The following is a 49,887-nucleotide window of genomic DNA, read 5'->3' on the forward strand; positions in this document are numbered from 1 at the left end:
GGCTATGAAGGCGAGAAGAAAAGCAAGGCTATGAAGGCGAGAAGAAAAGCAATGAGTGTGGTTGAAAGCGCCATTAATAAAGTAAGGAAGCTAAGACGAGATTTATAATAAATAATAGTGGTTAAAACCAAGCTATAGCGTGGATTCTAGACCTATGCTATAGCTTTATCGATACGCCGTCCCAATAGGCTCCTTTCAATGTTTGCTTTTTGATATGGCGTAATACGCAAGCGTAGATATAACAGGAAGCAGAGCAAGAATTAAATTTCCATAAAAATCCAAAGTGCTCTTCAAAACATCAATTTCTTTTGCCACATTAGACTTTATCCTTTTTCTTTCATTAGTCAGACTTTCTTGTAGCTGTATCTGGGCCCTACTAATACGCTCTATCTCATCTTTAAGACGGGATATTTTAAGAATCTCATCAGGATTCATAGGGTTGATTGACTGTCTAATCCCAATATTCCGCGCGTCGACTTCTTCAATTCTTTCTTCGAGGGCTGAAAGCTTCGCTCTTATGAGAGCCTGACTGTTTCCCTGCGACTCTGCTTTATTTATCCCTTCTTCGAGTTGCTCAATAATAGTATTGTAAGCATCAGTACTAAATTTCAAATGTGACATCGAGGCAACCGAATCAAGGGGATCTAGACCCGAAGATGCATTGGTCAAAGCTGCGACCATACTATTGATCTCATTAATCTCTGTCCTCTTTTTAAAAAGAGCATATCCAGAACCGGTTAAACTTATAACCAAAGAGAGTACTATTATTACTTTTGACCTATTCATCTTAAACGTCCTATCAAATATCAACTGAGTATGTAAGTCTTTGCGCTGCTCGGAATCGATTGGCTAGGTAAGTTTATCACTACATTTGTTGGCTTTTTATTTTACCAGTCGGAGTCAGCTTCCATATAATGGCAGAAGACAGAGTAACCTTCCGTGGGATCTCAATAGGTGAAAACAAGCCGAGTTCATCCATAGTCTCATAGTAACCTTGAGCATCTTCATTAGCACCGAAGGCGCTTTTATTGTAAATCATACAAAGCCCTATCCATCTATGGTTAAAGGTCATATGCTCTAACATCTCGTACTTTTCAATCAGCCTTCTATAATTATAAAATGGGTCACTCTTTTCCATTACCGCGCAGTTAAAAGCCAGCAAAACAGTTTCTTTCTGACCTAAAAAAGATCTGAGTATATTGGTATAGAATTTACCATTATAAATAACTTTTTCCGATGAACACTCAGCGCTTTCAACAAACTTTAAAATATGATAAATAACTCTGAAATAATGACTCAAATCGTTAAGCGTTACTTGTCCCCCTTTGGAAAAGTTAAAGCTAAAATCCCTATATTCTATACAATTGCCTTTCGATGCAAGAAAGGCAAACCCTGAAGTTTCTTCACTAGGACAGAATTCGGTATTCATCATTTGAGTCAGATGCGAATAGAGACTATTATTAACATCACCCATTTCTCTAGATATCGCATTAAATTGATCTAAAAGTGAAAAGAATGTATCTTCGAATCGCTTCTTCTCTTGCGTTTTTGTCTGCTGATAGTGCGATAATTGAGTTTTTCTTAACGTTTCTTGTGTTTCGGATAATTCCTTTTTCTGTATTAGCACAGACTGTGTTAGCCAGTACAATGCGAACAAAGCAACAATGGGGCTCAAGATACCACCAAAGTAACTACCAAAGCCGCCCCATATAGTAGTATCAAGGGATAAGCTGGCACCTGAGTTTACAAACCTGCCAAAATAAAAGCCAATCACTAGAAGTGCACTAGTGGCAGCAACCCACCAAGAACACTTTATCTTTTTTTGTAATTTTTCAATTTCAGTATCTGTTTCACTTTTTTCCACAGCAACCCCTTGTTTTATTTGGCGTAAAGTAAATTTAAAACAATGACAACTGATTATGCAAGTCTTTGCGGCGCTCTGGCGTGAGTGATTTGATTAGCGCGCTGGCGAGTTCATCGGTTGTTTTCGTGCTTGGCGAAAGTGGGCTGTGGTAGTGAGAGAACGCGACGAACTGGTGACCGCAATCAGCGTTCGTGCACTGGCAATAAATATCGGCACAGTTTTGCGAGAGTCGATTTGTTTTCGTGATCCGCGCGCGGGAACCACAGCCACAAAAATGCGCTTCTGTTTCACAAAAGTGCCCTGCTATAACTCTAATTTGCTGTGCTGCAGCGTGTGTTTATAGCTCACCGTTTGCACAAAGCTGTGACTGTAATTCGGGTCGCTGCACACACAGTGCAAATCACTTTTATCAAATCTTTGTTCATGTTTTGGTGTGTGCTACCGCGCCGAATTGAAAAAAACTCTCAAAGTATCCTTCATCACTTAAATCTATACTTTTCTTGGCACAACCTTTTTTTAGCTGGTAATGTGTATTGATAAAATGGCACGCCAAGGCGTGCCATTTTTGTGTCGGTTAAGCAGGATTAATCAAATACACCAAGGCCTCATAGGGTGCCAGTTGCATTTCTGGCATTAAGGGCTTGGTTTCTGGGTAATTATGGCTGACCAAGTCTGCGTTCGGGGCCGGGGCGAGAGGCAAGGTCGCCGTGACCGGTTCGCCATAAAAATTACACACCACCACCAGTTGGCTATCGCCATTGTCGCGACGATAGGCGAGCAGTTGTGGGTGGTCAGGCAACAAGTCCTGATAATCGCCTTCACGGATCACGGGTAAGGTTTTACGCAGGGAAATCAGCTTTTTGTAGTGATAGAACACCGAGTCTTTATCCGCCAGTGCGGTGTCGACATTGACGTCAACATAGTTAGGCGCAGGCGTTAGCCACGGTGTACCTGTGGTAAAACCGGCGTTTGCTGAACTGTCCCACTGCATAGGCGTGCGTGAATTATCGCGCGAGCGTGCCGCCAGAATGGCCAGCACTTCCCCTTCTGGCATGCCTTGGTCGCACAGCAGACGGTGCATGTTGCGACTCTCAACGTCTTGATAGTCATCGATACGCTGATAGCTAGGGTTAGTCATGCCAATTTCTTCCCCTTGATACACGTAAGGCGTGCCTTGCTGCATATGAATCGCAGTGGCAAGCATTTTAGCGGACGCGACCCGATAGTGGCGGTCATCACCAAAGCGGCTGACCACACGCGGCTGGTCGTGGTTACACCAAAACAGTGCGCCCCAACCTTGATTATGCAGGCCGTGTTGCCAAGTGCGGAAAAGCTGTTTTAGGGCCAAGAAGTCAAACGGCGCCAGTCGCCACTTCTCGCCGCCCGGATAATCGACTTTTAAGTGGTGGAAGTTAAACACCATGGAGAGCTCTTTGCCATCCGGCGCGGAGTATTGCTGACAGTGCTCCAGAGTGGTTGAAGACATCTCGCCCACGGTGACGCTGCCGTAATGCTGAAAAATATCCCGGCTGATCTCTTGCAAGTACTCGTGGACGCGGGGACCATCGGTATAAAAACGGCGACCATCGCCTTGATGATCGTTGGGAAAAGACTGATCTTTGGAGATCAAATTGATCACATCGAGGCGAAAGCCATCCACGCCTTTCTCGGCCCAAAAGGCCATTACGTCTTTGACGGCTGCCCGCACCTCAGGATTTTCCCAGTTAAGATCGGCCTGTTCGGTGGCAAATAGGTGGAGGTAATACTGGCCGGTGGGTTCGTGCCATTGCCACGCGCTACCACCAAATTTTGATTGCCAGTTGTTAGGAACACCGCCGTTAACCGGATCTTTCCAGATGTAGTAATCGCGATAGGGACTGTCTTTACCAGTCAGCGCGGATTGGAACCAGGGGTGCTCGGTCGAGGTGTGGTTAATCACAATATCCATGATGATGCGGATATCGCGCTTATGTGCCTCGGCGAGCAGGGTGTCGAAGTCGTCCATGGTGCCTAGGCTGGGGTCAATCGCGTAATAATCGGCAATGTCGTAGCCGTTATCGACTTGTGGTGATACATAAATGGGGGTTAGCCATAATGCATCGATGCCCAAGGTCGAAAAATAGTCCAGTTTTTCGATAATGCCCGGCAGATCACCTGTCCCTGTTTGTGTGGTATCACGGAAGCTTTTCGGGTAAATCTGATAGATGGTGGCCGTTTTCCACCAGGGATGTGCGTGCATAATGTCTCTCTTAACGCTAAAAAAGCGGGGAGCGTACTCCCCGCGGACGGAATGGGAATTAGACGACCGCCAATTTGCCTTTGCTGGCCTGGCGGCGATACATAAAGGCGGTGAGTGCGATTGGCACCAAGATGGCGATTAACATCGCGACTGCGTAAACACCCCAGAATTGTGGCTGGATAGATAAGATGCCTGGTAGGCCCCCGACACCAATACCGTTGGCCATCACACCGGAAAGACCACACACAATGGCGGCCAGCGCTGAGCCAACCATCGCGCACAGCATTGGGAATTTGTAACGTAGGTTAATCCCGTACATGGCCGGCTCTGTCACGCCAAGGTAGGCGGAAATCGCCGCGGGCACAGAGATTTCACGTTCGTTTTCTTTCTTGCTGACCCAAATAATGCCAACCACCGCCGAGGCTTGTGCAATGTTGGACAGGGCAATCAGCGGCCAAATAGGCGTGCCGCCCATTTCCTGCATCAGCTGCAAGTCCACCGCGTTGGTGGTGTGGTGAACACCGGTAATCACCAAAGGTGCATAGAGGAAGCCAAATAGCGCTGCGCCGATAAAGGCGAAATCACCGGTCATCGCCGTGCGAGCCAAGAAGGCGACGCCGTTGCCGATTTCACGCCCAAAGGGACCGATAAGGGTGTGCGCCAGTACCACTGAGGTGAGCAGCGCGACAAACGGCACCACCACAAGATAAAGGTAATCTGGAATAATACGTTTTAACTGGGTTTCAATAAATGCCAAAGCCATCCCTGCAAACATGGCTGGGATCACCTGTGCTTGGTAGCCGACTTTTTCAATTGAGAACCAGCCAAAGTCCCACACTTCAGGCATCTCTTTACCGATAAGGTAAGCGTTCATCAATTGTGGCGATACTAGGGTAATACCTAGCACGATACCCAAAATGGGTGTGCCGCCCATTTTTCTCACCGTCGCCCAACATACGCCGACAGGCAGGAAGTGGAAGATGGCTTCGCCAAGCAGCCATAAGAAGCCGTGAGCGGTGGCCCAAAACTCACTGATTTCGGTCAGGGTTTTGCCATCGAACATGCGGATATCGCCGATCACATTACGGAAGCCGAGGATTAGACCACCGGTGATAATCGCGGGTAAAAGGGGAACAAAAATTTCCGCGAGGTGTGAGATGGCACGCTCAGTCAGGCTCATATTTTGGCGCGCGGCTTGTTTGGCCTCGTCTTTTGACTGGCCTTCCACCCCGGTTTGTTCTTCTAGTAGGGCGTACACTTGGTCGACATTGGTGCCGATCACCACCTGAAATTGACCGGCGCTGGTAAAGCAGCCTTTGACCATGGGGAGCGCTTCAATCGCAGCCACGTCCGCTTTTTCCGGATCGTTTAGCACGAATCGTAAACGGGTTAGGCAGTGGCTAACGGTGGCGATGTTGTCTTTGCCGCCAATATGCGTGACCAATTGGTCAATGGCCTTTTTATCTATCTGGCTCATAAGCAATCCTGTATTGCTGTAGGGTATTCATTGGTAACGTTCCCACTGATTATGGATCGTACTAATCCAATTATCAGTGGAATCGTTCCCATTGTTTGAAAACCATCACACATAAATTTGTAACTGCCTGATTTTTGGTGTTGGTTGAAGGTTAGGGTGTCACCAGGTGGCAAGGTTGTGTCCAGTGGCTAACCACGGGATCGTCGTCATCCAGCTGCTTGAGTAGCAAGTCGGCCGCATGTTGCCCTGCTTGGTGGTAACCTAGCTCCACACTGACGGCGCGTGGAAACATAAAGCGTAGCATGTCGTGATTGCCAATGCCGCCAATAGCGATGTCTTCTCGCCCAAGTGTTTGTAGGCGTTTCGCGACCCCCAGAGCGAGGGTATCGGACGCACAAACAATGGCATCGGTCTGTGTATTGATGAGGCTATCTGTGGCGTTGTAGGCGGCATGCAAGCTCATCTCACAGCGGTGTAGTCGTGGTGAGATCTGGTGGGTTTGGCAAAAATGCTGGTAGGCATCAGAGCGGGCGAGACCTGTGGTTTCATCTCGCTCATCAATCCCTAAGAAAGCAATATGTCGACACCCTTGATGATAAAAGTGATCCATCACTTGTGCGACCGCGCCTTGGTTGTCATAGCTGACGCTAACGTATTGATCACTATCGACGGCTAGCACAACACAGTTAGGGGCGAATGGCGCTAGCGCGTTGAGATCACAGCCAGAAAAACCAAAAAAGATAATACCGTCGACATTACGGCGTTTCAGCACATCAAGGTGAGCTTGTGCTTTTTGTTGTGAGAATTGGCTTTCCATGATGGCGGCGTCATAGCCTTTGGCATACAAGGTATTGAGCAGGCCAGTCAGTGCAGTGTTTTCTGAATTGGAGCTGAGTTTCGCTACGATCACCCCCACGACGCCACTGCGTTGTGCACGCATCGCACGTGCGGATTTAGAGGGCATAAAGCCATGCTGATCGATCACGGCTTGTACTTTCTCGCGTGTGCTGTCTTTGACCCGTGGATCATCGTTTAGCACACGAGATACGGTTGATTTTCCCACCCCGGCTAAGCGGGCGATATCCAAAATGGTCAATGCTTTTGTCATCTTGCTCTCTGCAGTCACACTAAATCAGCAGCTTAGTCGCCGCCTGTTGGGGGGTGATGATAACAGGCGTGATTGGCGCTTGCGATTTATTGATTAATTTGTAAACTATTGCCTGATTTTTGAACAGACTTCCCGCTTTAGACTGAAATGATGATGAGTCACCCATTACTACAAACAATCAATAAGTGCCTAGTACGCGTTACCACCCTGACCTTGGCGGTGATGGCCGTCAAGTTTAGTGCCATCTATTTGGTACCGTTAGCGGTATTGATAAAAACCCACTTCAAAGAAATTGTCCACTGGTAAAAGTGCCGATCCTGTCTTCGACCATGGTATTTAGCCCCAGCCAATAGTGTTGATAAGCGCGGCTGTGAGCTTGCGGTCGCGCAGAGACAAGCCCGCGCAACACTGGCATTAAGCGTTGCCAACTGGTTGCAAATTCAAAGCCGATATCAGGATGAGTGAGGTAGCGTAAATGCTGGGCGACAAGCGGCTGTATTGCGTCTGCGAGATACGGGTTGATCCCGGCAAAGAGCGTGTAATGAAGCTGCTGATGCCAGTGCGCCACGGCCGCGACGTCACGATAATCCTTGGCTGGCAGATTCTGTAGGCTGTGCAGTAAACCCAGTAGGGTCAATGAGGTCGGCTCATCCAACCGAGGTGGCAGCCTATCCATGAAAGCGCCAACCATTGCCTGTATGCCAGACGCGAGAGGTTGCCAGTCTGCCTGACTTAAGGGCATTAACTGGTATCCGAGTTGGGGTTGGTAGCTGATGCGTCCCGCCATGGCGAGTAAATGCAAGCCATCACGTGCCGTTGCTGTGGTTAAACCAAGTTGTTCGCATAAGGTGGCGACGGTGAGTGAATAATTGCCGTGCGCATTCGGTGTTAATGTGAGCTGGCGGGTTAATACTGCTGCCCAAATATGCGCCATGGCTTCTTGTGCTTTGGTTGGTTTCATTGCGCTTCCTGCTGTGCCTTCTTTTATCATGCCACTGAACGGGTGATAAAAAAACGCCCCGAACGAGTCGGGGCGTGATGGTTTGTAAAAACCGCTTAGGTCTGCAGTAAACGTCTTATTACAGAACGTGCACAGAGGTGGTGTTGGTGGTACCAGACGGCACGAGTGCGCCTGAGACCATGACCACGATATCGCCTTTGTTCGCTAAGCCTGACTCTAGCGCGATGGTTTTACCACGACGGTAGAACTCATCGGTGCTATCGATGCTTTCGATCATCACAGGTGTCACCCCTTTGGTCAGACACAAGTGAGCGGCTGTTTTCGGGTTAGTGGTGACCGCAACAATGTTCGCGGTTGGGAAGTACTTACGCACTGAGCGCGCTGACTTACCTGCTTCAGTCGCAACCACAATCAACGGGGCACTGAGCTTTTGAGAGGTATCGACCGCGCCTTTACAGACCGCTTCGGTGATACGTAGGCGGTCGCTATCAAGGCGAGAGCCTAAGGCTGGAGACATTTGACGGTCTGTGCGCTCACAGATTTGTGCCATAATGCTCACCGCTTCTAATGGGTACTTCCCTTTCGCTGATTCACCTGACAGCATCACCGCATCGGTGCCGTCCATGATAGCGTTGGCCACGTCACCTGCTTCTGCGCGGGTTGGGCGTGGGTTTTTGATCATCGAATCGAGCATTTGTGTCGCCGTGATAACCATCTTGCGTGCACGGTTACATTTTTCGATCATCATCTTCTGCGCGAAGATCACTTCTTCAACGGGGATCTCTACACCGAGGTCACCACGAGCAACCATGATGCCGTCAGATGCTTCCAAGATAGCGTCAAAGTTGTCGACACCTTCTTGGTTCTCAATTTTAGAGATGATCTTGATGTCGCTACCGCCGTTTTGCGCCAATAGATCGCGGATTTCTTCTACGTCTTCTTTCTTACGAATAAATGAGGCAGCAACAAAATCAACGCCTTGCTCGCAACCAAATTTCAGATCCGATTTATCTTTTTCAGCCAGCGCAGGCAAGCTGACAGAAACGCCTGGCAGGTTAACGCCTTTGTTTTCGCCGAGCTCACCGTTGTTGAGTACTTTACAAACCACTTCTTTTTCAGTCGTTTCTAGTACTTCCATCTCAAGTAGACCATCATCAACCAGTACTGTATCACCCGCTTTTAAATCTTGCGGCAGACCAGCGTAGGTCACGGCGACGCGTTCTTTATTGCCCACAACAGAGGTATCTGTGGTGAATGTAAAGGTTTGACCGGCTTCCAGTAGCACATCGTCGCCACCTTCCAGTTTTACCGTACGGATCTCTGGACCTTTGGTATCCAGCAAGATAGCGGCTTGTTTGCCGGTTTGCTTCATCACATTACGCAAGTTGGCGATACGCGTACCATGCTCTTGGTAATCACCATGTGAGAAGTTAAGGCGCATGACATTCATGCCAGCTTCAACAAGCTGAGTAAGCATCTCTTCAGATTCGGTTTTTGGGCCAATCGTACATACGATTTTGGTCTTTTTCATCGACACATTTCTCCGGTCAAAAATTGAAACATAAGCCTGATGCTTTCTCACAACACACCGAAAAGTGTAATTTTACCACGCACTTTTACTACTTAAGTGGCTGTGAAAGCGAATTTTTTGCATTTTGCAATGACGTTACCGCAGCCAGGGTTGCTGTGGTGACGTCACTGTTTATCGATCGTGAGTATAGATTGTCTGCGGTGATCTGTGTTGATCACGGGCAATAAAGGCTTCATTGACAATAAAGCACTCAATAGTGCTCCTGTCTCATGAGTCTTCCCTTCCTTTGGGGCGCGTAAATTTACCACAGCTGACGATTTAAATCATTACAACCCGATGACAGCACACTGGTGAATCAAGATATTTTTATCATGATTACGCTTTCTGTTGATGTTTCCACCTTTACCATACGACGTATTCCTTTTTGCTGCTTTTATCGGCCATCAGTGGCCATTTGCATGCTTTCTGATGTGATCTAACTTCCAATTTGAACTGGATCATGCTTTTTTATTAAGTCTTTTGCGTTCCCTTAGAATTTATCTACCATCAAGACTCTTTGAATGGACTGTCTAATAATGTTTGCGCGCACTTTTCGACTTTTGACAGGGATGCTGCTCCTGGCCTGCACGTATGTGAGTACGTTTGCATGGGCTGACGACGCCTATCTGTCAGAAGAAAAAGATATTTTAGTCGCCACTCATTCTTCGGTCTGGAAGCCTTACAGCTACTTGTCTGATGATGGCCAACCAAAAGGCTTGTTGGTCGACTTCTGGCAAGCCTACGGCCAATATAATCATGAGCCCGTACAATTTGTGTTACTCGATTGGGCCGACACGCTCGCTTATATGAAAGAAGGCGGTAACCGTGTTCATGCGGGGTTATTGAAGTCCACCGAACGCGAGGACTACCTCGATTTTGTTGCGCCTATTTTTAATATTGATGGTTCGTTATACATCCGCAATGAAGCGCGCGGCACCAAAACAGATACGCTTGTCGGCGGTAAGGCAGTCGGTGTTGTTGCAGGCAGTTATGAGTCAAGCTATCTCACCGAGCATTATCCGGACGTTGAACAACAGACTTACGCCAATAATGAGCGGTTATTTGACGCCGCTTTCAGTGGTGAGATTGATGCGCTAGTGGCGGATAGCCAAGTCGCTAATTTTTATATGCTCACCTTTGATAAGCCATTGACGTTTGTCGCAGAGCAAATCCTTTACACACGCCCGATTTATGCGGCGGTGCCCAAAGGCAACCAAGCCTTGCTCGCGCAAGTTCGCGAGGGAATGAGTAACATACCGGCGGAAGAGCTGTTACGCATCAAGCAAAAGTGGGTCAATACCGAACGCGTCGAGGCTTATCCAGCCTGGCTTATTCCTAGCATTGTACTGGTGATGCTGTTAGGCGCGGTGACCTATATCTTTATTCTTAAACGTATGGTGTATAAACGCACGGTCGCATTGCGCCGAGCCAATGCCCGTTTGCGAGAGTTCGCCAATACCGATCCTTTGACACAGCTGTTAAATCGCCGTGGACTTGAAACCTATTTTACCCGTTTAAAACCTAAGCTGAGCCGTCAACAGGAAATGGGGTTGATTTTGATTGATCTTGACCATTTCAAGCAGGTCAACGATACCTACGGGCATATGCAAGGCGATAAAGTGCTGGTACACTTGGCAAGTTACCTGAAGCGGTTTGTTAAAAAAGGGGCAGCGGCGCGTTTAGGTGGGGAAGAGTTTTGTATCTTATGTCCTACCCAAGATTTAGATGCTTTAATTGAAATGGCCAATCACATTCGCTGTGATATTGCGGAGACGGTGTTTGAATTTGGCGGCGCGGATATTCGTGTCACCGTGAGTATCGGCGCGATTGTTTCTAGCGATGTGGTGGAGGAGATAAAGCAACTAGAGTTAGATGCGTTGATCCATGCCGCTGATCTTCTCATGTATCGCGCGAAAGACCGTGGACGTAACCAAGTGATGCTCGCTTCTTCGCAATCCGTCAATACCCCCATCGCCGAAATATAATACCGTTTGCTGTCGGGTAAAAGCTGTCTTGCTAACCCCCCTCGTCTTTTAATTTCCTATTGCTCTCCAGCCTGTCTAACCTGGTTGCACTGTATAATAAAACTTATTAAACAACACCTTAGCGACTGTGTGGTCCTACACCCTTTGGGGGCGTTGTGATGGCAAACTCTCTGTTTCGCTTCTGTGCTGTTTTCTTTTCTTGCAGCGATGCCTTCATTAAATATACTGTATATATATACAGGTATTTTGATGATGAAAACACTCGACCAATTAGCTCAGCAACACGGCCTATGGCGTGCTAGTCAGCGGCCGTTAATGGCGGAATTACCCGATAAACAAGCGACCGGTTACACTGCCTTTGATCAGCGCCTCGGCGGCCTCCCGTCTCCAGGGGTGACGGATATTATCAGTGATTATGGCGTCGGTGAGTTGCGGCTGGTGTTATCCGCGTTGTATCACGCTAGCGGTCAGCAGGTGGCGTGGATCCGCCCACCGGTTGGACTCAACGCAGCGATGCTACATCAGCAAGGCTATTCAACCGACAACACCTTGTTGGTGTCTCCCAAAAGCGATCAGGATGCGCTGTGGGCGGCAGAGCAAGCGGCGCGCAGTGGCGCGTGTCAGGCGGTAGTGTTATGGCCATCTTCGCTCACGCTGGGGCAAGTGAAGCGCCTAAAACTGGCGGCCGAACATGGTCAATGTGCGGTGGTGCTGTTGCGCCGCCAGCAGACGTATTCATTGACCTTGCCGGTTGATCTAAGCGTGGCGCTGGCGCCTTCTGCATGTGGCGTGACGGTTACGGTGCGTTATTGTCGCGGCCAATGGCCGCCGGCCCCGTTTACCCTCGATTGGCGCGAGCAATGGCCCGCGTTGGTGACCTGGCCGAGCAATGCTGAGAATTTGCTTGCCTTTCCCTCACGGCAACAGCGGGAGCAAGCGTGATGTCATTGTGGCTGTATCTGCATTGCCCAAGCTTGCTGTTAGATAGTCTTTATGCGCCGTCATCGGCGCAAGCGGTGGGACTGGTCAGCGAGCAAGAAGGCCGTTTAGTGCAGCTCTCTGTGGCGGCTAGCACGCACGGTCTGAATACCGGTATGGGATTAGGGGCAGCAGCGCTTATTTGTCATCAGCTCGCAGTCTATCCTTATTGCGCCGTGAAAGAGCAGTCCGCGCTTGAGCAGCTCGCCACACAGCTTTATCCGCTGGTCGCGGAAATCAGCCTCAATCCCCCTAAAGGTTTATGGCTACACGTGTCACCGATGTTGGCGCTATATCAGGGGTTTCTCCCGCTATGGCAGGCCGTGACTCAAACGCTGGTGGAAAGTGGTATCCGTTATCAAGCTGGGGTGGGCGAAACGCCGCGAGCCGCCGAGCTTATGGCGTATGGCCACGCGGGCAAGGTTAGTATCGACCCCGAGCACTTACAGGCGGCTTTGCAGCAAGTGCCGTTGACCGCAGCCCCTTTACCGGAGACGGTGAAAACCCAGTTTACGCGTCTGGGCCTCTCTCAGTTAGGTGAGCTTATCGCCTTGCCCACCGCTTCGCTGACGCGACGTTTTCCGCGCTCTGTGGTGGATTATCTTGCTGAAGTGAGTGGCGCCCAGCCGACGCCGCTGCGTTATTTTCAGCCACCGCTGCAATTTTTTCAGCAACGGGTTTTATTGTTTGAGCTCAGTGAGCAAGCCCATTTATTGCCCATTATCGAGAATCTCGTCTCGGCACTGTGCCGCTTTCTTGAGCAGCGTAGTGCCTGCACGCCTGCGTTAACGTTGGGCTTTAGCTTGCGTGATGGATGTGAAGAACCCCTGCCGGTGATGGCCGCGCATGGCGAGAAAGACGTCGAGCGCTGGATGGCATTGGTGCGTTTACGGCTGGCGTCATGGCAAGTGAGCCAGCCAGTGACGGCAGTGAGTGTGACGGCTTCGCAAATTGATTGCCACCAACCCGGACAAACCGATCTCTTTAGCGCGCAGCAAGGCGAGCAAAACCGTGATGAGTTGGTCGCGACACTGGCAGCCCGACTCGGGGAGGAGGCGGTTATGCGGTTAGCGTATGTAGATCATCACCGTCCCGAGACGGCCAGCCAACATGTCCCCCATCATCATAGTGCGACACCGACGGCCTCGGCACCCACGCGTCCACGCCCAAGTTTATTGCTGCCGCAACCCACACCACTGGTGGGTAAGGTCACCTTACGTGAAGGGCCGGAGCGGATTGTCACGGGGTGGTGGGAAGACACGCCTATCCAGCGCGATTACTTTATTGCCCAAAACGCCCAGCAACAATGGCTGTGGGTGTTTCGCACGCCAGAAAAAACCTGGTTTTTACACGGCTGGTTTAGTTAGACGGTGAAGCGATGAGTACGTATGCCGAGCTGGTATGTTGCAGCAATTTCTCCTTTCTTGAGGGCGCCTCACACCCGGAAGAGCTGGTGGCGCAAGCGGCAGCATTGGGCTATCAAGCGCTTGCGATCACTGATGAATGCTCGGTCGCTGGGGTGGTGCGTGCGTATCAAGCCCAGCGTGATTATCCGCAGCTTTCGCTGATCATTGGCAGTCGCTTTCGCCTGCAGGCGTTAGATGTTGTTCTATTGTGTCCTACCCAAGCGGCTTACCAAGAGCTGTGTCGGATTATCACCAATGCGCGGCGGCGCAGTCACAAAGGCGACTACCAGCTGAGCGAGTGGGACTTAATGTCGGTGCGTCATGGCTTGGTGCTATGGCTACCTCATGGTACGGAGAGTGATCATCACTGGGCAAAATGGCTGCTGCGTTATCATGCCGAGCGCTTGTATCTGGCCGTGCGGCGCGATCTAGCGGATAATGACCATCCGTATCTGGCACACTGTCGCATGCTGGCAAGCCAGTATGAGCTTCGCGTGACCGCGTGTGGTGATGTGTTGATGCATCACCCTGAGCGACTGGTGTTACATCATACCTTAACGGCGATTCGGCATCGCCAGCCTGTCGCTGAATTGGGAAGGACGTTATTACCCAATGCAGAGCGCGCCTTACGCCCGCTGTCTAAACTACGCTCTCTATTCCCCCCTGAGTGGCTGGCGGAAAGTGCCCACATTGCCGCTCAGTGTCAGTTTTCCTTGGCGAGCTTGAAATACAGCTACCCCAAAGAAGTGGTGCCGACTGGCGAGCCTGCGATGGCCTATCTGCGTGAGGCGGTCAAGCAAGGCGCACAGCAGCGCTTCCCTAAGGGCGTGCCTCGTGACGTGGGAGCCATCATTGAAAAAGAGCTCGCGCTTATCGAGGCGCTCGATTATCCGTATTACTTTTTGACCATTTACGATCTGGTGCGCTTTGCCCAATCGCGTGGGATCTTATACCAAGGGCGCGGATCGGCGGCGAACTCGGTAGTGTGTTATTGCTTAGGGATCACCGCGGTGGATCCATGCAAAGTCGATGTGCTGTTTGAGCGCTTTATTAGCAAAGAGCGCGACGAGCCGCCGGATATTGATGTGGACTTTGAGCACCAGCACCGTGAAGAAGTGATCCAGTATTTGTATCAAAAATATGGCCGAGAGCGGACCGCCTTAGCGGCAACCGTGATCCGTTATCGGCTGAAAAGTGCATTGCGCGATGTGGGCAAAGCGTTGTCGATCCCCGCTAGCCAGATTGATTTTTTTATTCAAAACCTCAATCGGCGCGATAAAACCCAGCCTTGGACGCAGCAACTTCAGCACTTGGGCCTCGATCCTAAAAGCGCGAAAAGCCAACAATGGCTGTCGCTTACCCAGACATTGATCGGTTTTCCGCGCCACCTTTCTCAGCATGTCGGCGGCTTTGTGATTGCGGATGGGCCTTTGTATGAGTTGGTGCCGGTGGAAAATRCGGCGATGGCAGAGCGGACGGTGATCCAGTGGGATAAAGACGATCTGGAAACACTGCATCTGATGAAAGTCGACGTACTGGCGCTGGGCATGCTCACTGCGATTCGGCGTACCTTTGATTTGATTGCCCAAACCGGTGGCCCTCGCTTGAGTTTGGCGGCGATCACCCAACAAGGCGACGATCCGGCGGTGTTTGCGCGTATTCAGAAAGCCGATACCGTGGGAGTGTTTCAAATTGAGTCACGGGCACAAATGAGTATGCTGCCGCGGCTCAAACCGGCTTGTTATTATGATTTGGTGATTCAAATTGCCATTGTCCGCCCCGGTCCGATTCAAGGTGACATGGTGCATCCGTATCTAAAGCGCCGTGATGGGGAAGAAGCGGTGAGCTACCCGTCCAAAGCGGTTGAGCAAGTGCTGGCGCGCACGCTTGGGGTGCCTATCTTTCAAGAGCAGGTGATCAAACTGGCGATGGTGGCGGCCGGCTTTTCCGGTGGGGAAGCGGATCAGCTGCGTCGCGCGATGGCCGCTTGGAAAAAAAAGGGCGGACTGGCGCCGTTTCGCGACAAATTGATCGCTGGGATGACCGCGCGAGGCTATCGCGCCGACTTTGCCGAGCAGCTTTACCGGCAAATCTGTGGGTTTGGTGATTATGGCTTTCCTGAGAGCCACTCGGCTTCGTTTGCGGTTTTGGCCTATGTATCAGCGTGGCTAAAGCATTATTATCCCGCCGCGTTTTATACCGGCTTGCTCAATAGCCAGCCGATGGGGTTTTACTCACCGTCACAATTGATGCAAGACGCCACGCGCCACCAAGTGCCTGTGTGGCCGGTTTGTGTGCAACACTCGGGGGCGGATCATTGTTTAGAAAAGATCGGCGATCAGTGGGGCGTGCGGCTAGGATTGCGATTAGTCAAAGGGTTGAGTGCGGCGGCAATAGACCGATTGCTGGCCCATCGCCCAGAGACGGGGTTTGCGTGTTTATCGGCACTGCAAGAGATTCATCTTGACCGCGATGCCTATCAAGCCCTAGCCAGTAGCGGTGCATTGGCGACGCTGGCTGGCAATCGCTATCAGGCGCGCTGGGCACTGATGGATCAGCAGCGGCAACTGCCGCTACTGGCGGCCAGTGACGATGAGGTTGCGTTGCCTCACTCGCCTTCCCAATGGCAGAACGTGATTGAAGATTACGCGGCCATGGGGCTGTCGCTCACTGATCATCCCATTCGTTTGATGGCGCAAGCCGGCACATTGGGGCGTTTTACCCGTGGTGTTGAGTTATCACAGTGTGCGCCACAAAGCTGGGTGGCGGTAGCGGGTGTGGTGACGGGCAAGCAGTCCCCCGGCACCGCCAGTGGCGTAACCTTTGTCACCTTGGAAGACGATACGGGCAATATCAATGTGGTGGTTTGGGCGGGGACGGCACGGGCGCAATCCCGTGCTTTTATGCAAGCCAAGGTGTTGAAAGTGCATGGCATTGTCGAGCGACAGGGCGAGGTGGTGCACGTGATTGCCGGTAAGTTGATTGATCTGACCCCGACGCTCACCACCTTGTCGGTGGCCGCGCGTGAATTCCGTTAACGCGACGCGCTAACCGCATCGGGGCAGGCGGGCGCCGGACACGCGGCTACCGCTTGAATACGCTGACGATGCAGCTCATCACGAATCGCCGCCCCTTTAAAGCCGGCGTCGACAATCGGCTTAACCTCTACCTGTTGCGCGCAAGCAAAGCGCTCGCGTAAGGCATCGGCTTGTGGATAGTGATAGTTTTCACGTCCCTTGCGGCCACGCACATCAGCTAAACACGCCAAGGCCAATTGCTCGACCCGCTCGGGTTTGCGCCACGCATCGATTTGATTAAATAGCGCCACCCAATGCTCAGGGCTGAGTTGATCGCACTTGTGAATTTTGGAGTGGTGCGCACTGACCACCAAGGCCAGATCCCGATAGGCGTTAGGGATACGTAGTCGCTCGCACAGATCTTTGATAACGGGCAGTCCGCGATCACCGTGGCCGCGATGGCCAGGCAGAATAGAGGCAGGGGTGAGGGCTTTACCGAGATCATGGACTTGTGCGGCAAAGCGGATGCTTTTGTCATCGGTCAATGAGGCGGCATAACGGCTGACCATTTCCGTGTGGATGCCGGTATCGATTTCAGGGTGCCAGTTGGCTGGATTCGGCACGCCGTACAGGGCGTCGATTTCAGGAAGCACCACGGCAAGGGCACCACAATCGCGCAGCACAGCAAGAAACACATCGGGACAATCACTGCCGAGCGCTTTTTCCCACTCGCGCCAAACCCGCTCAGGGGTGAGGTGGGCGAGCTCGCCCTTGGCGACCATCGTTTTCATCAGCGCTAAGGTATCATCGGCAATGGTAAAGCCGAGTGGCGCAAAACGGGCGGCAAACCGTGCCACGCGCAGTACCCGTAATGGGTCTTCGCTAAAGGCGGGCGAGACATGGCGTAGAATGCGGTTGTGTAAATCTTGCTGACCGCCATACGGGTCAATCAAGCTGCCCTCTTCATCTTGGGCGATGGCGTTGATGGTGAGATCGCGGCGTTGAAGGTCCGCTTCCAGTGAGATATCTGGCGAGAAGTCGCAAATAAACCCGGTGTAGCCCTGGCCTGATTTTCGTTCAGTGCGGGCGAGGGCGTGTTCTTCGTGTGTGGTGGGGTGTAAAAAGACGGGGAAATCTTGGCCGACTTGCTGGTAGCCGGCTGCTTGCATTTGTTTGACGGTGGCACCGACCACTACCCAGTCTTTATCTGTGACCGGCAAGCCTAATAGCGCATCACGTACAGCACCGCCGACAAGATAATGTTCCACACCAAACTCCTTAATGACAAAGAGAAGACACAATCACGTTTGTGTCGCGAATGGGTTTAAGTATACATAGAGCCTAGCAGCACGCCCACCGTGTGCTTAAAAGGCCGCTATCAGGATCGCAATAAAAAAGGCTGCCAATGCAGCCTTTCATTCACGATTATGCCCAACCGTCGCGGCGACGTTTTTTACGTGGGATAAGATGTGGCAGCACCAAGCCAAACAGTAAGCCACCGCCGGCTACCATGCCACCGTAGGTGAACCAACGCATCAGAAGATCATCTTTTTGGGTATCTATTTTGGCGCGTAAAGCACGGATTTCGCTTTGCGCATCAATCAGTTTTTTATTGAGTTCGCTGCTGTGTGCTTCCAGCTTCTCAATCTGCGCGTTGCGCTGTTTAAGGGATTCAGCCAAGCCTTTTTGTTGTGCTTTAGCATCATCTTTTGCACTGGCCAGCGCGGACTTTACCTTTTTCAGCTCTGATTCTAGCGCCGGCACGCGTTCTTTTAAGCCAGGTTGAGTGGTCACGTAGTCACTTTTTACCCAGCCTTTACGGCCACGGCTATCAACTACTTGGGTATAGCCCTCATCGCGATTGCGTTTTAGCACAGTGACTTTATCACCCGCATCGACACTGCCGATAATACGATATTGTGTGCCCGGGCCTGAGTGCATATAAGTGAACAAATCATCAGAAATATAGTTTTCTGCCATCGCTCGAGGCGCGGCAACGAGAACGAACAGCAATACGAGAGCAGAATACAGGTGTTTCACGTCTGGGGTCCTTTGCATAATTTCAGTGTGGGACACATCGGCTTTGCTGGGCATAGTGCCATAGGCGTAAAAGAAAGGGGAGCCATGCCCCCCTTTTTTTGACTGTGATTTGACATCACCGGCGCTTGTTACGCAAATAGCGAGGTCATCACTTGGTAAAAGATCACAGCCAACAAGGCCCCCGCGGGTAAGGTGATCAGCCATGAGGCAACAATATTACGCACCACACCCAAGTTGAGTGCGGCAATACCGCGGGCAAAGCCAACGCCCAAAACGCCGCCGACTAAGGTTTGTGTGGTTGAAATAGGGAGGCCAGTGCCAGAGGCGAGCACAACCGTACTTGCGGTCGCCAGTTGCGCGGCAAAACCACGACTTGGGGTAAGCTCAGTAATGCCCGAGCCCACGGTCGCCATGACTCTGTGTCCCATGGTGGCAAGGCCGAGTACAATCCCCGCGCCACCCATCGGTAAAATCCACCAGGCGATTTGTGCTTTTTCCGCTACAGCACCGAGGTTTTGTACCGTGGCCACAATGGCCGATAGCGGACCAATGGCATTGGCCACGTCATTCGAACCATGTGCGAAGGCCATCGCACAGGCGGTGACCACCATCAATAGGCTAAATATCCGCTCAACCCCCTGAAACCCTTGATTTTCATCGCCGCGATACTTTCTAGAAATGTAATAAACACCAAAAAACATCACCATGGCAGAGAGCACGATGGAGGCGCTCACGGACTCTAAGGTCGTGAGGTGGAGGCCAACATGTTTGAGACCTTTTTTGATGGTGACCATCGCGATAATAAACGCGGTGAGAAACATATAAAGCGGCACGAAACGTTTGGCATTAAGCACAGGGCGGTCGGTATCAAAAATCAGTCGTTGTGCACTTAAGAATATAAAGTAAGCGAACAAGCCAGAGATAAAAGGGGTGATAATCCAACTGCCAACGATGCCTTGCACCGTATGCCAATCGACTGCATCTGCGCCAACCGATAGGCAGGCAAAACCAATAATCGCACCAATGATAGAGTGGGTGGTGGAGACGGGCCAACCCATGAATGAGGCAAGTAATAGCCAGGAGCCAGCCGCCAGTAGCGCGGACATCATGCCAAAGACTAATTCCAACGGCTGATCAGCATAAAAACTGGTGTCAATCACACCTTTGCGAATGGTGTCTGTGACCTCACCACCGGCTAAATATGCGCCGGCGAATTCAAAAATCATCGCCACAATAATGGCTTGCTTCACGGTGAGTGCTTTTGAGCCCACAGACGTGCCCATCGCGTTCGCGACGTCATTGGCACCAATACCAATCGCCATTAAAAAACCAAAAGCCGCGGCGACCATGATCAGTATGGTCCCGTGATTCATCAGGATTTCCATTGTAATACCTTGTTGTTACATCACTCGGTTAGGAACGGGAAAGCATGACCTCTAAGCGCGCACCCACACGTTGCGCCTGGTCAGCAATTTCACCGACCCACTCGAGGATTTTGTACAAGAACATGACGTCAACAGGATTGTACTCCTGCTCAACGGCCATTAATGCTTGGCGAAGTTGGATTTGCATAGAATCGGTATCGTCTTCAATCACATCCAACTGATGAATCATTTCGGCGACTAAGGTGACTTCGCGCCCTTTAAAGCCAGTCTCAAGTAGCTCTTCAAGCTCGTTGATCACGCGGCGTGCTTGCGCGGCAGCATCTAAGCATCGCTGCACATAGGCGATAAAGGCATCATTCATTGAGGGGGGCATACGAAGCTGACGGCCTATCACGCGGCCGGCAATATCTTTGGCTAAGTTTGCCAGCTTGTCTTGCTGGGTGAGGAGCTCGAGCATGTCCGTGCGATCGACGGGCATAAAGAGACCTCGTGGTAACTTAAGCCGGATATTGCGCTTTAGGGTATCAGCATCTTTCTCAATATCTGAGATTTGCTGACGGAGTTGATTTGCCTTATCCCAATCTTGTTGCTCGCAAGCATGAAAGAAGGGGATCAGTAACTCACAACAATCGTTTACACGATTTACGTGACGCTGCAGTGGTTTAATAGGGCTTTTTGCAAATAGCCCAACAATTGTATTGACTGGCATAGCCGTAATCTACCTGGTTGCCTCGAGCCCAGAGGGCAAAAAAGAGAGGCGAAAAGTTCAACGATGGTATATCGGAGCGGCGATGGTAGCGCAGAACATAGGCTAAAGAAATAGCTTTTGTGATCTCTGCCTCAGTGCGCGTGATCAAGCCTGGTAGTGATAGCGCTTGCCGACAGGATCAATTGTTCATATCCTTGTCAGGCAATTGGCTATAGGTAACCGTATGGACACTGAGATAGAGCTCAAATTTTTTGTCTCTTCTGACTTTTCTCATCGCATTCGCGATAAAATTGTCAGTGTAAAACAGCTACAGCAAAGCCAGCGTGAGCTGGGAAACATCTACTTCGATACGCCAGATTTTACCCTACGCAAACACGATATCGGTTTGCGGGTATGTCGTTTTGATGGTGTGTACATTCAAACTCTCAAAACGGCAGGTCGGGTCGTGGCTGGGCTGCATCAGCGCCCAGAATACAACGCCGAGCTTAACGGACCTGAACCTGATCTTTCTTTGATCCCAGTCGATGCATGGCCCGATGATCTGGATGTTGATGCACTGAGCCAAGCTCTCCAGCCGTTGTTTTCCACCGATTTTGTGCGTCAGCAATGGCTGTTAGCAACGGATGACGGTAGCCAAATCGAATTGGCGAGCGATCAAGGCGAGGTCTCTACCGAAGCCGGCGACAAGGATGTGATTTCTGAGGTGGAGCTGGAGCTGATTTCCGGACAAACCGATGCCTTGTTCTCGCTGGCACGCAGCCTGGCGGATGAAGGTGGCCTACGCCTCGGAAATTTGAGCAAGGCGGCGCGTGGCTACCGCCTGGCAACCGGCTATCAGGGTGATCCGGTTAAAGCCTTATCCATCGTTAAACTCGGCGCTGATGATAGCCAAGAAAAAGCCCTGATTCGGATCCTTGAGCATGCGTTGAATCACTGGCATTATCACGAGCAAATCTACATTGAGCGTGAGTCCCTTGAGGCGTTACAAGAAATTCGCTATGCCGTCTTGTTGATCCGACAGGCGTTTGTCTTATTCGGCAGTGTGGTGCCGCGCCGAGCAAGCAGTTTACTCCGTCAAGAGCTGCAATGGTTTGAGGGTGAACTGGCGTGGCTCGATGATGCTCGGACGAATGCCCGGCTGTGTGAAGACAAAGGCCAATATCTGCGTAAATTAAACGCGCGAAAAACCTTGGTGAAAAGCTTGAAGGTCGAACAAGCGAGGTTGCCTGAACGAGAGGACATTGTCGCGCTGCTACATACATCGCGGTATTGCAATTTACTGCTCGATTTAAGTCGCTGGATCCTCTCGAAAGGTTGGCAACCGTTTTTAGATGATAAAGCGGCGGATAAGCTTGCCCAACCGATTCAACGTTTGGCCGATAAAGCACTGCCAGAGTCTTGGCACGAGTTGCTTGATGCATTTGATGAAACTAAACCACTGACGCGGCACGACTACTTTGACCAATACCCTCGCTTGCAACGCAATTTGTTGCTAGGCACTTGCTTGGCCTCTCTGTATGACAAAAGTCGGCGTAAAGCCTTTCGCCTGCCTTGGCTCGATATGTTGCAAGGCATTGAAGAGCTTCGCTTGCTCGAGCCGGTGCGTGAGCGAGTGGTCGAGATTGACGATGAAGAGGATAAAAAACAAGCAGAGAAGTGGTTGGCACGTAAAGAAGAGTCACTGTTTCATGCGATGACGCAAAGCCGTCAAACGGGATTGCGTCTTACTCCTTATTGGCAAGAGTAAGCGAACGAGAGTGATAAAAAGCAACCTGGAGGTTGCTTTTTTTATGTGTGCCTTTATGCGGTTACCTTGCTTGAGTATCCAGTTTCAATGTCTGAGGCGATTCGATAAAACCGCCTCTAGGATCAATATATTTGGCACTTTTTTACGTTATAAACAGGCAAGGTGCGTGATGATAATTTGATTAACTTATCATTATGGGCATTGTTTATGGGCAAATTTCACAAATACGGTAAACAAGGATTCAGTGAGGATGACGTTTGCCGATATAACATCACTCAGTATTAATAATCGCCCGTTTTGCAGTCAGTTGGCTTAATAACGGACATGGAGCTTTCAGGATTATGGCTAAACATACCTTTTATGCGTGGGAAAAACCCGTTACCAATCTGCGCTTGATCCCAAAACTCGTGATTCTCATGGTCTTTAGTACTATTATTCTGGTCGGTAAGCAGATGTGGGATGCGAACACGTTTCGCCAGTCCGTGATTGAGTTCACCCTGAATCAGACCCAAGAATTAGCGCGATCCAGCGCGGCAATGACAGGTGCCCTCATCGATCAGCCTGATGGGGAACGCTTGATGCGAGAGGCGGTGGATACCATGAACGCCGAATTCAGCGAAGGGGCGTATTTATATTTGGTCAATGGCACCACTCGCCAGGTCTGGTCTCACCCTTCAATGCGCCAGTTTGACGCGTTGCGCGTGCCGGATGAAAGCACCGGAACCGATGTCGCTGACTTGTTTCTCAATCAGTCAGGCGCGTTTAGCTATACCGTTTATGACGGTGGCCGTCATGGCTATGCCGTGCCCGTAGGCAGCAGTGATTGGTGGCTCGTGGCATCACAACCGACGTCTGAGGCGCAGGCGTATTACCAAGATTATATGATTCAGGTCGCGTGGCAAACCGCGCTGATGATTGTCTCTTTCATGGTTATTTTGCTGGGCGGCTCCAATATTATGCTGCGGCAAATTAATTATCTTACCGATAGAATTCGGGCGCTCGCCAACCGTGATCTCAGTGAACCGATTGAGATGAATAGCCGGGACGAGTTTGGTGATTTAGCGCGTGAGCTGGAAAGATCGCGTCAGCAATTGGTGGATGTGATTAACGCGCAGCGCCAAGCGTCGGATGATCTTTCTTCTCTGGCTGAGATTATGACGATCAGCATGTCGGAAACCAAAGAGTCATCGCAAGAGCAATTCTCTGAGATGGATCAGCTTGCCTCGGCGATGAGTGAGATGAGTGCGACCGTGCAAACCGTCGCTGAGCATACTCGAGAGGCGGCCAAAGCGACCGAAACCTCTAGCCAACAGGCGAACAGTGGCCAAGAGCACGTGAGCAGTACCATCAAAACCATCAATGAGCTGTCCAATGACATCAGCGAGTCATCCCAGGTCGTGGGGCAGGTCGATGCCCAGGTGGAGAAAATCGGTACTGTCGTGGTCACTATTCAAGGAATTTCAGAGCAAACCAATCTACTGGCACTCAATGCCGCGATAGAAGCCGCACGCGCGGGCGATACGGGGCGTGGTTTTGCGGTGGTGGCGGATGAAGTACGCAAGCTGGCGCAACACACCCAAGAAGCCACGGTGGAAATTCAAGATATGATCACCCAGTTGCAGCAAAGTGCGCAAAAAGCGGTGGGCTTGATGGATCGCAGTGTTTCCGAGGCCAAGACAGGCGTCGAGTCAGTGAGCCAGGCTGGCGGAGAGCTTGAGCAAATCGTCACGCAAATCCAATCGCTTAATGACATGAACTTCCAAATCGCCTCATCGGCGGAACAACAAGCGTCAGTAGCCGGTGAGATGAACCAAAACCTCACCAATGTTAAAGATTTGGTCCAGGCATCGGTGACAGTGGCGTCTGAGCTGCATGAAACGGCAGAGATGGTTGAACAAAGTGCACAATCACTCAAAGATAAAATTGAGGCCTTTAAAGTCTAACCACGTTTGAGGTTTTATCCGTAATCAACAACGGCTCGCTGCATCGGTGAGCCGTTTTTGTTAGTGTCGATACAGGACGATAGCAAAAGGACTGCCCATGGTACTCTCTGACTCTCTTGCCGCTTGCTTGCATCAGCACTGGACACGATTAAATGAATTTTCCCCTGAGGCCGTGCCGCAGTGGCAAGGCACGGCGCGTGAGCAACTCGAGCAGGCTTTAGCGTGTAGCGAGTTTGTCGCCAAGGCATTAACCCAAACCTCTGGACTTCTCGACTGGCTGTATCAGCATCACCAGCAAGCCTCGCGTGAGCAGACATACCAAGCTGAGTTGAGCCAGGCGTTGGAAGCGGTGACGGATGAGAGCGAGTTTCACCGTCAACTCCGCCAGCACCGCCAGCGTGAGCTCGTATGGATTGCGTGGCAGGAAATCCACAATCAATGGCCGGTTGAGCAAGGTTTACAGCATCTATCAGCCCTTGCGGAAGCGCAAATATTATCAGCTTATCAATGGCTCTATCAGCGCGGCTGTCACGACTGGGGCACACCCATGAGCCCCGAGGGGGAGCCGCAGCCGATGCTGATTTTGGGCATGGGCAAACTTGGTGGTGGCGAGCTCAACTTCTCTTCAGACATCGACCTGATCTTTACTTACCCTGAGGCGGGAGAAACCCAGGGCGCGAGAAAAAGCATCGCCAATGCCCAGTTTTTTACCCGGCTAGGGCAGCGCTTGATCAAAGCGCTTGATCAACCCACGGTGGACGGTTTTTGTTATCGGGTTGATATGCGTCTTCGTCCCTTTGGGGATAGTGGCCCTTTAGTGATGAGCTTTTCCGCACTCGAAGATTACTACCAAGAACAAGGGCGTGATTGGGAGCGCTATGCGATGGTGAAGGCGCGCGTCATGGGGAAAGAGCAGTATGACTGCTATCAAACGCTACGGCAGATGCTACGCCCGTTTGTCTTCCGTCGTTACATCGATTTTAGTGCGATTCAAGCGTTGCGGCGGATGAAACAGTTAATCCAACGAGAGGTACGTCGGCGTGGCTTAACGGATAATATTAAGCTTGGTGCGGGGGGGATTCGTGAGATTGAATTTATTGCTCAGTCGTTTCAGCTTATTCGTGGCGGCCGAGAGCCCAGTTTGCGTCAGCGCGGCTTGCTCGACACCTTAGATGCGATTGCGGAACTGGAATTATTGCCTACCGCTGAGGTGAGCCAATTAAAGGCCGCGTATTGCTATTTGCGTCGCGTTGAAAACCTCCTACAAGCCATTGATGACAACCAAACGCAGACCCTGCCCGATAACGACCTTGATCGTGAGCGGCTTTGTCACGCCATGGGGGTCAATGACTGGACGCGCTTACAGGCCGACATCACCCAGCATATGCAAGCGGTTAATCAGGTGTTTTCCGGCTTGATTGGCGAAGATGAGCAAGAAACAGACACGGACGTCGATACTGAGTATCACGATCTATGGGCGGTGGCGCGCGATGTAGAAAACGCCCACTTGATCTTAGCAGGCTTAGATCTACCGGACACCAATATTGCTGAGCAGTTATTAGCGTTTAAACAAGAGCTGGCTAAGCGCACTGTGGGCCCTCGAGGACGTGAGGTGCTCAACCGTTTGATGCCCGTCATGTTAAGTAAGCTACTGACGTTACCGCAACCACAGCAGGTGCTGCCACATATCACCCACCTGTTACTCAATATCTCGACGCGCACCACCTACTTAGAGCTGTTGGATGAGCACCCCGGGGCGATTGATCAGCTGTTACGACTTTGTACGGCCAGCCCGATGGTGGCAGAAAAGTTGGCGCGCTACCCTTTGCTACTGGATGAGCTGCTCGATTTAACCCATTTGTACCAACCCTTGGCGCCGGATGCCTATCGCAGCGAATTACGCGATTATCTTGCTCGTATCCCCGTTGAGGATATGGAGCAACAAATGGAGGCGGTGCGTCAGTTTAAGCAAGTTCAGTTATTAAAAATTGCCGCGGCGGATATCGCTGGTGTGCTACCTGTGATGCGCGTCAGTGATCATTTGACTTACTTGGCTGAAGCGATTGTGGAGGCGGTGGTCAATCAGGCGTGGCACCAAATGGTGGAAAAATATGGCCAACCGACACACTTGGGCGAGCGCGAGGGCCGAGGTTTTGCGGTGATTGGCTATGGCAAGTTAGGCGGATGGGAGCTGGGTTATAATTCCGACCTCGATGTGGTTTTTCTCCATGACTGCCCCGCGGATATTGAGACTGACGGTCGTAAAGTGATTGATGGTCGGCAGTTTTATCTACGTCTTGCTCAGCGTATCGTCCATCTTTTCTCTACGCGTACTCCCTCTGGGGTGCTCTATGACATTGACACACGCCTTCGCCCTTCCGGCACCTCCGGGATGCTGGTGAGCACGCTCGAAGCTTATGCTGATTACCAACAAAAAGAGGCGTGGACATGGGAGCACCAGGCACTGGTTCGTGCACGCATGATATATGGTGATCCTAAGCTAGAGTCCGGCTTTACCCAGGTCCGTCATGGCATTCTCACCACGCCACGAGACATCGATACGCTGCGAGAGCAAGTCAGTGGCATGCGTGAAAAAATGCGTCAGCATAAAGCGACAGGACAAAAAGATACCTTCTCCATCAAACAAGACGCCGGTGGGATCACTGATATCGAGTTCTTGGCGCAATACTTAGTGCTCGGCAACAGTGCCAGTCAACCGGCGCTTACCCGATATAGCGATAACGCGCGTATTTTTGAGCAAGCCGGAGAGCTGGGAGTGATGCCACTGACGCAGGCGGCGGGATTAAAGTCGGCCTATACTCGGATGCGCAATGCGCTCCACCGGAGCCACCTAGCTGGTGAGAGTGGGCAGGTGGAGGCTGATGCCTTTATCGATGAGCGTGAAATCGTGCAGCAAGCCTGGCAACAGTGGTTTGATGGGCAAGCAGACTAGCAGCTGTAAGGCGCAATAATGAGGCCGCGATTGGCGGCCTATATAGGGCTAGATTCTCTCGTATAAGGAAGACTCACCCTCTGGGCGGGTTTTAAAACGCCGATGCAACCACATATATTGCTCTGGGGCGCGTAGGATCAGTCGTTCAACCGCTTGGTTAGTGATCACCGCTGCGGCATGCGCTTCTTTAGGGAAATCCGTTATCGGTGGGTCGATTTTAACGCGGTATTGGCCAAGCCGTCTTTCCCTCACCACAGAAAATGGTACCACGGTGGCGTGGCCGGCATGGGTCAGCAAACTGGTACCTGTGGTGGTACAAGCTTGTTTGACCGCAAACAGTGGTGCGAATGTGGAGCGGCGGCGACCATAATCGTGATCGGGTGCATACCACATGCGATGACCCTCTTTGAGGTAATGGATCATCGACTTAACGTCTTTGCGATCGACGCCAATATTACGCTTCATCCGGCCACGGAACTGAAACCAGTCATACACAGGGTTGGTATTGGGGCGATACACCCCCACGCCAGGGGTTTGTTCGCTTAAGCCGCGCGCGCCAATCTCTAAATTTAGAGAGTGCACGGCAATTAAAAGCACCCCTTTGCCTTGTTGTTCAAGCTCAAGCAGGATGTCTAATCCTTCAATGGTGACATGCTTGTTGATTCGCCATTTGGGCCAAAACCACGCCATACCAGTCTCGAACAAGGCAAGGCCGGCGTTGGCAAAATTTTCTTTCACCATCGCAGCGCGGTTAGCGGGCGTCATCTCTGGAAAGCACAGCGCTAGGTTACGATCGGCAATTTTAACGCGGCGTTTCATTAGTGTATGCATCAAGTGACCCAAGCTGCGGCCCATATAAAATTGGACGCGATAAGGCAGCCAGCTAGCCAGATACATTAACCCGACGCCGAGCCAGGTATGAAGATAGCGAGGGTGAAGAAACCCAATGCGAAAAGTGGGGGCTGAAAAATCGCTCATAGCGTTAATGACTCATGAAAACCAAACCAGAAAGAGCCGTGAGGCCCGCGCTATTGTAGAGTAAATTCTTGGCGCTGTCCTGCGCGAGTGTGTGCGGTGAGTGTTGAGATTGTGCGCAGCATACGCCTGTGAGCCCCCCATTTAGCCTATGGCTATGCTACTATCGCTCGGTAACGACAGTATTCGGAGATCCAGATGAAACTCAGCCTTCCTGATTATAGCCAAGCCAATGTTCTGGTCGTCGGCGACGTGATGCTCGATCGCTATTGGTATGGACCGACGGGACGCATTTCTCCAGAAGCGCCCGTGCCTGTAGTGAAGATCAATCAAACGGAAGAGCGCCCAGGTGGCGCCGCGAACGTGGCGATGAATATCGCAGCCTTAGGTGGGCATACCCAGCTGATTGGTCTGACCGGGAAGGATGAACAGGCTGATGCGCTCACACAAACCCTCGACTCGTTAAATGTTAACTGTGATTTTGTGGCGCTAGACTCGCATCCCACTATTACTAAGCTTCGGGTAATGAGCCGTAACCAGCAGTTGATTCGTCTGGATTTTGAAGAGGGTTTTGCGGGTGTGGATGTGGCACCCATGCTGGCTAAAGTCGAGGCGGCACTGCCCAAGGCGCAGGCGATGATCTTATCGGACTATGCCAAAGGGGCATTAGCCGAGGTGCAAACATTGATTCAGGCCGCCAAACAAGCGGATGTCACCACCTTGGTTGACCCTAAAGGCACGGATTTTGAGCGATATCGAGGGGCGAGCTTACTGACGCCAAATATGGCAGAGTTTGAAGCGGTGGCAGGCACAGTGACGGACGATCAAAGCTTGGAAGAAAAAGGCCTGGCGTTGATCAAGCAATACGAGCTTGGTGCGTTGTTGGTCACCCGCAGTGAACATGGGATGACATTGCTGCGCCCTGATGCCGCGCCGCTGAACTTGCCAACGCTTGCCAAAGAAGTGTACGACGTCACAGGGGCGGGGGATACCGTGATATCGGTATTGGCGGCATCATTGGCCGCGGGCAAACCGATAGAGCAAGCCTGTGCGCTGGCTAACGCTGCGGCCGGCGTGGTAGTGGGTAAGTTGGGTACCTCAACCCTCTCTACTATTGAGCTGACCGAAGCGGTACACGGCTCGCACGAGTCTGGTTTTGGCGTAACAACCGAAGCGCAGCTGATTGATGCGGTGCACGTCGCCCAAGGGCGAGGTGAGAAAGTGGTGATGACCAATGGCTGCTTTGATATTTTGCACGCAGGCCATGTGGCGTACCTCAATGAAGCAGCCAAACTGGGCGATCGCCTGATTGTTGCCGTCAACACGGATGCATCAGTCCAAGCGCTGAAAGGGCCCGGCCGTCCGGTCAATCCAACCGATCGACGGATGGCGGTGCTGGCAGGGCTGGGCGCGGTCGATTGGGTGGTTCCTTTTGGCGAAGAAACGCCTGCGCGCCTGATTGGCGAAGTCTTGCCCGATTTGCTCGTTAAAGGCGGTGATTATCAGGTCAACGAGATTGCTGGTGCCGAGGCGGTGCTCGCCAACGGGGGAGAGGTCAAAGTGCTTAATTTTGAAGATGGCTGCTCTACCACAGAAATCATTGAGTCGATCCGGCGTGGTCAATAGCGCCTTGCCCTTTCAACTCATGACAATAAAAAAGGTGCCCGTCGGCACCTTTTTGCATACTAGAGCCTCAAGCGTGAATCACTCTTGCTTAACCAGCCCTTGGTTAATATCGAGCAAATCTTGCTCAGACAAGGTGCCCATGGCTTGGTGTAAACGTAAACGGCTTAGAATATAGTCGTAGCGCGCATTGGAGAGGTTGCGGTTGGCATCGTAAAGGCGACGCGTAGCATCCAACACATCGACAATGGTACGAGTACCCACTTCAAAACCTGCTTCAGTGGCTTCTAGCGCTGAGCGTGCAGAGACCACGGTTTGCTCATAGGCACGCAGCGCACCAATTGAGGCATTGATGTCGTTATAGAAAGCGCGCACATCTTTTACCGTGCTGCGGTATTTGGCTTCCAGGCTTTGTGACGCGGCCACATACTCATGCTGCGCCTTTTCCACATTGGCCGAGGTGCTGCCGCCGGTGAACAGTGGCAAGCTAAAATCGAGGCTGGCAGTGCCTTGGTTGTAATCAGAGGAATAAACATCGCTGTGCTGATTATCGCTATCCGTCATCCCGTATTGTGCGCTGAAGGTCAGCGTGGGCAGGTGACCGGTTTTGGCCAGCTTAATCTGCTCTTTGGCGGTATCACGGGCAATGCGGTTGGCGAGTAACTCGAGGTTTTTCTCTTCGGCGACTTTGACCAGTGCTGCCGGTTGCTGCTGCGGGTTACTGGCACTAAAGCGGTCAGTGTCGAGCACACGCAAGTCATGTGGGGCTTGGCCGGTGATCTCACGCAAGCCCTCATAGCTGTTGGTGAGCGCGTTTTCGGCCAAAATTTCATCGGCCAGTACGGCATCGTATTGCGCTTGGGCGTCATGCACGTCGGTAATCGCCGAAAGGCCCACTTCAAAACGTTGCTTGGTTTGCTCAAGCTGACGGCCCACGGCCGCTTTTTCTGCCTGAATAAACTCAAGCTTGTCCATGGCGCGCAACACGTCAAAATAGGCTTGTGCCACACGCAGCATTAATCCTTGCTGCTGCGCCGCATAGGTCGCATCTAGCTGGCGCGCCTGCATTTCACTGATATCCAGGTTGACCCAGCTATCACGTTTGAAAATCTGTTGGCTTAAGCTGATATCGGCGCTGGTGGTGTTGACGTCACGCTGATCGTCGCTGTCATTGCGGGTAATGGCGTATCCCGCATTTAAGGCTATTTGTGGTAGCAAGGTGCCACGAGTGGCATCCACAGCAGAAAACGCTGCGTCGCGCTCGGCGGCCGCTTGATTAAGAGTGGGATCGCTTTGCTTCGCTTGTTGATAAATTTGGGCGAGATCATCGGCAAGGGCTGCACTGCTTACGCTGCCGAGTGCCAAGCTTAACGCCAAAGGGAGCAATTTTTTCATAGATGGAATCCCTGAATCTGTGCGATTAGATAAATAGACGGTCACTAGCTTACCGCAATTATGCTTGCGTGAAACTGACAATTTGTTAGGACATTGAGTGTAAACTATCCAATTTGCAAATGGGACTGAAAAATAGTTGTAACTTTTATCAAAAAAGTTAAGTTTATGGTTTGCTAGAAAGACGCGCGTTGCCGCTCGGCACAGGCCAGTGGGTATAGGCGTGACTCAGCATTTCAATTCGTCAGCTCGTGTCATCGAGGATAAGGAGCCCGCATGTCAGACTATCCGCCTGGACAATTCGATCGCGACGATATTGTGATCGAGGATATTTCTTCGCTTTATCAAGGTTTCTTTTCCATTCAGCGCTATCAGTTTCGTCATCGCTTGTTTGAAGGCGGCTGGAGTGGCTCTGTGGTGCGGGAGTTGTTTGAACGTGGTCATGCGGTGGCTGTTTTACCCTATGATCCCGTACGTGATGAAGTGGTGATGCTTGAGCAAATCCGCGTGGGGGCGATGGCAGCAGGCGCGACACCATGGCAACTCGAAATTGTGGCTGGGATGATAGACAAAGACCAATCCCCCGAGCAGGTTGCCCACCGTGAAGCGCGGGAAGAAGCGGGGCTATTACTGCATCAAATGGAGCGTGTTACCCGTTATTTATCCAGCTCTGGTGGCTGTTCTGAACAGTTGGATGTGTTTGTCGCAATTGTTGATGCCTCGGAAGCGGAAGGCGTGCACGGCCTCGACAGTGAAAATGAAGACATTTTGGTGCATCGATTATCTCGCCAACACGCCTATCAAAAGGTGGTTGATGGTGAGATTGAAAACGCCGCCTCAATCATTGCGTTGCAATGGTTGGAACTCAATGCCAGTCGCTTGCGTCAAAGCTATAATGAACAAAACAGTAAATAGACAGTAGGTGTGTGTGAAAACAGAATATCGTGTCGACTTACCAGCGATGATGCGCTTGTATGAAACCAACTACGCCAAACTTGTCCGTTTGATGCCCAAGCGTGACGAGGTGGGACAGGTGTGTCGATACGATATCCAAGGGCAGGAATATACCTTGGTCGTGCGTGAGTCAACCCGCTACACCACCTTACTGGATATTGCTCAGTTGAGCCCAGGCGCCGCGCCGGATTACTTACGTGCTAACCTGACAGTGCGCTTGTATCACGATGCACGGGTCGCGGAAGTGTGTACCACGCAGCAGATTTCACGCTTAAAACCACGTTATGATTACCCGAATCCGCGCATGCATCAGCGCGACGAAAAACATCAGGTTAATGCATTTTTATCGGATTGGCTTGGCCACTGCCTACGCCGTGGCGTGGTGGCGTCTGATCCTATGTATAAATCATCGTTAAACTAAACCAGCAAAGGTATTTTCAACGTTGCAGTCTTGCCAGATAGATAACGCCGACGGCGATTGTATTCGTCTTTTGCAAATCACCGACACACACCTGTTCGCGAGTGAGCAGGGTAGCTTGCTGGGTATTAATACGCTTCGCAGCTACCATGCGGTGCTGGATGCCATCAGTGCCACTGACCCGACTTTCGACGCCATTATTGCCACGGGGGATCTGTCTCAAGATCACTCCGCTTTATCGTATCGGCGTTTTGTCGACGGTATCGCCCGGTGGTCACAGCCTTGCTTTTGGCTACCGGGTAATCATGATTATCAGCCAGAAATGAGCGCGGTATTACAGTCAAATACCCTTCGCTCTTGCTCGCAAGTCCTGTTGGGGGAGCATTGGCAAATGGTGCTGCTCGACAGTCAGGTGGCTGGTGTACCGCACGGCGAATTATCGCAAGCGCAACTGAACCTTTTGGATACACACTTAAGCGCGCATCCTGAGCGCCATGCGTTGGTGTTGCTGCACCATCATCCGTTGGATGCAGGAAGCACTTGGTTGGATCAGCATAAATTGGCAAACCGAGAGGCATTCTGGCAAGTGATGGCGCGTCATCCTCAAGCGAAAATTGTGGTGTGTGGGCATATTCATCAGGCCTTGGATGTGCGTTATCAAGGTGCGCGTGTGATGGCGGCGCCCTCCACCTGTATCCAGTTTATGCCAGACTCACACGACTTTGCGCTCGATAACCAAAATCCAGGTTGGCGCTGGCTTGAGCTGTATGCCGACGGGCGCGTAGAAACGCAAGTGGCGCGTGTAACCGGTCAGCACTTTCGGCCAGACTTCGACTCCAGCGGATATTAATCATGCCATCAGCGTTGCTTTATCTTCATGGCTTCAACAGCTCGCCGCAATCGTTAAAGGCGAGACAGATGCAAGACTATTGCGCCCAGCATCGTCCTGATATTGAGGTGTTGGTGCCACAACTGCCCAGTCATCCAGAGCCAACCGTGCAGTTACTGCATGAACTGGTCACGCGCTTTAGCGAAACCCATCAGTTGGGTTTGGTGGGAAGTTCGTTAGGAGGCTTTTTAGCCACCTGGCTGAGTGAGCGTTATCAACTGCCCGCTGTACTGATTAACCCCGCGGTTCGCCCTTACGAACTCTTGCAAGATTATGTTGGGGAACAGGTTAATCCTTACACCCAAGAACGCTACACCCTCGAGGCTGCCGATATCAACGCCTTGCGTGAGATTGATGTGCCGGTCTTATCTCATCCTGAGCAATTTTGGTTATTGCAACAGGAAGGTGATGAAGTGTTGGACTATCGCCAAGCAGTGGCAAAATTCAGTGCCAGTCAACAAACGGTTGAGCCGAGAGGCGATCATAGCTTTGTCGGCTTTGAACGTTACTGTGGGGATATTCTCCAATTTCTTGGTATCTAGCGCGCCATCAGGCTAGAGGCATTGAAACAGAGGCACACAGACGCAAGCTCGTGCTATCTTAGCCGCTACGTCACAGCAGACGGATAGCAGCTCACAGAAACTTGTGGCAATCTGGCGCCGCGCTTGACAAGCGGATCCCCCTTGCTGACCATGTCATCACATTTATTAAGCCAATCGATTATGACAGAACAAAACTATAACGCAGGATCGATAGAAGTCCTCAATGGGCTCGAGCCCGTGCGCCGACGCCCCGGTATGTACACAGATACCAGTCGCCCTAACCATCTTGGGCAGGAAGTCATCGATAACAGTGTCGATGAAGCGTTAGCCGGCCATGCCAGCAAGATTGATGTGATTCTCCATGCCGACCAATCACTGGAAGTGATTGATGATGGTCGTGGTATGCCGGTTGATATTCACCCCGAAGAGGGCGTCTCTGGGGTTGAGCTGATTCTATGCAAACTGCATGCGGGCGGTAAGTTCTCCAACAAAAGCTACCAATTTAGCGGTGGTTTACACGGGGTGGGTATCTCCGTAGTGAATGCGCTGTCTCATCGGGTAGAGATTACCGTTAAGCGCGATGGTCAAGTGTATGATATTGCCTTTGAAAACGGCGACAAAGTACAAGATTTAACCGTGACGGGCACCTGTGGTCGTCGTAACCGTGGCACGCGCGTTCACTTTTGGCCAGATGGCCAATTTTTTGATTCTGACAAGTTTTCACTGGCCCGTCTTAAAACCATCTTAAAAGCCAAGGCAGTGCTGTGCCCGGGACTGACGGTCAATCTCACTGATAAAAACACCGATGAGATCACATCCTGGTGTTACCAGGATGGGTTGAAAGACTACCTCGCTGACAGTGTCAAAGGCTATGAAGTTCTGCCGGAAACACCTTTTATCGGCGAATTCAGTGGCCAGACCGAAGCCGCGGATTGGGCGGTTATTTGGTTGCCAGAAGGGGGCGAGCTAACGACAGAAAGCTATGTCAACCTGATCCCAACGGCACAAGGTGGCACGCATGTAAATGGCTTGCGCCAAGGGATGCTGGAAGCGATGCGCGAATTCTGTGAGTTCCGTAACCTTCTCCCTCGCGGCGTAAAGCTGACCGCCGATGATATTTGGGAGCGCTGTGCGTACGTGCTGTCGGTTAAGATTCAAGACCCACAGTTTGCGGGGCAAACCAAAGAGCGCTTGTCCTCTCGCCAATGTGCGGCGTTTGTGTCTGGGGTGGTCAAAGATGCCTTTAGCCTGTGGCTGAACGAGCGCCCACACCTTGCTGAGCGTTTGGCGGAAGTGTGTATTGCCAGTGCGCATCGCCGCATGCGTGCCGCGAAGAAGGTGGTGCGTAAGAAAGTGGCATCAGGCCCAGCGCTACCCGGCAAACTCACTGACTGTGCGATGCAAGATTCAAGTCGTACCGAGCTATTTTTGGTCGAGGGGGACTCAGCGGGTGGCTCAGCTAAGCAGGCTCGGGATCGCGAATTTCAAGCGGTGATGCCGCTTCGAGGCAAGATCCTCAATACATGGGAAGTCTCCGCAGACCAAGTATTGGCCTCCCAAGAAGTACATGATATCTCTGTGGCGCTGGGTATTGACCCTGATTCTGGGGACTTGGGGAATCTTCGTTACGATAAAATCTGCATCCTCGCTGATGCGGACTCCGATGGCTTACATATTGCGACCTTGCTATGTGCACTCTTTATGCAACACTTTAGAGCCTTGGTTCAGGCTGGCCATGTGTATGTGGCAATGCCGCCGCTTTACCGCATCGATTGTGGCAAGGAGGTCTTTTATGCCTTGGATGAAGATGAAAAAGCAGGGATCCTTGAGCGTTTGAGCAATAAACGCGGCAAAATCAATGTGCAACGCTTTAAAGGTTTGGGGGAAATGAACCCGTTACAGCTGCGTGAAACCACCATGGATCCCAATACTCGTCGCCTGGTTCAGCTCACTATTGATGATGATGAGCAGACGCAGCAACTGATGGATATGCTGCTGGGTAAAAAACGGGCAGAGGATCGCCGCCATTGGCTGCAGCAAAAAGGCGATATGGCCGAGCTTATCGATATCTAAATCACTATAACGGGATCTTATTCGCATGACAGAGGTGACTTATGATGGGGTAGAGCAGCTTGCTCTGCGCCAGTTCACTGAGGACGCATACCTCAATTACTCGATGTACGTCATCATGGATCGCGCACTGCCGTTTATCGGCGATGGCTTAAAGCCAGTGCAGCGCCGGATCATTTACGCGATGTCAGAGCTGGGGCTATCCGCCACGGCAAAATATAAAAAATCGGCGCGTACTGTCGGGGATGTACTGGGTAAATACCATCCTCATGGCGACTCGGCGTGTTACGAGGCCATGGTATTGATGGCTCAGCCGTTTTCCTATCGTTATCCGCTGGTGGATGGTCAGGGTAACTGGGGCGCGCCTGACGATCCTAAATCGTTTGCGGCGATGCGTTACACGGAATCACGCTTATCGCGTTTCTCTGAGGTGTTGCTGCAAGAGCTCGGGCTAGGAACCGTCGATTGGGGGCCAAATTTTGATGGCACCATGAAAGAGCCTAAAACCCTGCCGGCACGCTTACCGCATATTCTCCTCAATGGGATCACTGGTATTGCGGTAGGGATGGCAACGGATATTCCGCCACACAATGCGCGTGAGCTTGCCAACGCCTTGGCCGCAATGATCGATAAGCCGAGCTTGGACTTAGACGGTGTACTGGAGCATGTACAGGGACCTGACTACCCTACCGAAGCGGAAGTGATCACGCCGAAGTCAGATTTGAAAAAGCTCTATGCTAGCGGACGGGGCTCTATCAAAATGCGCGCGCTTTGGCATAAAGAAAGCAATGAAATTGTGATTACTGCGCTGCCTCATCAAGTGTCGGGCGCTAAGCTGCTAGAGCAAATCGCCAATCAAATGCGGGCGAAAAAGCTGCCGATGGTAGACGATCTGCGTGATGAGTCGGATCATGAAAACCCCACTCGGATTGTGATTGTGCCGCGCTCTAACCGTGTCGATTGTGATCAACTGATGGATCACTTGTTCGCCTCGACCGATCTAGAGAAGAACTACCGCGTTAACCTTAATATGATTGGCCTGGATGGACGCCCACAAGTTAAGGGGTTACATGGCATCTTATCTGAGTGGTTAACGTTCCGCCGCCAGACGGTGAGACGCCGCCTTGAGCACCGGTTAGAAAAAGTCCTCGCCCGCCTGCATATTCTAGAAGGCTTACTGGCCGCTTACCTAAACATTGACGAGGTGATTGAGATCATCCGCAGTGAGGATGAGCCTAAAGCCGAGCTGATTGCACGTTTTGGTTTGAGCGAGAAACAGGCAGAAGCGATCCTTGAGATCAAATTACGCCAGTTAGCCAAGCTTGAGGAAATCAAGATCCGTGGTGAGCAAGATGAATTGAGCCAAGAGCGCGATAAGCTCGAGAAGCTGCTCGGCTCAGATCGTCGCTTAAACACCTTAATCAAAAAAGAAATCCTCGCGGATGCGGAAAAATACGGGGACGACCGTCGTTCACCGCTGGTTGAGCGAGCGGAGGCCAAAGCGTTAACTGAGCGTGATTTGGTCCCCAGCGAACCCATCACTGTGGTGCTCTCAGATAAAGGGTGGATCCGCCATGCCAAAGGGCATGATGTGGATGCCACTGGCCTTAATTACAAAGCAGGCGATAAGTTCCTCGACGCGGCACCGGGCAAAAGTAACCAACCCGCGGTTTTCCTGGGGTCTGATGGTCGCAGCTATGCCATAGAGTCGCACACCTTGCCATCCGCGCGCAGCCAAGGTGAGCCGATTACCGGGCGAATTAATATCACCCCAGGCTCGTCTATTCGTCATGTATTAATGGCTGATGAGGGGCAGCTCACCTTGGTGGCCTCGGACGCCGGTTATGGTTTTGTGTGCAAGCAAGCGGATATGCTCTCCAAAAACCGCAGCGGTAAAGCCTTATTGACGGTTCCAGATCAAGCCGAAGTGATGCCACCGCGCCAGGTGGGTGATTTGGAAAGCGATTTGATTGTCGCGATTTCCAATGAAGGCCGCATGTTGGTGTTCCCGGTCCATGAGCTTCCGCAACTGAGTAAAGGGAAAGGGAATAAGATCATTAATATTCCTGGCGCACGCGCCAAGTCACGTGAAGAGGTGTTAAGCCAACTGTATGTGGTGCCGGCCAATGCCGGGGTGACCTTGCACGCAGGGAAGCGCAAACTGACCTTAAAACCGGATGATCTCACTCATTATCGTGGCGAGCGAGGTCGACGAGGCAGTATGCTGCCGCGAGGTCTCCAGCGCGTCGATCAAATCGAAATCCTGCCCGAACACTAAGTTGCTACCGCCCCTGAACCCAGGGGCGGTGTGGGTGCATTTTTGCGCTGAATCGGTATACTGACTCGCCTTTCACGCCTGCTCTTTGGAGAGAGAAATGATTTTTGTCGTGCGACTGCTGGCTTTATTGATTGTCGCTGTTTTGCTGTTTGTTTTTGGTGGTTTGTATTGCTTGTTAAGCCCTCGCAACCCTCGTAATTGCTACCATATCAGTAAGTGGTTTGGACGCCTCTCTGGTTTGTTCGGGATTAGCCTTGAGCTGCGCTTCGCAGAAGGGGCACCTCGTGAGCCTGGCGCTAGCGTGTGTATCGCCAACCACCAAAGCAATTGGGATATGGTAACCTTATCGAATGCGTTGATGCCTGGCGCGGTCACCGTGGGTAAGAAAAGCCTGTTATGGATCCCCATTTTTGGTCAGCTCTATTGGCTCACGGGCAATGTATTGATTGATCGTGCCAATCGCAGTAAAGCCATGGGAACCATTGCGCAGGTCACAGAGAAAATCCGAGCCAAACAATTGAGCGTATGGTTATTTCCCGAAGGAACACGTTCACGCGGGCGCGGATTATTGCCCTTTAAAACCGGTGCATTTCATGCGGCGATCGGTGCGAACGTCCCCTTGATTCCCATAGTATGTAGCTCCACGCATCACCTAAAAGCGAACCGCTGGAACAACGGCCATGTGATTGTTGAAGTGATGGCGCCAATTTCGTCAACGGGCTACGATAAAGACAATGTCCGTGACCTCGCGAAGCATTGCCACCAGGTGATGAAAAGCAAGCTCGAACAACTTGATGCAGAAGTGGCGGAGCGCAATCAAGGCGTTCGCTAATTGAGGATAGGTTTATGACTTCAACCCAGCGCCACCATGTGGTTTTGGTCTCACCGAGCGGTGAACCTCAAGGGATCGCTGAAAAGTTGGAGGCCCATCAGCAAGGATGGCTGCACATGGCCTTCTCAGTGATGTTGTTTCGTTGCAATGAGCAGGGTGAGCGTGAGTACTTGCTACAGCGTCGCGCGTTCGATAAGTATCATAGTGGTGGATTGTGGACCAATACATGCTGCTCGCACCCCAAACAAGATGAGCCGGTTGCGGCGGCGGCAAAACGGCGCCTGTATGAAGAGTTAGGGATAGCGCGCCCGCTTGATTTTACCATGGGACCTTGGTTTGAATACCGTGCCGAGTTGGATAACGGGTTGATAGAGCATGAATTAGATCAAGTCATCGCCTGTGAAGTCAACCATGTCGACATGATCCCTAACCCAGATGAGGTAGCAGACTGCCGCTGGTGGTCTGAAGATGAAGTCAAGCAGGCGATGGTGGATGCTCCCGAGCGCTTCACCGCTTGGTTTGCTGACGTTTTATCACGTATCGATGTGATGGCGCGCTGTTGATAAGCGTGCGCTATGCCATCACGACACAAAAAAGCGGCGCCTGGAGGCGCCGCTTTTGCATTAGCTCTTCGCTGGAATTAGCTTTTCGTTGCCGTCGCTTACCAATTAGGCTTGGCGTACCGCAATCGCTTCAATTTCGATATCAACGTCTTTGGGCAGGCGTGCGACCTCAACGCATGAACGAGCAGGGTAGTTTTCCACACCGTGTTCATCAAAGAACGCACCATACACTTTGTTGACATCCGCAAAGTCTTCCATGTTTTTGACAAACACGGTGAGCTTAACAATATCATTCACTTTAAGCCCAGCAGCTTCTACCACCGCTTTGACGTTGTCGAGAGACTGACGTGTTTGTGCGGTGATTTCAGGAGAGATCTGGCCAGTCACTGGGTTGACGGGGATTTGGCCTGAGGTCAGCACCATGTTGCCAAGGTCAACGCCTTGCGAATACGGACCGATAGCTTCTGGCGCCTGCTCGGTTTGCAGTACTTGGGTCATTGTCTGTTCCTTTGTTATAAAAAGCGACACCTATAGTCTGCAACGGTTAGCTTGCCACGTAAAGCCGTTTACTCAGGGGCAAGGCGGTCTCGAACCACTTGCTCGCAGGCGGCAAGCTCATTGAGCTGGCGTGGTGCGACCAGGACAGTATCGTTTCCGCCTACCGTTCCTAAGATCAAAGGATGTCGGTGCAAGTCGAGTAAGCGAGCGATCAACTGGGCGCCGCCTGGGTGGGTTTTCACTACCACCATGGCTTGGCTACAGGTGATGTCATCGATTTGTGAGCCGACAGAAGACACCGCGTAGACAGGCTCCATATCTCCGCTGAGTGCGTAGACTTTTTGTCCATGCGCATTGGGTACTTTGGCGACCCCGAGCTTGGATAATAGGCGTGAAACGGTCGACTGGCTGACATCAAGATAGCCGAGTTGAACCAATTGCTGGCGAACGGCGTCTTGGGTGGTAAAGCTTTGCGTTTGCAGCAGGTGTCGACACGCAGAGAGGATATCGTCCTCCGGTGTGGTCGTTTCTACCGATAGAATTGCATCATTAACCACGGGCAACCCCTTATAATAAACGGCATTTCACGTCAATATCAGCGCATAAAGCTAATAATGCGTGATTCAATCGCATATGCTATCAGTTGCTTTTAAATGAAACTTTGATGGGTGTCACTGGGTGGTGTCAATATTGAGAAGTAGGGCGCCACTCGGCGCCCTCGCTCAGGTGGCGTTAATCGCCAAGGGTGGCGACCATCACCGCTTTGATGGTGTGGAGACGGTTTTCTGCTTCATCAAACACAATTGAGCAGTCTGACTCAAACACATCTTCTGTGACTTCTAGGCCTTTTAACCCATACTTTTCTTCGATTTCTGCCCCCACTGTGGTTTCGTTATTGTGGAAGGCAGGAAGACAGTGCATGAATTTCACGTGCGGGTTGCCAGTGGCTTTCACGATATCCATATTGACTTGATAGGGCTTCATGAGCGCAACGCGTTCATCCCACGCTTCTTTAGACTCACCCATCGACACCCAGACGTCGGTATACAAGAAGTCACAATCTTTCACGCCTTCTTGTACCTCTTCGGTCAGCGTAATGCGTGCGCCGGTTTTTTCGGCGATAGCACGACACTGTGCGACTAGCTCTTCTTCTGGCCAGAATGCTTTCGGAGCCACTAAGCGGATGTCCATTCCCATTTTAGCGGCACCCACCATCAGAGAGTTCCCCATGTTGTTTCGGGCATCGCCTAAGTAAGCAAAGCGCATTTCGTGCAGTTGCTTGCCGCGTCCATGCTCGAGCATGGTCATCAAGTCCGCTAAAATTTGGGTGGGGTGGAACTCTGTGGTTAATCCATTCCAGACAGGTACCCCTGCGAACTCACCCAGCTCTTCCACAATGTCTTGGCCAAAGCCGCGGTATTCAATGCCGTCATACATCCGACCCAATACGCGTGCGGTGTCCTTCATCGACTCCTTATGGCCAATTTGTGACCCCGTTGGGCCGATGTAGCTCACTTGGCCGCCTTGATCAAAAACAGCGGTTTCAAAGGCACAGCGGGTGCGTGTTGACGCTTTTTCAAAGATAAGGGCGATATTTTTGCCTTTTAGACGGGGCGTTTCGTAGCCATTGTATTTCGCTTTTTTCAGCTCAATGGCCATATCGATAAAGTGTTGGATCTCACGAGGAGTGAAGTCCAGTAATTTTAGGAAGTTACGGTTGCGTAGATTAAAAGCCATAGTGGGCAATCCTCTTTGTTATTGGTCTCAGGCCTGTGCAGGGGTAGGCTGGCCGTGAGAAATATTGTTGTTATTGACTGAGTGTGGACGAATACGTGTGCCAGCTTGGCCTGCCAAGATAGCAAGGCCATCTTCGAGGGCGCCAATACCTACTAGCTTGCCGCCTTGGCGAATAAACTCGCAGGAGGCATCGATTTTTGGCCCCATAGAGCCAGCATCGAAGGTATATTGGCTGAGATCATCGGGTGTTGTGTCGGCAAGTGCGCGTTGACTTGGCTCACCATAATCGAGATAAACCGCTTCGGCATCGGTCAAAATAAGCAGCGCATCGGCATTGATTTGACGGGCGAGGAAGGCGGCAGACATATCTTTATCAATGACAGCCTCGATGCCTTTTAGCTGGGTCCCTTCTTGGATCACAGGGATACCGCCCCCTCCCGTACAAATCACTAAGTGCCCTTGGTCGATGAGGCTCGCGATAGCGTCGTCTTCGACAATCCCAGTAGGTTGTGGGCTGGGCACAACACGGCGATAATATTGGCCATCCGGTTTAATATCCCAGCCATATTTTTCGGCCAATTGGGCGGCCTCTTGTTGGTCATATACTGGGCCTATTGGCTTGGTGGGATTCGCAAACGCAGGATCGTTAGGATCGACCGTCATCTGGGTCAGCATGCAAGACACGTGTTGGTCTGGCGCTAAGTTATGCAACTCTTGCATCAGCATATAGCCAATCATGCCTTGGGTTTCTGAACCTAGCACGTCCAAAGGATAAGGTGTCACGGATTTGTATTCGAGCCCCTGCAGGGCCAGTAAACCAACTTGAGGGCCATTACCGTGGACGAGCACCACGTTGTATTGTTCGCCGATAGCCGCAATGGTTTTGGCCGCTTTGGCGATATTGGCACGTTGAATGTCGGCTTCTAAAGGTTCGCCTCGACGAAGCAGGGCGTTGCCTCCGAGTGCCACGACGACAGTGGGTTTTTTCATAGTCTTACTCTCTACAGTCGGTGGGGGCTGAGCCAGGTGCCCAGCCCGCTCGGGGATTAAATGCCATCACGATGAATCGGGCAGCTCATGCAGCGTGCGCCACCGCGGCCGCGACCCAGCTCATCACCCGGAATGGATAGAACAGTGATCCCAGCTTTGTCGTATTTCTCATTGGTATAAGTGTTACGCTCGTAGCCGACGACGACACCTGGGCGGACGGTCAAGACATTGTTGGCGTCATTCCACTGTTCACGTTCCGCTTCGAAGCTATCGCCGCCGGTAGTGATCAGGTTCAGTGGGCCGACATCGAGGGCTTTTTCGATGGCGGTGAGGAAGTAATCTTCTTCGCGTACATTGAGATGGCCGCTACGGTCACCGGTCAGACTCCAGCATTTGATGTCTTTGCGAATCACTTCGGGGTACACCGAGAAAGTATCTTCACGCATATGGGTCATCACGGTATCTAGGTGCATGCAAGAGCGATGTTTTGGCAGCTCCATGGCAATTACTTGCTTGGCTTGTCCATGTTTGAACAGGCTGGACGCGAGGTTTTCCACCCCTTGTGGCGTGGTGCGTTCAGACATGCCAATCAATACCACGCCTTTCCCTAGGACAGTGACATCGCCGCCTTCAATGGTGGCATTGTCGTAGTCGATGTTTTGTGCACCAAAGTAGGTAATAAAGTCGCCGTTCGCAAAGCGAGGATGCCATTTGTAGATCGCACGCAAGTGGTTTGTTTCACGCTTACGCGCCGGTTTGGCCATGGGGTTAATCGACACACCACCATATAACCAGCACGAGGTATCACGTGTGAATAAGTGGTTAGGTAAGGGGTCAATGATAAAGTCCGATGGGGCATGCATCGCTTGTAACATGGAGGTCGTGGTAATCGGTAGCTCGGAGTACGCCAGCCCTCCTAAGAACATTGATGCGAGCTCGTGGTGAGGGAGATCATTGAGATAGCAGCGAATATCGTTCGCAAATGACGGACCAAAGGTATAGTCCGAGATCTTAAGGTTCATTAGCCAGGCTTTGGCTTCGGGTACATCCAGCGTCTCGGCAAGCAGGTTTTGCAGCAATAGCACCTCAACGCCCTGATCGCGCAGTGTTTGAGCGAATTTGTCATGCTCTTCACCCGCACGTTCAACTGACAGAACATCGTCGAAAAGTAAGTCATGACAGTTCGAGGGGGTGAGGTGGGTTAAAGCACGCTCGGGGCGGTGCAACATCACGGTGCGTAATTGACCAATTTCAGAGCCGACATAGAAGTTGTTCATCTTTCTTTCTCCGTATATCTCTGCTTGGCTTTTTATCGGAAGGGAAATAAAAAGTGCAGGTTTTTTATTGSGTACAAATTTATTCTAACGCCGTGAGCCGGTTGAACTTGAAGTTAGATCACATTGAAACCATTGCCTCTATTTCGTGGTTTTTACTCTGTGTTAATGGTATTTATGGCGACATTAAAAAATGGTTTTTAATACTTAGTCACTTTTATTGCGTGCTTAACGATATTATTTTTATGGTGCTAGGTTTTTAGCAGGGCATGTGTATTTTTTATGCCTTTTATGTTTTATTTTTATTTCACCTTATGCGCATTAAATGAATGATTATCTTTAGTGGTATTTATATTTAACAAATGCCGAGCGATTTTTGTTTCTATTTGTGATGACGATCGGTATTAAATCGCTTTGTGTTAATAATGTAATAGAGGTGTGAACGGGGTAGGGAAGTGTGCTGTTATAGCAGGGGACGTGAGAGAAATAAAAAAGCGCACTGCTTGATAGCAATGCGCTCTACGCTTAGTTGATGTCTGATGTTATAACATGACGCCAAGGCTAAGCATGGCCATGATCATAATGGTAAGAATGCCAAGCAACGGCGCGACCCATTTTATCCATTTCGCATAAGGCACGCGGGCAATGGCCAAGCCACCCATCACCACGCCGGAGGTAGGTGTAACGAGATTGACGAGCCCCGAAGCCGATTGATAGGCCGTTACTACCAATTCTCGCCCAACGTTCGCAAAGTCGGCCAATGGCGCCATAATTGGCATGGTGAGCACTGCCAAGCCAGATGAAGAAGGCACCAAGAATGACAGTAACACTTCCAGCCAATACATCACGTTAATAAAGACGAAAGACGACAAACCACTGACTAAACTCTCGGCACTATTGAGGATGGTGTCGGTAATCATGCCTTTATCCATAATCACCACGATCCCGCGGGCAATGCCGATGATTAGCGCCACACCGAGTAGGTCTCTCGCCCCATCAATGAAGCTGGTGGTGATTTCCTCTTCGCTCATGCGTGCAATCAGGCCAATGATGATGGCAGCCCCCAGGAAGACGGCTGAGATCTCTGCCATCCACCAATCAAGAGATGAAACACCATATATCATCACGGCAAAGGCACCGGCAAAGATAGTCAGTATCACTTTGCGTGTGGCCGTAAAATCAAGGCTTTGGTTGTCGTCGTGCTCGCCCAGGAAGTGTTTTTTATTACTTTCATACTGGTCATAAACGATCGATTGGCTCTGATCGGCTTGTACTTTGCGCGCATAGCGCATGACATAGACAACACAAATAAGCCAGCCAATGACTAAGATCGCAAGACGCAGGAGGATACCATCAGTGAAAGGGATCCCTGCGGCATTGGCTGCAATCACAGTGGCGAACGGGTTGATGGTTGAGCCTAACGTACCTATCCCTGCCCCAAGCAGTACCGTCGCCGCTGCGACTACAGGGTCAAAGCGTGCAGCCATCATCACAGGCACAAGTAGCGTATAAAAAGGCAAGGACTCTTCCGCCATGCCATAAATGGTGCCCCCGGCGGCAAATAAGCCCATCAAAATGGGGATCATCCACTCTTCGCGTCCCTCTAGACGCTTGGTGACGCGTTCAATCCCCGCATCAATGGCACCTGTTTTGGTGACCAACCCTAAAAAGCCACCAATGATCAGAATGAACAGCGAGACATCAATGGCGGCCGCTTCATACGTTTGGTGGTTATAAAAACCGTCAATGGGAGCCAGCAGGACATCGACAATGCCTTGAGGGTTACTGTCAACCTGTTCGTAAGTCCCTGAGATAGGAACGTCTCGACCGAGCTCTTCATTATACTCTCGTTCATACTGACCGGCGGGCACCACCCAGCTCAGGGCGGCGACGACGGCGATAAGAATGAATAGAATGGTATAGGCGGACGGGAACTTTAAGTTCGAGAACCAGCCTTTTTTTTCGGGAACACTGTGAGTACTCATACTTTCTCCTCATACCTCTTATTAGCATCTATAGTGCGCTACACGTATTGAGGTAATTCCGTTAATTTCACGTTATTTATTATTTTTATGCCGTGGTACATGGCTTTGCACTCATTGTAAAAGTGGTTCCCTTTTCACTTCTTAGTGATATCTCACAAAAGAAGAGGTGGTTAATGGAGCACCAAAAAGGTGAATTCCATAAAACTGAATGTGGTGTTGTTATTTATGCGTAGTTATTATTTTCTCTTTTTGTGTGGCTTGGGTTTTTATTGATTAAATGATGTAGGGCTCGCTTCCTCTACGGTGCTGAAAGCTGAGTTAATGATGAGTTTATGTGCGAGCTTTGATTATTTAGTCAATCAGTCGCTTTACGTGTGATGAATAAAACCTAAAAAATAACGGATTGATGAATAGGTAGAAATCAACCCATTTATTGTCTTATATCAATTTATAACGGTGAGTCGATAGGTAGGAGAGGGCACGCAGCAGGTGCCCAGTCGAGAGAGGTGATTAGTCTTTTTTGTTCTTAGTGGGCTTGGGAAGCACAATCATGTCGCATTCGGCGAAGTGGTCTTGAAATGCACGGTTATTAATGTCGAAAAGAACAATCAGATTCCCGAGGCCAAAGCAGGCAGTGGCCAAACGAATAATGGCTTGAGTGGGACGAATGTTGCTGCCATCGGTATTTTGTAACCTAAGCCGCCACGCGCGCATGCCCAGCGTTTGTCCGGCTTTACACCAAAAGTAGCCATAAAAACCACCGATGACACAGGCCAGATACGCAGTATAAAGTGGATTGACTATCGGGTGATGGGTTAAGAAATCACTGATGTCTTGGTAAGGGGCAATCGACATGCCTAGCACTTGTGCTAGGGCGAGTATTGCCATCATTCCCCCTCCGGCGAGCATGAGCAAAGCCGCCACGACGAGGAGATCATAAAGCCAAGCGGCTAAACGCCGGAAAAAGCCTGCGGTTGGGCAAGCGATAGAAGAAGTTTGCATTTGATTGTTCACACCCCAGTACTCAATTCGGTGCTAGCCTAGCATAGACCGGCAGACAGTGAGTAAGCTTATACCTCGGTTTTGCGATGTCTTTTGGGGACAAATTCAGCACCAATGTGGCTGAATGGCTTGAATTGGTTAAAAATAGTGCGAACGAACGGATTTTTATTTTTATTACTTGCACTCCAAAGGTCGGTACGTATAATTGCCCCCACTTGCCGAGATGGCGGAATTGGTAGACGCAGCGGATTCAAAATCCGCCGCCTTAACGGGTGTGAGGGTTCAAGTCCCTCTCTCGGCACCAAATCCCAAAAAAGCCCCAGTCAAAAGACTAGGGCTTTTTTCGTTGTGGGTAAGGATTAGCGCTGATCAGGTCACACTCCGCTACATTCCATCCCGCCAATTGTTACTTGCCAAGGTATGATCGCCGTCTGGGCAATAACAGGGAGTAGCAGTGTGCAAATGCGTTATCGAGACATTGCCAGCTGGATCGAAACACAAATTCAGCAGCGTGTTTGGCAAGTCGGTGATCGGATCCCTTCGGTGAGGGAGATGAGTCGGCTTCAACACGTTAGCCCAATGACGGTAATGAGAGCTTATGAGCAATTAGAAGCCGATGGTTGGGTTGAGGCGCGTCCGCGCTCTGGCTTTTTTGTGCGGCCTCATTATAACAAGCTCGCGGTGGATGCATTGGCACGACCACAAGCGCAATCTCAGTGGCTCGACACCCACCAGGATGTGCTTGATGTGATCAGTGCTAGCCATAAAGGCGCGTACTACCCATTTGGTTCAGCTTTTCCTGATCCTCAGTTATTTCCCATGCAAGCGCTTGGCCGCGCGATGGCGCGAGTGCTGCGTCACTCCTCTCATCCCGATCACTTCACGATTTTACCGCCGGGCTATATCGGCCTACGTCGACAGATTGCACAGCGTTATCTCCGCCAAGGAATTAAAGTCAGTATTGATGAAATCATTATTACTAATGGGGCAATAGAGGCATTGAGTCTGTCTTTAGCGGCAGTGACGAAGCCAGGAGATAAGGTGATTATTGAAGCCCCCGCGTTCTACGGGGTGCTGCAGACACTCGAACGTTTACAGCTTAAAGCCGTTCCCGTCGCGGTTGATCCTGAAACAGGGGTCGATATCCATGCACTGGAACATGCCTTAGCGTCCCACTCGATCAGTGCGTGTTGGTTGATGAGCAACTTCCATAACCCCACGGGCGCGTCGATACCAGCGCATCGCAGGCCAGATGTGGTCAGCATACTCGCTGCGTATCAAGTGCCATTGATAGAGGATGATGTCTATGGCGAGCTGTTTTTCTCAGAGGCAAGGCCGATGCCGCTTAAAGCCTACGATACGCAGGGTAGTGTGCTGCACTGTGGCTCGTTTTCGAAACAACTCGCACCGGGTTTTCGGGTTGGCTGGATAGCGGCAGGCTGTTATGCGATGCAAATAGAGAAGCGCCAGTCTGTATCGAGTTTGGCAGTCGGCGCACCTAACCAATTGGCGATTGCCGATTATTTAAAGCAAGGTGGGTATGACTCGCACCTACGGCGATTACGCGAAACATTGTCTTCCCGCCATGAGGTGATACGTACAAGGCTAAAAGCACTTTTACCTCCCTCTACGGTGATGAGTCAGCCTACAGGCGGCTATTTTTTGTGGATCATGCTCGATAAGGGCATCGATACGCGCGACCTCTTTCAAGCACTCAGGCCTTATGGCGTGACAATCGCACCGGGTGCACTATTTGCCAGTGACGGACGCTTTAATCACTGCTTTCGACTGAACGTCTCGATTGTGGGAAGGCAAAATGCCGAAGGGGTCAATGATAGTCAGAGCTTGGAGGGGCTCACACAGATTGCGAGCTCGATCTCAGCTTTATCTGTGCACTCAACTGTCACAGCTGAATACTGAGCTATCTGTACTAATCTACCGTGCGTCTCCCTCGATAAACTCAACACGTACACAACATTGAGGGGGAAAAGGATGAAATCAGAATTGAGTATGATGGTCGTCGCGATAATCTGCGCGGCTTTATTGATCCTTGGCCATGTCATCATCATAGAGACACTTGCCTATTATACGTGGGCACAATGGACAGCCGGTGCGATACCTTTTGTACTCCTGCTGATGGCGTGGGGCTCTGTACGTTACTGCCGAGCTAAAGAACGCGCGGAAGAAAAACAGCATTCGCACTAAGAGTGATTGAAAATAAGAACGGGTGAAGACCAGCCACTTTCCGTTTTTGCTGACTAAAAAAGCGCCTTTTGTCTACTTTTGTTTGTTTTGTGAACAAACGAGTAGCAAGGCGCATTTTTTTTATGTTTAGGGGTTGCGGGAAAAACTGAGATCTCTATACTGCGCTTCCTGTTGACGGGGCAACGAGACGCAAGTCACGAAATGCCAACCACTCAGTCAACACGCTCTTTAACAATTTGACCTATGCAATCTGTGTGGGCACTCGTTGAGAATAGACA

39 protein-coding genes and 1 tRNA gene are annotated in these 49,887 nt (G+C 51.1%); 19 read left to right on the plus strand and 21 right to left on the minus strand.

Features of this window, described 5'->3' with window-relative positions:
- Window positions 1-195: 195 nt before the first annotated feature.
- The 8 genes from BZG73_RS12845 to pykF all read right to left on the minus strand — a co-directional run bounded on the left by BZG73_RS12845 (window position 196) and on the right by pykF (window position 9,180).
- Window positions 196-786 carry a hypothetical protein gene (locus tag BZG73_RS12845; protein WP_077667023.1) on the minus strand — a complete coding sequence of 197 codons (591 nt, stop codon included), beginning with the start codon at window positions 784-786 and terminating at the stop codon, window positions 196-198.
- Window positions 787-865: 79 nt separating this feature from the next.
- Window positions 866-1,864, minus strand: coding sequence for a putative phage abortive infection protein (locus BZG73_RS12850; RefSeq protein WP_077668502.1), 999 nt, complete (start codon window positions 1,862-1,864; stop codon window positions 866-868).
- Window positions 1,865-1,898: 34 nt separating this feature from the next.
- Window positions 1,899-2,180, minus strand: coding sequence for an ogr/Delta-like zinc finger family protein (locus BZG73_RS12855; RefSeq protein ID WP_327295202.1), 282 nt, complete (start codon window positions 2,178-2,180; stop codon window positions 1,899-1,901).
- A gap of 258 nt (window positions 2,181-2,438) precedes the next feature.
- Window positions 2,439-4,103: an alpha,alpha-phosphotrehalase gene (gene treC / locus BZG73_RS12860; RefSeq protein WP_077668503.1), complete on the minus strand. Its 1,665-nt coding sequence runs from the start codon at window positions 4,101-4,103 to the stop codon at window positions 2,439-2,441.
- 58 nt (window positions 4,104-4,161) lie between these two features.
- Complete coding sequence (gene treB / locus BZG73_RS12865) at window positions 4,162-5,580, minus strand: PTS trehalose transporter subunit IIBC (RefSeq protein WP_046074254.1); 1,419 nt, start codon at window positions 5,578-5,580, stop codon at window positions 4,162-4,164.
- A 151-nt stretch (window positions 5,581-5,731) separates the two neighbouring features.
- Complete coding sequence (treR, locus tag BZG73_RS12870; protein ID WP_077638654.1) at window positions 5,732-6,688, minus strand: trehalose operon repressor TreR; 957 nt, start codon at window positions 6,686-6,688, stop codon at window positions 5,732-5,734.
- Window positions 6,689-6,971: 283 nt separating this feature from the next.
- Window positions 6,972-7,649 (minus strand): hypothetical protein, encoded by a 678-nt coding sequence (locus BZG73_RS12875; RefSeq protein ID WP_077667020.1) that lies wholly within the window; start codon window positions 7,647-7,649, stop codon window positions 6,972-6,974.
- A gap of 118 nt (window positions 7,650-7,767) precedes the next feature.
- Entirely contained in the window at window positions 7,768-9,180 is a 1,413-nt protein-coding gene (gene pykF / locus BZG73_RS12880; protein ID WP_046074251.1) for a pyruvate kinase PykF, read from the minus strand.
- A 632-nt stretch (window positions 9,181-9,812) separates the two neighbouring features.
- Between pykF and BZG73_RS12885 the strand changes: the two genes are divergently transcribed.
- From BZG73_RS12885 to BZG73_RS12900, 4 genes are all read left to right on the plus strand, one after another.
- Complete coding sequence (locus BZG73_RS12885) at window positions 9,813-11,204, plus strand: transporter substrate-binding domain-containing diguanylate cyclase (RefSeq protein ID WP_158075309.1); 1,392 nt, start codon at window positions 9,813-9,815, stop codon at window positions 11,202-11,204.
- Window positions 11,205-11,453: 249 nt separating this feature from the next.
- Entirely contained in the window at window positions 11,454-12,146 is a 693-nt protein-coding gene (gene imuA / locus BZG73_RS12890) for a translesion DNA synthesis-associated protein ImuA (RefSeq protein ID WP_077668505.1), read from the plus strand.
- The gene (locus tag BZG73_RS12895; protein ID WP_077668506.1) at window positions 12,146-13,549 is read left to right on the plus strand and encodes a Y-family DNA polymerase; all 1,404 of its coding nucleotides are present in this window, start codon (window positions 12,146-12,148) and stop codon (window positions 13,547-13,549) included. The genes imuA and BZG73_RS12895 overlap by 1 nt, the downstream gene beginning before the upstream one ends.
- Window positions 13,550-13,560: 11 nt before the next feature.
- Window positions 13,561-16,626 carry an error-prone DNA polymerase gene (locus BZG73_RS12900; protein WP_077668507.1) on the plus strand — a complete coding sequence of 1,022 codons (3,066 nt, stop codon included), beginning with the start codon at window positions 13,561-13,563 and terminating at the stop codon, window positions 16,624-16,626.
- On the opposite strand, the gene BZG73_RS12905 is transcribed toward BZG73_RS12900, so the two are convergent.
- The 4 genes from BZG73_RS12905 to BZG73_RS12920 all read right to left on the minus strand — a co-directional run bounded on the left by BZG73_RS12905 (window position 16,623) and on the right by BZG73_RS12920 (window position 20,739).
- Window positions 16,623-17,873, minus strand: a complete 1,251-nt coding sequence (locus tag BZG73_RS12905) for a multifunctional CCA addition/repair protein (protein WP_077668508.1) — start codon at window positions 17,871-17,873, stop codon at window positions 16,623-16,625. The genes BZG73_RS12900 and BZG73_RS12905 overlap by 4 nt on opposite strands.
- Window positions 17,874-18,030: 157 nt before the next feature.
- A complete protein-coding gene (locus BZG73_RS12910) occupies window positions 18,031-18,645 on the minus strand; it encodes a TIGR04211 family SH3 domain-containing protein (RefSeq protein ID WP_046074406.1) in 615 nt (204 codons plus the stop codon).
- 128 nt (window positions 18,646-18,773) lie between these two features.
- On the minus strand, window positions 18,774-20,030 hold the full coding sequence (locus BZG73_RS12915; protein WP_046074246.1) for an inorganic phosphate transporter: 1,257 nt from the start codon (window positions 20,028-20,030) through the stop codon (window positions 18,774-18,776).
- A gap of 28 nt (window positions 20,031-20,058) precedes the next feature.
- Window positions 20,059-20,739, minus strand: a complete 681-nt coding sequence (locus BZG73_RS12920; RefSeq protein WP_046074245.1) for a TIGR00153 family protein — start codon at window positions 20,737-20,739, stop codon at window positions 20,059-20,061.
- A 223-nt stretch (window positions 20,740-20,962) separates the two neighbouring features.
- Here BZG73_RS12920 and BZG73_RS12925 point away from each other — a divergent pair, with 223 nt between their 5' ends.
- The 3 genes from BZG73_RS12925 (at window position 20,963) to glnE (ending at window position 27,382) form a co-directional block, all read left to right on the plus strand.
- Window positions 20,963-22,486, plus strand: coding sequence for a CYTH and CHAD domain-containing protein (locus BZG73_RS12925; RefSeq protein WP_077668509.1), 1,524 nt, complete (start codon window positions 20,963-20,965; stop codon window positions 22,484-22,486).
- Between the two features lie 341 nt (window positions 22,487-22,827).
- Complete coding sequence (locus BZG73_RS12930) at window positions 22,828-24,429, plus strand: methyl-accepting chemotaxis protein (protein WP_077668510.1); 1,602 nt, start codon at window positions 22,828-22,830, stop codon at window positions 24,427-24,429.
- A gap of 97 nt (window positions 24,430-24,526) precedes the next feature.
- Entirely contained in the window at window positions 24,527-27,382 is a 2,856-nt protein-coding gene (gene glnE, locus BZG73_RS12935; RefSeq protein WP_077668511.1) for a bifunctional [glutamate--ammonia ligase]-adenylyl-L-tyrosine phosphorylase/[glutamate--ammonia-ligase] adenylyltransferase, read from the plus strand.
- Window positions 27,383-27,430: 48 nt separating this feature from the next.
- On the opposite strand, the gene lpxL is transcribed toward glnE, so the two are convergent.
- Complete coding sequence (gene lpxL, locus BZG73_RS12940) at window positions 27,431-28,360, minus strand: LpxL/LpxP family Kdo(2)-lipid IV(A) lauroyl/palmitoleoyl acyltransferase (protein ID WP_077668512.1); 930 nt, start codon at window positions 28,358-28,360, stop codon at window positions 27,431-27,433.
- 195 nt (window positions 28,361-28,555) lie between these two features.
- Between lpxL and hldE the strand changes: the two genes are divergently transcribed.
- Window positions 28,556-29,983, plus strand: coding sequence for a bifunctional D-glycero-beta-D-manno-heptose-7-phosphate kinase/D-glycero-beta-D-manno-heptose 1-phosphate adenylyltransferase HldE (hldE, locus tag BZG73_RS12945; RefSeq protein ID WP_077668513.1), 1,428 nt, complete (start codon window positions 28,556-28,558; stop codon window positions 29,981-29,983).
- A 78-nt stretch (window positions 29,984-30,061) separates the two neighbouring features.
- On the opposite strand, the gene tolC is transcribed toward hldE, so the two are convergent.
- Complete coding sequence (gene tolC, locus BZG73_RS12950) at window positions 30,062-31,375, minus strand: outer membrane channel protein TolC (protein WP_077668514.1); 1,314 nt, start codon at window positions 31,373-31,375, stop codon at window positions 30,062-30,064.
- Between the two features lie 273 nt (window positions 31,376-31,648).
- On the opposite strand from tolC, the gene nudF reads away from it, so the two are divergent.
- The 8 genes from nudF (at window position 31,649) to idi (ending at window position 39,918) form a co-directional block, all read left to right on the plus strand.
- Window positions 31,649-32,287 carry an ADP-ribose diphosphatase gene (gene nudF, locus BZG73_RS12955; protein ID WP_046074238.1) on the plus strand — a complete coding sequence of 213 codons (639 nt, stop codon included), beginning with the start codon at window positions 31,649-31,651 and terminating at the stop codon, window positions 32,285-32,287.
- A 13-nt stretch (window positions 32,288-32,300) separates the two neighbouring features.
- Window positions 32,301-32,747, plus strand: coding sequence for a DUF1249 family protein (locus BZG73_RS12960; RefSeq protein ID WP_077668515.1), 447 nt, complete (start codon window positions 32,301-32,303; stop codon window positions 32,745-32,747).
- A gap of 22 nt (window positions 32,748-32,769) precedes the next feature.
- Window positions 32,770-33,594, plus strand: a complete 825-nt coding sequence (gene cpdA, locus BZG73_RS12965) for a 3',5'-cyclic-AMP phosphodiesterase (RefSeq protein ID WP_077578776.1) — start codon at window positions 32,770-32,772, stop codon at window positions 33,592-33,594.
- 2 nt (window positions 33,595-33,596) lie between these two features.
- Window positions 33,597-34,175: an esterase YqiA gene (gene yqiA / locus BZG73_RS12970; protein ID WP_077668516.1), complete on the plus strand. Its 579-nt coding sequence runs from the start codon at window positions 33,597-33,599 to the stop codon at window positions 34,173-34,175.
- Window positions 34,176-34,355: 180 nt separating this feature from the next.
- Window positions 34,356-36,248, plus strand: a complete 1,893-nt coding sequence (parE, locus tag BZG73_RS12975) for a DNA topoisomerase IV subunit B (RefSeq protein WP_077668522.1) — start codon at window positions 34,356-34,358, stop codon at window positions 36,246-36,248.
- A gap of 25 nt (window positions 36,249-36,273) precedes the next feature.
- Window positions 36,274-38,523, plus strand: coding sequence for a DNA topoisomerase IV subunit A (parC, locus tag BZG73_RS12980; protein WP_077668517.1), 2,250 nt, complete (start codon window positions 36,274-36,276; stop codon window positions 38,521-38,523).
- 97 nt (window positions 38,524-38,620) lie between these two features.
- On the plus strand, window positions 38,621-39,355 hold the full coding sequence (locus BZG73_RS12985; RefSeq protein WP_046074234.1) for a 1-acylglycerol-3-phosphate O-acyltransferase: 735 nt from the start codon (window positions 38,621-38,623) through the stop codon (window positions 39,353-39,355).
- 14 nt (window positions 39,356-39,369) lie between these two features.
- Window positions 39,370-39,918, plus strand: a complete 549-nt coding sequence (idi, locus tag BZG73_RS12990; RefSeq protein ID WP_077668518.1) for an isopentenyl-diphosphate Delta-isomerase — start codon at window positions 39,370-39,372, stop codon at window positions 39,916-39,918.
- Between the two features lie 105 nt (window positions 39,919-40,023).
- On the opposite strand, the gene BZG73_RS12995 is transcribed toward idi, so the two are convergent.
- The 7 genes from BZG73_RS12995 to BZG73_RS13030 form a co-directional block, all read right to left on the minus strand.
- Window positions 40,024-40,416 (minus strand): RidA family protein, encoded by a 393-nt coding sequence (locus BZG73_RS12995; protein WP_046074232.1) that lies wholly within the window; start codon window positions 40,414-40,416, stop codon window positions 40,024-40,026.
- 68 nt (window positions 40,417-40,484) lie between these two features.
- A complete protein-coding gene (locus tag BZG73_RS13000; RefSeq protein WP_046074231.1) occupies window positions 40,485-40,973 on the minus strand; it encodes an arginine repressor in 489 nt (162 codons plus the stop codon).
- A gap of 175 nt (window positions 40,974-41,148) precedes the next feature.
- Complete coding sequence (gene argF / locus BZG73_RS13005) at window positions 41,149-42,153, minus strand: ornithine carbamoyltransferase (RefSeq protein WP_077668519.1); 1,005 nt, start codon at window positions 42,151-42,153, stop codon at window positions 41,149-41,151.
- 27 nt (window positions 42,154-42,180) lie between these two features.
- Entirely contained in the window at window positions 42,181-43,143 is a 963-nt protein-coding gene (arcC, locus tag BZG73_RS13010) for a carbamate kinase (RefSeq protein ID WP_077606366.1), read from the minus strand.
- Between the two features lie 56 nt (window positions 43,144-43,199).
- Window positions 43,200-44,420, minus strand: coding sequence for an arginine deiminase (gene arcA / locus BZG73_RS13015; protein ID WP_046074228.1), 1,221 nt, complete (start codon window positions 44,418-44,420; stop codon window positions 43,200-43,202).
- Between the two features lie 539 nt (window positions 44,421-44,959).
- Window positions 44,960-46,402 (minus strand): YfcC family protein, encoded by a 1,443-nt coding sequence (locus BZG73_RS13025; protein WP_046074226.1) that lies wholly within the window; start codon window positions 46,400-46,402, stop codon window positions 44,960-44,962.
- 510 nt (window positions 46,403-46,912) lie between these two features.
- Complete coding sequence (locus BZG73_RS13030) at window positions 46,913-47,404, minus strand: RDD family protein (protein ID WP_077668523.1); 492 nt, start codon at window positions 47,402-47,404, stop codon at window positions 46,913-46,915.
- A 217-nt stretch (window positions 47,405-47,621) separates the two neighbouring features.
- Here BZG73_RS13030 and BZG73_RS13035 point away from each other — a divergent pair.
- From BZG73_RS13035 to BZG73_RS13045, 3 genes are all read left to right on the plus strand, one after another.
- A tRNA-Leu gene (locus BZG73_RS13035) sits at window positions 47,622-47,708 on the plus strand.
- Between the two features lie 158 nt (window positions 47,709-47,866).
- Window positions 47,867-49,324 carry an aminotransferase-like domain-containing protein gene (locus BZG73_RS13040; RefSeq protein WP_235606070.1) on the plus strand — a complete coding sequence of 486 codons (1,458 nt, stop codon included), beginning with the start codon at window positions 47,867-47,869 and terminating at the stop codon, window positions 49,322-49,324.
- 72 nt (window positions 49,325-49,396) lie between these two features.
- Window positions 49,397-49,609, plus strand: a complete 213-nt coding sequence (locus BZG73_RS13045) for a hypothetical protein (protein WP_046074225.1) — start codon at window positions 49,397-49,399, stop codon at window positions 49,607-49,609.
- Window positions 49,610-49,887: the final 278 nt, after the last annotated feature.

The organism is Salinivibrio siamensis, assembly GCF_001996005.1.
In the GTDB taxonomy this organism is placed as follows: domain Bacteria; phylum Pseudomonadota; class Gammaproteobacteria; order Enterobacterales; family Vibrionaceae; genus Salinivibrio; species Salinivibrio siamensis.

Coding starts and splice junctions, on each gene's coding strand:
- lpxL (WP_077668512.1), bottom strand. CDS start 28,360: ATGAGCGATTTTTCAGCCCCCACTTTTCGCATTGGGTTTCTTCACCCT.
- arcA (WP_046074228.1), bottom strand. CDS start 44,420: ATGAACAACTTCTATGTCGGCTCTGAAATTGGTCAATTACGCACCGTG.
- BZG73_RS12895 (WP_077668506.1), top strand. CDS start 12,146: ATGTCATTGTGGCTGTATCTGCATTGCCCAAGCTTGCTGTTAGATAGT.
- hldE (WP_077668513.1), top strand. CDS start 28,556: ATGAAACTCAGCCTTCCTGATTATAGCCAAGCCAATGTTCTGGTCGTC.
- BZG73_RS12845 (WP_077667023.1), bottom strand. CDS start 786: ATGAATAGGTCAAAAGTAATAATAGTACTCTCTTTGGTTATAAGTTTA.
- argF (WP_077668519.1), bottom strand. CDS start 42,153: ATGGCTTTTAATCTACGCAACCGTAACTTCCTAAAATTACTGGACTTC.
- parE (WP_077668522.1), top strand. CDS start 34,356: ATGACAGAACAAAACTATAACGCAGGATCGATAGAAGTCCTCAATGGG.
- BZG73_RS12925 (WP_077668509.1), top strand. CDS start 20,963: ATGGACACTGAGATAGAGCTCAAATTTTTTGTCTCTTCTGACTTTTCT.
- treR (WP_077638654.1), bottom strand. CDS start 6,688: ATGACAAAAGCATTGACCATTTTGGATATCGCCCGCTTAGCCGGGGTG.
- BZG73_RS12915 (WP_046074246.1), bottom strand. CDS start 20,030: ATGGAAATCCTGATGAATCACGGGACCATACTGATCATGGTCGCCGCG.
- imuA (WP_077668505.1), top strand. CDS start 11,454: ATGATGAAAACACTCGACCAATTAGCTCAGCAACACGGCCTATGGCGT.
- parC (WP_077668517.1), top strand. CDS start 36,274: ATGACAGAGGTGACTTATGATGGGGTAGAGCAGCTTGCTCTGCGCCAG.
- idi (WP_077668518.1), top strand. CDS start 39,370: ATGACTTCAACCCAGCGCCACCATGTGGTTTTGGTCTCACCGAGCGGT.
- treC (WP_077668503.1), bottom strand. CDS start 4,103: ATGCACGCACATCCCTGGTGGAAAACGGCCACCATCTATCAGATTTAC.
- BZG73_RS13030 (WP_077668523.1), bottom strand. CDS start 47,404: ATGCAAACTTCTTCTATCGCTTGCCCAACCGCAGGCTTTTTCCGGCGT.
- BZG73_RS12920 (WP_046074245.1), bottom strand. CDS start 20,739: ATGCCAGTCAATACAATTGTTGGGCTATTTGCAAAAAGCCCTATTAAA.
- nudF (WP_046074238.1), top strand. CDS start 31,649: ATGTCAGACTATCCGCCTGGACAATTCGATCGCGACGATATTGTGATC.
- treB (WP_046074254.1), bottom strand. CDS start 5,580: ATGAGCCAGATAGATAAAAAGGCCATTGACCAATTGGTCACGCATATT.
- BZG73_RS12985 (WP_046074234.1), top strand. CDS start 38,621: ATGATTTTTGTCGTGCGACTGCTGGCTTTATTGATTGTCGCTGTTTTG.
- BZG73_RS13025 (WP_046074226.1), bottom strand. CDS start 46,402: ATGAGTACTCACAGTGTTCCCGAAAAAAAAGGCTGGTTCTCGAACTTA.
- BZG73_RS12930 (WP_077668510.1), top strand. CDS start 22,828: ATGGCTAAACATACCTTTTATGCGTGGGAAAAACCCGTTACCAATCTG.
- BZG73_RS13040 (WP_235606070.1), top strand. CDS start 47,867: ATGCGTTATCGAGACATTGCCAGCTGGATCGAAACACAAATTCAGCAG.
- yqiA (WP_077668516.1), top strand. CDS start 33,597: ATGCCATCAGCGTTGCTTTATCTTCATGGCTTCAACAGCTCGCCGCAA.
- BZG73_RS12875 (WP_077667020.1), bottom strand. CDS start 7,649: ATGAAACCAACCAAAGCACAAGAAGCCATGGCGCATATTTGGGCAGCA.
- pykF (WP_046074251.1), bottom strand. CDS start 9,180: ATGAAAAAGACCAAAATCGTATGTACGATTGGCCCAAAAACCGAATCT.
- glnE (WP_077668511.1), top strand. CDS start 24,527: ATGGTACTCTCTGACTCTCTTGCCGCTTGCTTGCATCAGCACTGGACA.
- BZG73_RS13045 (WP_046074225.1), top strand. CDS start 49,397: ATGAAATCAGAATTGAGTATGATGGTCGTCGCGATAATCTGCGCGGCT.
- arcC (WP_077606366.1), bottom strand. CDS start 43,143: ATGAAAAAACCCACTGTCGTCGTGGCACTCGGAGGCAACGCCCTGCTT.
- BZG73_RS12995 (WP_046074232.1), bottom strand. CDS start 40,416: ATGACCCAAGTACTGCAAACCGAGCAGGCGCCAGAAGCTATCGGTCCG.
- tolC (WP_077668514.1), bottom strand. CDS start 31,375: ATGAAAAAATTGCTCCCTTTGGCGTTAAGCTTGGCACTCGGCAGCGTA.